Consider the following 54,930-nt stretch of genomic DNA (forward strand, 5'->3'; position numbering starts at 1 on the left):
AGTTCAAGTCTTTGATGATGCGCCGGGCGATGGCCAGCGCATGCGCGTCGTTTTCAGCCAGATGATCGACGACGCCGGAAATGCGCGTATGCACGTCGGCGCCGCCGAGGTCTTCAGCGGAAACGACTTCACCGGTCGCCGCCTTGACCAGCGGTGGGCCGCCGAGAAAAATCGTACCCTGGTTCTTGACGATGATCGACTCGTCGCACATCGCCGGCACGTAGGCGCCGCCGGCCGTGCAGGAGCCCATGACGGCGGCAATCTGCGGGATGCCTTGCGCCGAGAGGTTGGCCTGGTTGAAAAAGATGCGGCCGAAGTGCTCCTTGTCCGGGAAAACTTCATCCTGCATGGGCAAAAAGGCGCCGCCGGAATCGACCAGATAGACGCAGGGCAGGCGGTTTTCCAGGGCGATTTCCTGTGCCCGCAAGTGCTTCTTGACGGTCAGCGGGTAGTAGGTGCCGCCCTTCACGGTGGCATCGTTGGCGACGACCATACATTCAATGCCGTGGATGCGGCCAATGCCGGCGATCACCGAGGCTGCTGGCACATCGCCGCCATACATGTCGTAGGCAGCGAACTGGCCGATCTCGAGGAAGGGCGTGCCGGGGTCGAGCAGGCCGCTGACTCGTTCGCGCGGCAGCAACTTGCCGCGCGCCAGGTGCTTCTGGCGCGCGGCTTCCGGACCGCCGAGAGCGATCTTGTCGACCTTGTCATGCAGGTCGGCGACAACCGTTCGCATGGCGTCCACGTTGGCTTGAAAGTCGGCCGAGCGCGGGTTGAGTTGGGTTTTCAGTACAGTCATGTCTCCTCGCTTTTCTTGTTCGCCCCTGATGTTCAGACAGGCGTTACAGCTGCTTTTCTTCCTTGAGCCATTTGCTGACCGGCTCTGCTTGATAGCTGCTCATCGTGCCGAGCAGACGTTCGATATCGGTATCGGCCAGTGCCATCGCCCGGTTCTGGGCGCGCAGAAAGCCTTCGCTCACGGCGTGGTCAAAGAGACTGAGCAGCGGGTCGTAAAAGCCGTTGACGTTGAGCAGGCCCATTGGCTTCGCGTGGAAGCCGAGTTGGCCCCAGGTCAGGATTTCACAAAATTCCTCAAAGGTGCCGAAGCCGCCGGGCAGGGCGATGAAACCTTCGGACAGTTCGGCCATGCGTGCCTTGCGGGTGTGCATGGAATCGACGACCTCGATGCGCGTCAGTGCGCGATGATCGACGGCGCGCCCGGCAACCTCTTTGCCCATCAGGGCTTCCGGGATGACGCCGATCACTTTCCCGCCCGCGGCCAGGCAAGCATCGGCGACGGCGCCCATCAGCCCGATATTGCCGGCGCCATAGACCAGTTCGATGCCACGGGCCGCGAGCAGGCGGCCGAGCTTTTCAGCCTCGGTGCGATAGATCGGATTGTGGCCTGCGTTGGAGCCGCAAAAGACGCAGATTCGTTTCATGTTTGTCTCAAAAGCTGTCGCTTAAAAACCGCCGGTTTCCAGCCATTTTTCGATCTGCGGCAGGCGGTCGGCGCCGAAGAAGGGCTGGTCGTCAATCAGCACGTAGGGGGCGCCAAAGACACCGATCTTGATGGCGTGATCGACCTCGCCCTTCAGGCGTTCCTTGAGGGCTTGATCGTTCACAGCGGCTTCCAGGGCGACACGGTCGACGCCAAGCTGGGCGGCGATATCAAATACGGTGTCGGGCATCGAAATGTCGCAGTTGTCGACAAACAGGGCGCGAAATATGGCGTGGGCGAAGCGACGGGCCAGCGCGCAGTCCTGGCCGTGAAGCCAGTAATAGGCGCGGGCGGCATTTTGCGTGGCCAGCGGAAACTGGCTCGGGTGGTGGTAGGGGATTCCCATGAAGCGCGCCGAGCGCTCGAAATCGATCAGCCAGTAGTTGGCCTTGACCGGCGTCTGCAGGGTGAGCGGCGCGCTGCCGGTGCTCTTGAAAACAACGCCGAGCAAAATGGGATGCCAGCGTACCTTGCGGCCGAAACGTGCTGCCAGCTCGTCGATGCGCTCGCTCAGCAGATAGCTGTAGGGGCTGGAAAAATCGAACCAGAAATCGATCGGATTGGCGGATTCGGTCATGCGTTGTCTCCTGCGGTGGTTGCGGGCGATTTCGATTTTTGGCTTTTTTTCCGGTCGACCGCAGCAAGCTGCTGCGGGCTGGCGACAAGGCATCGCCAGCCTCCCGGATGTCCTTATGGGTGCGATTTCTCCGGGAAGGCCGTCATCATCGTTGGCTTGACGGGCACAGCTCGGCGAATGCCGTGGGCAGCGGGTACGATGATGACAGGTTGGGACATGCGGATAACTCCTTCAATGGGTGCTAGGCTTCCAGCGCCTTGAGCGCCGCGTCGTAGCGGGTCGTCAGGTCGGCGGGGCAATCGATGGTGATGCCGAGGTCGTGTACCAGGCCATCCTTGAGGCCGTAAACCCAACCGTGGATGGTCAGTTTCTGGTCGCGCAACCAGGCGTCCTTGACGACCGGGGTGTGACACAGATTGACCACTTGCTCGAGTACGTTCAATTCGCACAGGCGATCGTGGCGCTGATCTTCCGGCAGACGGTCGACCATGGCCTGATGCTTGTTGTGGACTTCCTGCACGTTGTGCAACCAGAAGTCGACGATGCCGACCCGCGTCTTGTGCAGGGCTGCCTGGACGCCGCCGCAGCCATAGTGGCCGACGACCATGATGTGCTTCACCTTCAGGACATCGACGGCGTACTGGATAACCGACAGACAGTTCATGTCGGTGTGCATGACCAGATTGGCCACGTTGCGGTGGACGAATACTTCGCCCGGTAACAGGCCGACGATCTGGTTGGCCGGTACGCGCGAGTCGGAGCAGCCAATCCACAGGAATTCGGGCGTCTGCAACTGGGCCAGCTTGTTGAAGTAGTTCGGGTCAACTTCCTGCATGCGCTGGGCCCAGGCCCGGTTGAAGTCGAACAGGTGCGACAGGTTTTCGCTGCGGATTTCTTCTTCCGACCAATTGTCGAGATCGAGAGCGAGGAACATCGTGCCTTCGATCGGTGTCTGATAATAGTTCGGTGCTTCGGTAAAGCCCAGTTCGCGGTAGAGCTTCACGGCCATGCGCATGTTGGGCAGTGTGTCGATCATCAGCTTGCGGTAGCCGATTTCCTTGGCCACCTTGATCGCGGCCAGCGCCAGCGCAGCACCAACGCCGTGGCCACGCTCTTCCGGCGTGACGTAGAGGCGCTTCATTTCGCAGACACCGTCGCTCTCTGGCAGGGGGCGCACGCCAACGCAGCCGGCCGGGCGGCCATCGACTTCGGCGACGAAGAGGCGACCCTGCGGTGCCACGTAGGCGCCGGGCAGGGAGGCCATTTCCTGTTCGAAATTCTGAAATGACAAATCGACGCCCAGCCAGGCCGCATAATTGCGGAAGTACTGGCGAACCTGCTCGAGTGCTTCGGTATCGCTGGCGGTGAGTGTGCGTAGGGTAACGGCCATGTTTTTAATGCTCCTGTTGCGGCGCTCCTGTCCGGAGCGCCGGCAGGAGCGTGTTATGCAGTTTCGTTGAAGAGTTCGCGACCAATCAGCATTCTACGGATTTCCGAAGTGCCTGCGCCGATCTCATAAAGCTTGGCATCGCGCCAGAGACGGCCGGCTGCGTATTCGTTGGTATAGCCGACGCCGCCCAGCGTCTGGATCGCTTCGCCCGCCATCCAGGTCGCCTTTTCGGCCGAGTAGAGAATTGCCCCGGCGGCATCCTTGCGCAGTGTGCGGGAGTGGTCGGTGGCATCGCAGGCGCGGCCAACGGCATAGACGTAGGCGCGGGTGGCCTGCCAGGTGGAGTAAAGATCAGCAACCTTGCCCTGCATCAGCTGGAATTCGCCGATCGCCTGACCAAACTGCTTGCGCTCGTGCAGGTAAGGAACGACGACATCCATGCACGCCGCCATGATGCCGAGCGGGCCACCGCACAGCACGGCACGTTCGTAATCGAGGCCGGACATCAGCACTTTGGTGCCATTGCCGATACCGCCCAGCACGTTTTCTTCCGGGATTTCGACATCGTCAAAGAACAGCGGGAAGGTGTTGGAGCCGCGCATGCCGAGCTTGTCGAGGTGGGTGCCGTGGCTGAAGTTTTTCATGTCTTTCTCGACGATGAAGGCGGTCATGCCTTTGGCACCGGCGTCCGGGTCGGTCTTGGCGTAGACGACCAGCGTATCTGCGTCACCACCATTGGTGATCCACATCTTGGCGCCGTTTAGTACGTAACGGTCACCCTTCTTCTCAGCCTTGAGCTTCATCGAGACGACATCGGAACCGGCATTCGGCTCGGACATCGCCAGTGCCCCGACGTGCTCGCCGGAAATCAGCTTGGGCAGGTATTTTTGGCGCTGGGTTTCGTTACCGTTGCGGCGGATCTGGTTGACGCACAGATTCGAGTGGGCGCCGTAGGACAGGCCGACCGAGGCCGAGGCCCGGGAGATTTCCTCCAGCGCCACGATGTGGGCGAGATAACCCATGTTGGTGCCACCGTACTCTTCGCTGGCGGTCATGCCGAGCAGGCCCATGTCGCCAAATTTCTTCCAGAGGTCGGCGGGGAATTCGTTAACGCGATCAATTTCTGCGGCGCGTGGTGCAATCTCGGCATCGGCAAAGGTTTTCACCGCATCGCGCAGCAGGTTGATGTCTTCGCCGAGGCCGAAGTCGAGGCTGGGAATGTTCATGGGTTTGTCTCCGTCGTGGATTTATTTTTCGGTCTTGCCGTGCATGACCATGATGGTCTGCTGCATCAGGGCACAGAGTTTTTCCTCGCCGTCCTTGACGGCAAAGACTTCGGCCTGCGTGACGATCAAGGTTCGGCCTGGACGAACCACCTTGCCGCGAGCGATCAGCTTTTCGCCATCCGCTGGGGCGAGCAGGTTCATCTTGTATTCGACCGTGAGCACCGAGGCCGATGCCGGGACCATGCTCATCGCCGCATAGCCGGCGGCCGAATCGGCAATCATGCCGACCACGCCGCCATGCACGAAGCCGTGCTGCTGCTCGACACCGGACCATAGCGGCAGATGGATTTCGGTCTGTCCGTGTTCAACCACCGGTAGCGTGGCGTGGATCAAGTCCATGGCGTGCTGCTTGGCAAAGCTGCTACGGACTCTTTCAGCGAAGTGAGGATCGGATAGGTGGGCCATAGCGTGATTGTATTGACGTTGACGTAAACGTCAACTGATTGGCAAAAAATTATTTGGCGTCCCGGCGAGCCAGCTCTTGCTGACATAGATGTTCGAACTGCGAAATTTCGGCCAGCATCGCCTCGATATCTTCGCGTTGCTGTTCCAGTGCCGCGCGGCGTTTTTCCATGACACGAAGGCATTCCAGCAATTGCGGCGTTTCGTCCTCGGTTGATTCGTACATGCCGATCAGGTCCTTGATCTCGGCCAGTGACAGCCCGAGACGCTTGCCGCGCAAGGCCATTTTCAAGCGGGCGCGGTCGCGGCGGGCAAAGATGCGCTTGCTGCCTTCACGCGCCGGTGAGAGGATGCCCTGGTCTTCCCAGAAACGGATGGTGCGCGGCGTGATGCCGAATTCGCGGGCAAGATCCGAGATGGCAAAGGTGCTGGCCGCTAGGCTCATGGTGTCTCCTGTAGGTGCGCTCAAGTTAAACAGATGGACGGGGATTTTTCAATGCGCTACCGTATGGTAAGTTGTTCATTCTGATCGTCCGATTCGGTTTTCTCATGTCCCTGCATTATCCCCATCCGCATCACCCGGCTGCTGGCGAGCTGACAGAAGTTGCCTCTGGCGTTTTCTGGCTGCGCATGCCGCTGCCGTTTCAGCTTGATCACATCAATCTCTGGCTGCTGCGCGATGGCGCGGGTTGGGTGATTGTTGATACCGGGTTTCCTGATGACGCTGTACGCGAGACATGGGCGCAGATACTCGATCGCCTCGATGGTCCGGTGAATCGTCTGATCGTGACTCATTTTCATCCGGATCATCTGGGTCTGGCAACGTGGCTGATGGAAAGAACCGGCGCGCCGCTGGCGATGACCAGTGGAGAATTCCTGACGGCCCATGTTGTCTGGAACGAAGTCGGCGGGCATGGTGCCCGTTTCATGGTCGAGCAGTTCCGGCAGCACGGCCTGGATAGTGACCATCTGGCGAAATTTGAAAAGCGCGGTTCAGGATATCGCAAGGCCGTACCGGCATTGCCGGATTATTATGATCGCCTGAAGGCGGGCGACAGTGCTACGGTCAACGGGAAAAAATGGCAGATTTTGATAGGTCACGGTCATGCGCCGGAACATATGGCGCTTTACTGCGCTGAACTCGGCGTGTTAATTTCCGGAGACATGCTTTTGCCGAGAATTTCAACCAATATCAGCGTGTTTGCGGCGACCCCAGAGGCTGACGCGCTACGCTGGTTTTTGGCTTCGCTGGACGAAATGGCGCGGGAGATTCCGGAAGAAACACTGGTATTGCCCTCGCATGGCTTGCCTTTCAAAGGTATACAGGCAAGGGTAATGGCATTGCATTCGCATCATGAAGAAAGATTGCAGGCTTTGGAGATAAGTTGTGAACTAGCGCCAAAGAGCGCAGCCGAGTTGCTGGACGTATTGTTTAATCGGACGCTCGATACACACCAAACCATGTTCGCGATGGGCGAGGCAATAGCCCATCTGAACTACCTTGAGCAAGCTGGTCGGCTATCACGCAGCATCGATGCCGACGGAGTGATTCGCTATTCGCGGTTGCAGCACTGACCCGCCACGCACTGACAGAGGGAGTTTCTAGATGTCGCAGCAAAATGAAAACCAGGGAATGAATTTGCCGAACCCGGCCGAGATGGCCAAGACCTACGCCGAAGTCGCACAGCGCGCTTCGCGGCTGATTACCCAGTACATGGAAAAGAAGGCCAAGGATGGCGTAGAAGCGCCGGCCGATGAGCTGGGCGTTGCCAAAGCCTTTATGGACCTGTCGTCCCGTTTGATGGCCAATCCGTACAAGATGGCCCAGACGCAGATGAACATGATGTGGGATTACTTCTCGCTGTGGCAGAACACCAGCATGAAGATGATGGGCATGCCCGGCCCCAATCCCGTCGCAGCGCCAAAAAAGGGTGACAACCGCTTCAAGGACGAAGACTGGGAGCAGCATTTCCTGTTCGACTTCGTCAAGCAGTCCTATCTGATCACGGCGCGTCACCTGCATGACACGGTTGCTGATACCGAAGGCCTGGACGAAGCTACCCAGACCAAGGTCAACTTTTTCACCCGCCAGTACATCGATGCGCTGTCGCCGTCAAATTTTGCCCTGACCAATCCGGAAGTCTTCCGTGAAACCGTCAAGAGCCACGGCCAGAACCTGATCAAGGGCTTGAACAACCTGCTGCACGACGTCGAAGCCGGTGATGGCCAGCTGCGCATCCGCATGACCGATACGTCGGCCTTCGAGATGGGCAAGAACGTTGCCACGACTCAGGGCAAGGTGATCTTCCAGAACGAACTGTTCCAGCTGATCCAGTACAACCCGACGACCCCGGACCAGAACAAGAAGCCCTTCCTGATCGTTCCGCCGTGGATCAACAAGTACTACATCCTCGACCTGCGCGAGAAGAATTCGATGGTCAAGTGGGCCACCGATCAGGGGCACACCACCTTCATCATGTCCTGGATCAATCCGGACGAGAAGCTGTCCAAGCTTTCCTTTGAGAACTACCTGCTTGAAGGCTCGCTTGAAGCCATCAATCAGGTCTGCGCCCACACCGGCGAGGACAGCGTCAATCTGGCCGGCTATTGCCTGGGTGGCACGCTGACCATGACGACCCTGGCTTACATGGCTGCCAAGAAGGACAAGCGCGCCAATTCGGCCACCTTCTTCACCACCATGCTGGACTTTTCGGATCCGGGCGAACTGGGTATCTTCCTTGACGAAGGCGCCGTGTCCGGCCTCGAAAAGCGAATGGCTGAAAAGGGCTTCCTGGAAGGTTCGGAAATGGCCGGCACGTTCAACATGCTGCGCGCCAATGACCTGATCTGGTCCTTCGTGGTCAACAATTACCTGATGGGCAAGGATCCGTTCCCGTTCGACCTGCTCTACTGGAACTCCGATTCGACCCGCATGCCGGCCGCGATGCACAGCTTCTACCTGCGCAACATGTACCTCGGTAACCTGCTCAAGGAGCCGGGTGGTATTGAACTGGGCGGCGTCAAGATCGACATCAGCAAGGTCAAGACACCGTGCTACTTCATCTCCACGATCGAAGATCACATTGCTCCGTGGAAGAGCACCTACATGGGGGCCCGTCTGCCGTCCGGCAAGACCAAGTTTGTGCTGGGTGGCTCCGGCCATATCGCCGGTATCGTCAATCCGCCGGCCGCCAACAAATATGGCTTCTGGACCAATGATGCCACCGACGGCAACCTGCCGGAAAGCCCGGATGACTTCCTTGCTGGCGCTACCCAGAACGCAGGTTCGTGGTGGACGCACTGGAACGAATGGGTTACCAGTCTGCCGGGCGGTTCTGCCAAGGTCAAGGCGCGCAAGCCGGAAGATGGTGCACTCCCTGTCATCGAAGATGCGCCGGGTGCCTATGTCAAGTTCCGTCTGGATACCCAGAAAAAAGCCTGAAAATCAATTCAAGCTTGAATAAAAAAGGAGGCTTCGGCCTCCTTTTTTATTTTGAGAACCATGAGCGATCCGATGTGTCATACCTGCATAGACCGAAAGGAGGCCTGCCATGTTTGACTCGCCCGTTGTCTCCATCCATATTCCTCAGGTATTGCGTGGTTTTGTTGGTGGTCACGATGAAATCACTGCCAGTGGCGATACTGTCGGTGACGTGATTGACGCGCTCGGTCACGAATACCCGGCCATTCGTTCCTACCTGATATCGATGTCCGGTGAATTGCAGCCGGGTGTGGCGGTTTTCCTTGGACCAAGGAGTGTTCGCGAACTGCAGGGCTTGGCAACACCGATTGATCAGGAAGAGGTGGTCAGCATCGTGCCGATTGGTGCGCTCTGAAAATTTCAGTTTTAGTCGAAATTTCCGGTTGACCGCAGCAATCTCTCCGGATGCCTTTGGGGGCTTCAGGTCAGTGACGAAATGGCGCCAGTCGGCCAGGAAGGCTCGGCCACTCAATGGCATCGAGCATGTTTTTGACGATCAGGCCCAGTTCCGTGTCGCCGGTGATTTCCAGCTCACGATTGAAAAAGAGCGTGTCTGGATCTTCCTGACGGGTCAGTAGCTGCAGGTAGGCCGAAAGATTGGCTTCGAAGGCGAGGTGAGGCTCGCGTACGGGACGAAATACCGGACGAAACAGGCCGTCGCGAAAAGTGTAGGACGCTTCTCCACCACTATCCAGCACCCGCACGCGAAACTGCTTGTCTTCGAGCAAGGCGAGTTCGCTTTCGGGTAGCAGCTTCATTTTCAGCGCAGCGTTCAGGGCGCCGACCAAGACCAAGGCATGCGGCCATTGCGGCAGCTTTCGGCCCAGGCTGCCAATGAACGTGGGCAGACGAAATTTCGGGATGCTGAACGGCTCGTTGATGATCATGCTCCTTGTTTCATGCACCCAAGTGGGCGAGGGCTCGCGTGTGGTGCTGGTGGATGCCGGCATCGCCAAACCAGTAGCCGTCGACCAAACCGCTTGTGCTCCATGTTTGGCAATCGACTTGAGCTGATTCACCGCGCCGGGCTGCATCAAAGGCTGCAATGATTTCGTCGATATGCGCCTTTTGCGGGCTGATGCGGACGATATCGATACCCATCTTCAGCATCTCCGGAATTTCATGCAGCAGGTTGTAGCTCTGCGCAGACATGGTCTGGATGCCATTGATGGTCAGGAAATCCTGCCCCTCACGGGTTTTCAAGGTCAGGCCTTCGCTATGGTCGAGACACTTGAACTGGCAATCATCCTTGTTCAGGTCGTAATGGCGTGCCGTGAAACAGCGCGCCGAGAACGCGAGAGGAATCTTGCCAAATGCGAAGACTTCAGTCTCGACGCCTGCCGGCTTGCACCGGTGCAGCGTCTCGATCATCGCCCGCGTGCCCTCCAGTGGCGGAACCCAGCGATTCAGACCAAAGCGGGCGAAAGAGGCCAGTGTTGCCTCGTTGTAGATGTTCAGGTGCGGACCGGCGACGAAATCCTTGCCGTGCACGAGGTTGACGGCGCCAAGATCGTTGGCCTCGAGCATGCAACCAGCATCGTCAATCAGGCGACGTAGCGCCTTCAGGTCGCTTTCGGATTCGATCAAAGCCTGCGCCGAAACGACGACTTGTTTGCCGGCATCGGTCAGATCGCGGGCCAGGCAAATCCAGTCGGTGGTCCGAAGTTGCTGGCGACGCGAACAAACGACTTCGCCGACATAGATGATGTCGAGAGCGGGGTTCTCTGCCATTTCGGCATAGAACGCCATCACTTCAGCCTTGGGCCAGAAATAGAGAAGGGGGCCGAGCGAGAGTTTCATCCAGAGTGTTCCTTTAACGCCATGGCCGACTGTAGGCCCCCAGCGTTGCCTGGCTGCCTTCGGAAACCTTGGCCAGATCCGATTGCCAGGCTGGCTTGATGTAAAAATGCTCAGCACTGTCGCGTAACGCATCGAGCGCGGCGCGCAAGGTGCGGGTGACTTGCGCAACGTAGGTCGGGCTGCGTTGGCGTCCTTCAACCTTGATCGCCTTCACCCCAATCTTGATGATGTCAGGCAGGATTTCCAGTACGTTGAGGCTGGTTGGCTCTTCCAGCGCGTAGTAGGTCTCGCCCTGTACTTCGAAGCGGCCTTTGCACAGAGTGGGGTAACCGGCCGGCTCGTCATCGCCAAAGCAGTCAATCAAGATGCCGTTCAAACGCGTTTCCATGGCACCAGGCTTTTTGTCCCACTTGACGTACTTGGCCGGGGAGCAGGCGCCGACGGTGTTGGGGGATTCGCCGCAGGCGTAGGATGACAACCAGCAGCGCCCCTCGTTCATGACACAAAGGCTGCCAAAGCCGAAGACCTCGATTTCAACGGTCGTGTTCTTGATGACGTGCTCGACCTGGGCCAGGGTCAGAACGCGTGGTAACACGGCGCGGCGGATGCCGAATTCGCGCTGGCAGAAATTGATGGCTTCGTAACTCGTGGCCGAGCCCTGCACGGATAGATGCAGGCGTTGTTGCGGGTGGCGCTGCCGGGCGTAATCGAGCAGGCCGATATCGGCCAGGATAATGGCGTCTGCACCCTGATCGACCGCGGCATCGACGGCATTCTGCCAGTCCTGCACCCGGCCGGCCTGCGGAAAGGTATTGATTGCCAACAGGATTTCCCGGCCTTTGGCATGCGCGTAACGGACACCTTCAGCCATGGTCTTCGCATCGAAATTAAGACCGGCAAAATTGCGGGCATTGGTGTCGTTCTTGAAGCCGAGATAGACGGCATCCGCACCGTTGTCGATGGCTACCTTGAGCGCCGGCAGGCTGCCGGCAGGACAAACGAGGTCGGGAAGGAAGGCCATGGAGACATCCTTGATATCAAGCGGCGGAGTATATCCAGCTCTGCCAGAGAGCCATTGATCCTCGTCAAATCGTCAGCTCATGTCGGGGTCACGCATCCCTTTTCGGCATTAATATATGCTTATTCGCCTGATATTGACTCAGCATCCTTGAGGTATGATTTTATCGATGATTCGTGGTATCAAAAAAGGGTTGAGCAATGACTAAGGAGCGAGTTCTTGTTGTCGATGATGAGCAGTTGAATCTGTTCATCATCGAGGAATTTCTGGAGCAGGAAGACGTCGAACTCGAGACGCACAGTGACCCATTGGCCGCGTGGGCCAGCCTGATTGCACCGGACAGCAATTTTTCGCTGGTCGTGCTTGATCGGATGATGCCGGAACTGGATGGCATGGAGTTCCTGCGCCGGATGAAGCGTGAAACACGCTTCGCTGATATCCCGGTCATCATGCAGACTGCAGCCTCGTCACCTGATCAGGTGCGAGAAGGTCTTGAAGCGGGTGCTTACTACTACCTGACCAAACCCTACGAACCGGAAGCGCTCATTTCAATTGTCCGGGTAGCGATGGAAGACAGGCGGGCGCGCAGTCAGTTGCGTACCAGGGCAGCCCGTCTTGAAGATGCGCAGAAGCTGATTTCCAACGTCGAATACCGCTTTGTTACGATGGATGACATTACCAGCCTGGTGCCTGTTCTGGCCAGTATGTGTCCGGTTCCGGATGTGGTTGCGCCAGGCCTCTCCGACCTGATGGTCAATGCCATCGAGCACGGGAATCTAGGCGTGACCTACCAGGAAAAGTCATCGCTGAAATGGGAGGGGGACTGGGAGGGGGAAATCAACCGTCGCCTTGCGCTACCGCAGTATTGTGATCGTTTTGCGACGATTCGCCTGGAGCGAAATGCGGGTTCTGTGGTGTTTACGATTTCCGATCAAGGGGATGGATTCGATTGGTACAAATTCCTGGGTTTTGATCCGGACCGAGCTTTCGATCCCAATGGCCGAGGTATCGCCATGGCCAAGATGATGAGCTTCACTTCGCTTGAATATCAGGGCAAGGGTAATGTGGTCGTTGCTTCGGTCAGTACCGGAGCCTGACAATCAACGGGTGATGATCGTGGGCTGGTAGCCCAGCGCCCCTCGTATTTTTTCTGCCACCCGTTCCGCGTCGCTGCGACTGGCATAAGGCCCGAGATGAAGGCGATGGATGCCGTCGCCGGGATTGACCCGCATGCTTTCGTTGAGCCAGTCCAGTTCCTGCAACAGGTGATTCTTCAGGTTCTCGGCGTTGTCCTGGCTGGAGAAAGCACCAAGTTGCAGATAAATGCCTTTTATAGCGCCTGTTTCGCCCGGCGTGCTGATTTTCGCTGCTGCCCGAGGCGGTTGCTCCTCAATTGCCATTTGCCTGGACAGTTGTTCGATCTCGTCCTTGTCCGATGTCGTAGGGCGGGGCGGTGGCGATAATTGGGCATAGCTGGTACTGCTCGCCTCGCCGGGGATGATCGCTTCGACATCGACCTGACCGCTGCCGCCATTGACCAAGCCAAGCTTGTAGGCAGCGGTATAGGATAGATCAATGACTCGGTCGGCATGGAAGGGGCCGCGGTCAATGACGCGGACGACCACGGTCTTGCCGCTCTGGACGTTGGTGACGCGGACGTAGGAAGGCAGTGCCAGCGTGGGGTGGGCCGCAGTCATTGCGAACATGTCGTACGGTTCGCCGATCGAAGTTTTCTGACCGTGGAATTTTTTGCCGTACCAACTGGCGATGCCGCGTGCCTTGTAGGGTTTTACTGCGGTGTTTGGTACGTATTCCTTGCCGAGTACCACGTAAGGTTTGGTCGCTGGCTTGTGCAGCGGCTCCCATTTCGGGGCTGCATCAGGGATGTCATCCAGTCCTTCCGGGATCTCTTCTGCCGGACCATCATCCTTGTAGAAGCCACCACCGCGTTTTAGCACGGCGGTCGGCTTTTTTGTCGGTGTCGGAGATTTGGAAATCGGACGTTTTTCGCCGTCGACCGTAGGCGTTTGCATCGGGGCAGGCGGTACGCTGCCACAAGCAGCCAGCAGAATGGTCAGGGCAAGCGTGGTGATGCGCAAGGTCATTTTTTGACGAGCATCCGGTGCGTATGGATGGACATCAGAATACCGACACCGAGGAAAAGTGTCACCAGCGCCGTGCCACCATAGCTCATGAAGGGCAGCGGCACGCCGACGACCGGCAGAATGCCGCTGACCATGCCCATGTTGATAAAGGCATAGGTGAAGAAGCCCAGCGTGATGGCCCCGGCAAGCAGGCGAGAGAATAGCGTGGGTGCGCCCGAGGCGATGATCAAGCCGCGGCCAATGAGCAGGGTGTATAGAAAAATAAGCAGTACATTGCCAATCAGTCCCCATTCTTCGGAATAAACGGCAAAGATGAAATCGGTATGTTTTTCAGGGATGAATTCAAGATGGGTCTGGGTACCATTCAGGTAGCCCTTGCCGAAGGCTCCCCCGGAGCCGATGGCGATAGTCGATTGAATGATGTGGTAACCGGCGCCGAGTGGGTCGGTGGTCGGGTCGATCAATGTCAGGATCCGTTTGCGTTGATAGTCATGCATCATGCCCCAGATGAGCGGTGCAGCGGAGCCGCCGACGACGATCAGCCCGGCAATGACTTTCCAGGGTAGTCCGGCGAAAAAGATAACGTAAAAGCCGGCAGAGCCGACCAGTAGCGCCGTACCGAGGTCGGGTTGCTTGGCAATCAGCGCGAAAGGAACGAGCAGCAATAGCGCGGCCACCATGTAATGCTTCAACCTCAAGGTCGCTTCATATTTCTGGAAATACCAGGCAAGCATGAGTGGCATGGCAATTTTCATGATTTCGGATGGCTGAATGCGCGTAAATCCCAGTGGTAGCCAGCGCTTTGCGCCATTGACCTTGATCCCGAACGCGAATACAGCGACGAGCAGAATGAGCCCGAGGATGTAAAGCGGAATGGCAAAATTCATCAGCTTTTGTGGTGGCAAGCGGGAGACAAACCACATGATGGTCATTGCCACGCCCATATTGCCGAGTTGCGATAGTACGCGTTGGTTGCCGTCAAACGTGGCGGAATACACGGTGGCAAGACCAACCCCCATGATGGCCAGGGTGATGAAAAAAAGCGGAAAATCTATATGGGCGATCAACTGTCGCCAACCGCGACGAAGGGTGCCGGCAATATCGATCATTCTTGCGGATCCTCCTCAATGGCAGCTGGATCTTCAGTTGCTGCGCCACCCGGCAACTTACCGAGCAGGTAGTAGTCCATGACCATGCGTGCTATCGGTGCTGCCGACTGGGCACCGAAGCCCCCGTTTTCGACCAGCACGGCGAGGGCGATTTTCGGCTTGTCAGCCGGGGCGTAGGCGATGAACAAGGCGTGGTCGCGCAACTCCTTCTTGACGCCGCCCTCCTTGTATTGCGCACCCTTCAGGGAGAAAACCTGAGCAGTTCCGGTCTTGCCGGCTGCTTCGTAAGCAGCACCAGCAAACGCACGTGCGCCTGTGCCCTCCTTGTTGACGCCCACCATGGCCCGACGAATAACGTCGATATTGCTTTGCTTCAAATGTAGATCGCGTATTGGCTGCGGTTCAACCGGCCGTTTTTCACCGGTTTTGGTGTCGACCAGGTAATGCACCAGATGCGGCCGGAACATGATCCCGTTGTTGGCGATGGTCGCCGTGGCCTGGGCGAGCTGTATTGGCGTATAGGCGTTGTAGCCTTGGCCAATACCAATCGAGATGGTTTCACCGGCGTACCATTTTTGCTGCTCGGGTTTCTTGAAGCGCTGCCGCTTCCATTCCTGAGAGGGCAAAACACCTTTTGATTCGCCACCGTCGTCCTTGCCGAGATCGACGCCGGTGCGCTGGCCGAAGCCGAGTGAACCCATGAACTTGGAGATATTGTCGATCCCCATGTCGTTGGCCAGCATGTAGTAGTAGGTGTCGCAGGAGTGGACAATGGACTTGTACATGTCGACGCTGCCATGGCCCCCTTTTTTGTCATCGCGGAACTGGTGGTTGCCAAAGTTAAAATAGCCTGGGTCGCTGATGGCCTGACTGGCTGTCCGTTTTCCCATTTCCAGCGCGGCCAGTGCCATGAATGGCTTGAAAGTCGATCCCGGTGGATAGGCGCCGTTGATCGCCCGGTTAACCATGGGCTTGCTCGGGTGTTCGTTGAGATCTTTCCAATTGTCCGGTGTAATGCCGTCGACGAAGAGATTGGGGTCGTAGGTTGGTGTAGAAACCAAGGCAAGGATGCCGCCGGTTGTCGGGTCGATGGCAACCAGTGCCCCTTTTCGATCACCGAAGGCCTGCTCAGTAATCTCCTGCAGCTTGGCATCCAGAGTCAATGCCAGATTGTTGCCTGAAACCGGAGGAATTCGTTTCAAACTGCGCAGCGCTCGGCCGCCAGAATCGATTTCGACTTCCTCATAGCCCGTTTCACCATGCAGTTCGAACTCGTAATGTTGTTCAAGGCCGGTCTTTCCAACGTGATCGGTACCTTTGTAATTCGCCTGTTTTTCGGAGTCCTCGATCCATTTCAGATCGCGGTCGGTAATCCGGCCAATGTAACCAATCGCATGCGAGGCAATGCTGCCCAGTGGATATTGGCGGAACAGACGCGCCTTGACCTCAACGCCGGGGAAACGATAGCGATGTGCGGCAAATTTGGCGACTTCGCCATCGCTAAGGCGCGTACGTATCGGAATCGATTCGAAATTCTTGGCTTCGTCCAGCAGGCGCTTGAAGCGCTTGCGGTCCTTCGGCTGAATGTCGATGAGCTCTCCCAGGGCATCAATGGTGGCTTCAAGATTGCCTGCCTGCGAAGGCGTGATTTCGAGCGTGAAGGCCGAATAATTGTGAGCCAGAACCACGCCATTGCGGTCGGTGATTACTCCGCGGTTGGGCACGATGGGAATCAGTGCAATCCGGTTGTCTTCGGCGCGTGTCTGGTAAAAGTCGTGATGGATTACTTGCAACCAGACGAAGCGGCCAAGCAGCAGGCAAAAGGCCAGCAGGACGAAAATTGCCGCAAAGCCCAGGCGGAAGCGAAAACGGTCGAGATCGGCTTCCGGATTAGTGAAATTACCCACTTACAGCTCGCCTCCGCCCTAAATCGGGCGGTTGGGGTCCTGCTCAACCGGCCGGTATTGCGGCAGGAGCAGGATAAAGGTCGCGGGTATCCATAGCAAGGTTGCCACGAAGGGACCAATGAAATAGCCCCAGCCCGGAAAGTCAGCACCGACGGCCAGACGCATCAACGCTTGCAGGAGTTGTGTGGCCAACAACAGTGGCATGATCTGCAAAGCCTGCTGGATCAGTGGAAACCAAAGAATTCGCCGGGATAGTGCCGATGCCGTGTAGGCCAGTAGTACATAGGCAAAGCAATGCTGACCGAGAATGGCACCGTCGGCAACATCCATCAGGAGACCCAGCACGAATCCCCAACCCATGCCCACTTTGTGAAATTCGCGCACACTCCAGAAACACAGCACCAAGGCTACCCAGTCCGGCATCCCTGGCCAGTGTGCGGTAGGCAGGAAGTTGAGCAATGCGGCAGCGATCAGGCTGAAGAAAATAAACCACGGGTGAACGGGTAACAGGATGCGCGAGGAGGAAAAAGTCGGTTGCATTAGTTTTCCTTGCTTGCGGATTTTTTCTTGCCGCGCAACGCTGGCTTGTCGCCGTTACTACCCGGGCGACCGATCGAGGCGGGAGGCGCTGGCGGCAAGGGCTGGCGTGGGTCAAGAACCATCACCTCACCGAAGTTTTCGACGCCGGCGATGGGCGTGCAGAATATTCGAGCGAAAGAGTACGCGCTGTCGCGTTCAATATTGACGATCTTGGCCACAGGGAATCCAGGCAGATAAACGCCATCCAGTCCCGAGGTAACCAATATGTCGCCGACCTGAATGTCTGCGTTGGCAGGCATATAGCGTAATTCCAGTTGTCCGTTGCCCAGCCCGAAGACAACCGAGCGTTGCCCGCTACGTACAATTTGTACCGGCACGATCTGGTCTTTGTCGGTAATCAGCGTAATTTCTGCCGAGAACGGGAAGACGCGGGTCACCTGCCCGACAACACCTGCTTCATCAATGGCCGGCTGTCCGGCGACAATGCCTGCTTGCTGGCCTTTGTCGACAATGACCTTGCGCGAAAATGGATCGCGGGCGGTGTATAGAATCTGGGTGACCTGGCCGCTGGCTTTCTCCCGCTCCTTGACGGCAAGCAACTTGCGCAGTCGATCGTTCTCTGACTCCAACTGCGCCAAGCGTTGCAAATTCGGTGCGGTGGTGAGCTGATTGTGCCTTAACTCACCATTTTCCTGCTGCAATGCGCGCATGCCTTGCAGATAGCTGGCTGCGTAGTCGACGAGGCTACCCGGTGTTTGCGCAACGCGCTGGACCGGGTCGACGATTAACGCAATGCTTTGCCTTAGCAGCTCAAGGCTCTTGAAGCGGAGGTCGACGACAAATATCGCCAGCGATACGGCGATGTAGAAAGTCAGAAGGGCCAGCGGTGCTGGCCCTCGCTTAAAAAACGGTGGAGGCGCGTGATTCATGCCGGCCATCGTTCAAACCTGGCTTGTTGCGGTCAATGCTTAGTCCGAGGCAAAAATGCTACCCAGCTTATCCATCTTTTCCAGCGCCATGCCGCAACCGCGAGCAACGCAGGTCAGAGGTTCGTCGGCAACGATGACTGGCAGGCCGGTTTCTTCCATCAGCAGACGGTCGAGGTCGCGCAACAGGGCGCCACCACCGGTAAGCACCATGCCCTTTTCGGCAATGTCGGCGCCGAGTTCGGGCGGTGTCTTTTCCAGCGCGGATTTGACGGCAGAAACGATCTGGTTTAGTGGGTCGGTCAGCGCTTCAAGGATTTCGTTGGAAGAAATCGTGAACTTGCGCGGGATGCCTTCAGCCTTGTTGATGCCGGAGACTTCCATTTCCTTGACCTCAGCACCCGGGAAGGCGGAGCCGATGTTCTTCTTGATGTTTTCAGCGGTGTTTTCGCCGATCATCATGCCGTAATTGCGACTGATGTAATTGATGATGGCTTCATCGAGCTTGTCGCCACCGACGCGGACAGAGCCGGCATAGACCATGCCGCCGAGCGAGATAACACCAACTTCAGTTGTGCCACCACCAATATCGACGACCATCGAGCCCGTCGCTTCAGAGACCGGTAGACCGGCACCGATTGCGGCAGCCATCGGCTCCTCAATCAGGTAGACCTGGCTGGCACCGGCGCCGAGCGCGGATTCGCGGATGGCACGGCGTTCAACCTGGGTTGAGCCGGAGGGCACGCAGATGATGATGCGCGGGCTCGGGCTGAACAGCTTGGAGTCATGCACCTTCTTGATGAATTGCTTGAGCATTTGCTCGGTGACCGTAAAGTCGGCGATGACGCCGTCCTTCATCGGGCGAATAACGGTAATGGTGCCCGGTGCCTTGCCAAGCATGTCCTTGGCTTCCCGGCCGACGGCCTGGATGGTTTTTTTGGCATTGGGGCCGCCTTCGAGGCGAATGGCAACGACCGAGGGTTCATCGAGAACAATGGAACGTCCGCGAACGTAAATCAGCGTATTCGCTGTGCCAAGGTCGATGGCTAAATCATTTGAGAAATATTTGCTTAGGAAACCGAACATCTATTGTGACTCCGCTTGGGGGGGTGCGGTAGGGAAAACTTTTATGATACCTTATAACGCTTTACATTTTAAGACTTTGTGCGCTGCAATAAAGTCTTTGGCTCCCATGTCGCTCACATTAGAACAGGTTAAGCGCATCGCCCACCTCGCCAGAATCGAGACAAGCGATGCCGAAGCTTTGACCACCCAAGGCCATCTCAATGGCATTTTTCAGTTGATTGAACAAATGCAGGCGGTCGATACCGAAGGTGTCGAGCCGATGGCTCATGCTCAGGATCTCAGTCAGCGCCTGCGCGAAGACGCTGTGACAGAAGGCGACCGTTGTGCTGCCTATCAGGCAATCGCGCCGGAAGTTGAAGCCGGCCTATATCTCGTGCCGAAGGTGATCGAATGATCAATGCCAGCCTGAAAGAACTTTCGCAGGCCCTGGCAGCGAAGAAAATTTCCAGTGTTGAACTCTCCACGCTGTTTCTCGACCGCATTGAACGCCTGAATCCAACACTCAATGCCTTTGTTACGGTCGACCGGGAAAAAAGCCTGAAAATGGCAACTTTTGCCGATGCCCGTATTGCTGACGGAACAGCGGGGCCGCTCACCGGTATCCCGATCGCACAGAAGGATATCTTCTGTGCCGAAGGCTGGCGGACGACCTGTGGTTCGAAAATGTTGGCCAATTTCATCTCGCCCTACGATGCGACGGTGATCCACAAAATGCACGCTGAGGCTGGACTGGTTTCGCTCGGCAAGACGAACATGGATGAATTTGCCATGGGTTCGTCAAACGAAACATCATTCTTTGGCCCGGTACGTAATCCCTGGGATATCGAACGTGTGCCCGGTGGTTCCTCCGGTGGCTCGGCGGCGGCGGTGGCTGCGCGTCTGGCGCCGGCCGCTACCGGAACCGATACGGGCGGCTCGATTCGTCAGCCGGCGGCACTGTGCAACCTGACCGGCCTGAAGCCGACCTATGGTGTGGTGTCCCGCTACGGCATGATCGCCTTTGCTTCATCGCTCGATCAGGGTGGCCCGATGGCGGCCAGCGCCGAGGATTGTGCGCTGTTGCTCAATACCATGGTTGGCTTCGATGAGCGCGATTCGACGTCCTTGGAGCGCCCTGTCGAGGATTACACCCGCGATCTCGAAAAGCCGTTGAATGGTCTGCGCATCGGCTTGCCGAAAGAGTTTTTTGGTGAAGGCTGCGATGCCGAGGTGATGGCTGCCGTGCGTGCTGCCATTGCGGAATACGAAAGACTCGGTGCAACGACGGTCGAGGTCTCGCTGCCTAATTCTCATCTCTCGGTACCGGCCTACTATGTCATCGCGCCGGCTGAAGCTAGCTCCAATCTGAGTCGTTTTGACGGTGTCCGATATGGTTATCGGGCGCCGGATTACGGCAATCTCGACGACATGTACATGAAGAGTCGGGCCCAGGGCTTCGGCGCCGAGGTCAAGCGTCGAATCCTGATTGGTGCTTATGTGCTCTCGCACGGCTATTACGATGCTTATTACCTGCAGGCACAGCGCATCCGTCGCTTGATTGCCAATGACTTCGTCGAAGCCTTCAGGCAGTGTGATGTGATCATGGGGCCGACGTCGCCTTCCACGGCCTTCAAGCTTGGCGAAAAGGCAGCCGATCCGGTGCAGATGTATTTGTCCGACATCTATACCATCGCTGTCAATCTGGCTGGTTTGCCGGGTATGTCAGTGCCTTGCGGCTTTATCGGGGGCTTGCCGGTCGGCTTGCAATTGATTGGCAACTATTTTGCCGAAGGGCAGTTGCTAAATGTGGCGCACCGCTATCAGCAGGCAACCGACTGGCATCTACGCCGGGCGGCCATCGAATAGCTATGTGGCGGCAGTTGCTGCTCGTTGTCTTTTTGGCAGCGGCCGGTTGTGCCGAGGTTGAAAAGCAACCTGGTGCCGAGTTAGGGCGGGAGTCTGGTCGCGCCAGCTCGTCGACAGAGTCCGGCATGCCAAAGATGAAGGCATCGACCCTGCGGCTGTTGGCTAGCCGCAACATGAAGCCGCAGCCGACGCGTCCGCTCAATGTGAGTTCGCATTGTTCGCACAAGGATGAGATCGGTACGCAAACCAGTCTGGATCTGCTGGTCAAGGAGGCCGAGATCAAGACATTTGATGCGCAGGTCAGCATGAAAGGGTACGGCACATGCCGCTTTAACCTGAATGAATTTGACCAGGTGGAGAGACTGCCGCAAGCATTGCTGCGCCATAAAAAGCATTCAGGTTGCCTCGTGCGCATGTGGGAGGAGGGACCCAAAGTGACAGTTGCCTTCAACAGTTGCCCGAAATCCTGCGAAGGAAATGCATTCAGCTATCTTTGGCCAATCTTGGTCGAGGCAGATTCAGGGCGTTGTTTCTAAACGGATGAAATGATGAAACAGTGGGAAGTAGTGATTGGTATCGAGACGCATGCGCAACTCTCGACGGTTTCGAAAATTTTCTCCGGTGCCTCGACGGCATTCGGCGCGGCTCCTAATACCCAGGCTTGCGCTGTGGACCTCGCCTTGCCCGGTGTATTGCCGGTGCTCAACAAAAAGGCGGTCGAGTGTGCCATTCGCTTCGGCTTGGCCATTGGCGCCGAAGTCGCCCAGAAATCGGTCTTTGCCCGCAAGAACTACTTTTATCCGGATCTGCCGAAGGGCTACCAGATCAGCCAGATGGACCTTCCGGTCGTTGTTGGCGGTAACATCACGCTGCAGGTCGGTCAGGGTGACAAGGCTTACGAGAAAGTGGTTCGCCTGACGCGCGCCCACTTGGAAGAGGATGCTGGCAAGTCGCTGCACGAAGATTTTCAGGGCAAATCCGGCATCGATCTCAATCGGGCCGGTACGCCGTTACTTGAAATCGTTTCTGAGCCGGATATGCGCTCGTCTGACGAGGCGGTTGCGTATGCCAAATCCTTGCACGCCCTTGTTCGCTGGATCGGAATTTGCGATGGCAACATGCAGGAAGGCTCCTTCCGTTGCGACGCCAATGTGTCGGTTCGTCCGAAAGGCCAGGCCGAATTCGGTACCCGCCGTGAAATCAAGAATCTAAACTCGTTCCGTTTCCTGAAAGAGGCTATCGACTTCGAGGTCCAGTGGCAGATCAACGAAATCTCGGAAGGCCGCAAGATTCAGCAGGCCACGGTGCTCTTCGATCCCGATGCTGGCGAGACGCGCATGATGCGCAGCAAGGAAGACGCGCACGACTATCGCTATTTCCCGGATCCGGACTTGCTACCACTGGTGATTTCGAGCGACTGGATCGCTCGTGTCAAGGCTGATTTGCCGGAATTGCCCACTCAGATGCGCGAGCGTTTTGTCAGCGATCTGGGACTTTCCTCATACGATGCGACAAGCTTGACGGCAAATTCAGAAATGGCCAGTTTTTTCCAGTTGACCGTGGAAATCGCCGGAAAAGCCAACGCCAAGCCCTGTGCCAACTGGATCATGGTTGATTTGGCCGCACGCTTGAATAAAGAAGGCCGGGATCTTGCAGATTCACCTGTGTCAGCCGCGCAATTGGCTGGTCTGGTTCAACGCATTGCCGACAACACGATCTCCAACAACATTGCGAAGAAAGTATTCGATGCCCTGTGGAGTGGTGATGGGGCCACCGCTGATGAGGTCATCGAAAAACAGGGGCTGAAGCAGATTACCGATAGCGGTGCTATTGAGTCGCTGGTTGATGAGGTGATTGCGGCCAATCCTGCGAATGTGGCGGAATTCAAGGCAGGCAAGGAAAAAGCGTTCAATGCATTGGTGGGTCAGGTCATGAAGGCGGCCAAGGGCAAGGCCAATCCACAGCAGGTCAACGACTTGTTGAAACAGAAGCTGGCCAGCTGATCAGCGAATCGATGGTGGGGCGCCGACCGCTGAGTTTGGCGCCTTACGTGTCAGTTCGAAATAGCGCCGGCGGTCAGCATCATATTTCGCCTTGATTGCTTCGAAATCGCGCTTTTTCATGGCGAGCAGGTCTTGCTGCAGTTTGATCTCATGCTCGAGCGCGCGGAGATCTTGATCCAATCCCGTTGGGAGTGCCTTTTTCTTGTAAAACTCGGCCTCATCTTCAAATTTCTTGCGCTTGGTACGTGCCGCATCGATCCTAGCGATGGTGGCCAGGATGGCAAAATTCACGTCCGCTTCGGCTTTTTGTTGGGCGAAATCGATGTCTTCAGGCGTCGCGTAGGTGTCAAGCAAGGCTTGGTCACGCCGCCGCTGCTCTCTGCTACTGTCCTCTAGCTGCTTGCGCCGTCGATTTTCGACAATTTGTTCGGCTTTCTGCTCCGCCGTTAGCGGCGCCCCTACTTCCTTGGAAATATTGCCACCGCTATCGAGTACTCTGTAGGCACGTCCGCGACATTGTTCCGGAAGTGTGTCGCCGCATATCCGACGACCATTGTTAGGATCCTGGCAGCAGTAAAACTCGCCGGCTGCCTGCGCTGGGCCCAGCGATATCAGTAGCAGAGTGGCAAGTAGATAATTAGGCATTGATACCGTACTGTTCCCGATAGCGGGTGACAGCGTCGCGATGGACAGCGAATTCGGGGTGGTGAGTGAGGAATGCCATCAGATCGCTGAGTCCTGCCACGGCAACGACAGGAATACCGTAGTCGCGCTGGACTTCCTGCACCGCTGAGAGGTTGCCTTGGCCACGCTCCTGACGATCCAAAGCAATCAAAACACCTGCAGGCGTGGCGCCGGCCGCACGAATCAACTCAACCGACTCCCGGACCGAGGTGCCCGCAGAAATTACATCGTCAACAATCAGTACGCGACCGGTCAATGGTGCGCCAACAATGTTGCCGCCTTCGCCGTGATCTTTCGCTTCCTTGCGATTGAAAGCAAAGGGAAAATTTTGACCATGTTGAGCCAGTGCAATGGTAATCGCCGCTACTAACGGTATGCCTTTGTAAGCAGGGCCAAACAGCATGTCGAATTGGACACCGCCGGCTTCGGCAGCTTTGGCGTAGAATTCTGCCAAGCGCCCCAAGGAGTTGCCGTCGTTAAATAGCCCGGCATTAAAGAAATAGGGTGAAAGCCGCCCAGCCTTGGTCTTGAATTCTCCAAAGCGCAGTACTTGGCAGTTGAGTGCGAACTCGATGAAATCCTGACGAAAATCCATATTTTTCCATTTAATTTGACCGGGAATAACCGGGCCGATCACGACTCAATGTTACGCATCATCTCCCTGAATCTCAATGGTATCCGCTCTGCCTGGAGCAAAAATGTCTTGCCTTGGGTAGTGTCTCAGCAGGCGGACATAGTTTGCCTCCAAGAACTGAAAGCGCAGATGCCCGATATGTCTACGGAAATGCATCGCCCAGATGGCATGCAAGCTTTTTATCATTGCGCAGAGAAAAAAGGATATAGCGGGGTTGGTATCTGGAGCAGAAAGGCCCCGGATCGGGTCATCGAAGGCTTTGATGGTGGAGAATTTGATGCCGAAGGACGCTATATTCGAGCCGACTTTGGCAATCTGTCGGTGATTTCCCTTTATCTGCCTTCGGGCTCGTCTTCGCCGGAGCGTCAGGAGGCCAAATTTCGCTTTCTGGAGATATTTTTCCCCCTGATGTTGGCACTGCGTGCTGAAGGGCGAGAAATTGTGCTTTGTGGAGACTGGAATATTGCACATCAGGCAATAGATCTGAAAAACTGGAAATCCAATCAGAAAAATTCCGGCTTCTTGCCCGAGGAGCGTGCATGGTTAAGTCGCGTATTCGCCGAACAAGGTTGGGTCGATGTCTATCGTCGCTTACATCCTGAAACTACTGACGCCTGTTATACATGGTGGAGTAACCGTGGCCAGGCATGGGCCAAAAATGTGGGGTGGCGAATCGACTATCAGATTGCCACGCCCGGTATTAGCGAGACAGTCGTGAAAGCAGATGTCTACAAGGAACAGCGATTTTCCGACCATGCTCCGCTGATTATCGATTACAACTTCGATTTTTCATCCAATGTGAATTGATTTCAAAGCGTCATAGGGATACCCTATAAGTCTGCTTAACTGTCCAACGAGGTTGAAAATGTCCGAAGAAATGACTGTAGCCCACAAGGAAAAACTGGTCTCCGATCTGAAGGTCGTAATTTCCGACACCGAAGAATTGTTGAAGGCAACCGCTGGCGCTGCCGGTGAAAAAGTGACAGAACTGCGCGAGCGTTTGGGTGTGCGCTTGCGCGATACCAAAGAGCGCGTCGTCGACTTGGAGGCTGCGTTGATCGACAAAACCAAGGCTGCGGCTCGTGCAACCGATGATTTCGTGCATGAAGAGCCTTGGAAGGCCGTGGGCGTTGCAGCTGCATTGGGCCTGGCCCTTGGTGTATTGATCGGTCGTCGCTAAGCGGATGACTCAGCCGACAGGTGGTGAAGGCGGCCGCGAAGGCCTCTTTGCCGCACTGAAAAACAGCCTTGCAACGCTGATTGCGATAGGCAAGACGCGTGTCGAGCTTCTGGTTACAGAGTTTGAGGAAGAGAAGCTTCGCCTCATGTCGCTCTGGTCCAAGGCGGTTGGTGCAGCTTTCATGCTGGCGGTGGGCGTTATCTTGGCGATTTTCTGCTTGGCGACAGCTTTCTGGGAGCAAAGGGTCATTATTTTCGGCGTCTTTGCTGTGCTGTTTGTTGGTGGCGGCTTGTTCTTGATCGGGTCGCTAAAACGGCAAGCTGGCCAGCCTAGCAAGATGTTCAGGGCAAGCCTGACTGAACTGGAAGCCGATATGGCAGAGTTGCGTCGGTATCGCAACAAGTCGGAATGAATCCAAAACTGTTGAAGCTGGCGACTCGGCATGGCGCGCTGCAGGCTCGCATTGATGAGCAGCGCCGTGTCTTGGCCCGCCATGTAGTGCCGTTGGAGGCAGCTTTCGCCAGGGGGGATAGTGTCCTCAAGGGTGTGGACTGGCTGAAGCATCACCCTGTAGCAGTGGGTATTGCCGTTGCTGCCTTAGTTGTAGCCCGTCCGCGGCGTACCGCCAAATGGGTGCAGCGAGGGTTTTTCCTTTGGCGTGGCTGGAAAACTATCCGAAAGTCGTTATTCGGCGTCAATCGGCGATAGCATCGAAAGCGCAAGATCTGCGGTTAACGATGCTGAAGACTCATGGTGGAATCCGTTACATTCCACGGCGCGACTTTGAGGAGCAGAAGCATTCCCGGCACTGCCAGTGCTACGCACAGTCCGTAAAAATTTGTCCAACCCAAAGTTTCAACCAGCCATCCTGCAGATGCGTTGATGAAGGTGCGTGGTACTGCAGCCAGGCTGGTGAATAGCGCCATCTGGGTGGCGGTGTAAGCAGGGTGAGTTGAACGGGCGATGAAGGCAACGAAGGCTGCTGTACCCAAGCCAACCCCCAATGCTTCGAGCCCGATGACAAAGGCTAGTGCCAACCGCTCACCAGCACCAATGCTCACGTAATGGCCGTGGGTGGATAGCCAGGCGAAGCCGAAAATCGACACTAGTTGCACTACGCCGAATAGCCAAAGTGCACGGTTTATACCGAGTCTGACCATCCACAATCCACCGAGCAGTGCCCCGATTACGGCCGGCCACAGCCCCGCGTGCTTGGCAATCAGGCCGATGTCAGTCTTGGTGAAGCCCATGTCCAGATAAAAAGGTGTGGCCAATGCGGTGCACAAACTATCGCCCAGTTTGTAGAGAAAGATGAAGCCAAGCACCATCATCGCGCCACGCCAACCTTGGCGGCCGATGAACTCGTGGAAGGGTTCAGTCACCGCTTGGCGGAGAGTCTTCGGGGTGCCTCTGATTTGAGGTTCGCTGACCAGCCAGGCCATGACCATGCCGGGAATCATGAATGCCCCTGTAATCCAGAAGACTTCATTCCATGGCAGTCGGTCGGCTAGGATTAAAGACATTGAACCCGGTATCAGACCGGCAATTCGGTAGGCATTTACGTGCACTGCGTTGCCTAGTCCCAGTTCGTTATCGTTCAGGATCTCCCTTCTGAACGCGTCAACCGCGATATCCTGCGTTCCGGACAGCAGTGCCAAGAGTCCGGCCAGCCAAAGGATAGGCCAGATACTTTCCTTCGGATCAAATCCGCCGAGGGAGCCGATGGTAATCAGCAAGCCGATCTGGGTCACCAGCATCCAGCCACGGCGCCGGCCAAAACCGGGGATACTGAAGCGGTCCAGTAATGGTGACCAAAGGAATTTCCAGGTGTAAGGAAACTGGATCAGAGCGAAAAAGCCGATGATCTTCAGATCTATACCCTCGCTACGTAGCCAGGCTGGGAGCAGGTTAAGTAACAGGTATAGGGGTAGGCCCGAAGAAAAGCCGGTAAAGATGCAGATCAGCATCTTCCGGGTGAGCAATGCCGCAAGCCAGGCAGGCATTAGCGGTTTTGCGTCAGTCGATACACTGCCAGACTGCCAAGGAAGTTGACTTCCTCGGTGACCGGGTTGCCTTCTTCATCAAGAACGCTGCGTTCGCGGATGATCAAACCCATCTTTTCACAAAGTGCCTCAAAGTCCAGTACCGTAAAGAATCGGACATTGGGAGAGTCATACCATTGGTACGGTAGGTCTTCGGAAACTGGCATACGCCCCCCGAGTACCGACCGCAAGTTTTTCCAGTAGGCGAAATTTGGAAAGGAAACTACGGCCTCGCGGCCGACCCGCAGCATTTCGCGCAGGATACCTTCGGTGTGACGCACAGTTTGCAAGGTGCGCGAAAGAACCACATGGTCAACGGCCTGGTCGGCGAATACATCAAGGCCATGTTCCAGATTACCTTGAATGACGTTGATACCATTCCTGATTGCGGCCAGTACATTGGCATCTTCGATTTCAACACCCCAGCCCTTTACTCCCCGAGTATCTATCAAGTGTTTAAGTAGTGTGCCATCACCACACCCGAGATCCAGTACACGGTGGCCGGGCTTGATCCACCCGGAAATGACGTCAAAATCGGGGCGCCCCAGCGTGTGCGTCATGGTTTGATATTCCGCAGGTAGGTATCTATCACGCCGTGATAATGCGCGTCTTCCATCAAGAAGGAGTCGTGGCCAAAATTCAGGTCGATTTCCGCGTAGGAGACATTTCGACCGTTGGCGAGCAGGGCTGCGACAATTTCCTTTGAGCGCGCCGGCGTAAAGCGCCAGTCAGTGGTGAATGAGGTAATCAGAAAATTCGCCTTGCTGCGTGCCATTGTCGCTTTGAGATCACCATTGTCTTCGCGTGAAGGGTCGAAATAGTCGAGCGCCTTGGTCATCAAAAGATAGGTATTGGCATCGAAATAGCCCGCGAACTTGTCACCTTGGTAGCGTAAATACGATTCCACCTCGAATTCAACGTCGAAGCCAAACGAAAACGCACTGTTCCTGAGTTCTCTGCCAAATTTTTCACCCATCTGATCGTCTGACAGGTAGGTGATGTGGCCAAGCATGCGTGCCAGGCGCAAGCCGCGCGCAGGACGCGTGTCGTGTTCATAGTAATGGCCGCCGTGAAAATCAGGGTCGGTCAGAATGGCTTGCCTGGCAACGTCGTTAAAGGCGATATTTTGTGCGGATAGTTTTGGTGCAGCAGCAATTACGATGGCATTACGCACTCGTTCCGGGAAGGTAATGCTCCAACGTAGGGCTTGCATCCCGCCAAGGCTGCCGCCCATAACAACTGCCCAACAATCGATACCGAGCAAATCAGCCAGCCTGGCTTGGGCGTGAACCCAGTCATTGACGGCGACAATAGGGAAGTCGGCCCCCCATGGTTTGTTAGTGGCCGGGTTGGGTGAGGACGGTCCTGTCGAGCCGTGGCAGCCACCCAGATTATTCAGTCCGACGATAAAAAATTTGTCGGTATCCAGAGGACGACCGGGGCCGACGATGTTATCCCACCAGCCGATGTTGTCAGGTTGATCGGCATAGTGGCCAGCCACATGATGATGACCCGATAGCGCATGGCAGACAAGGATGGCGTTGGATTTTGCCGCATTGAGCGATCCGTAGGTTTCGTAAACCAGATCGTAGGCCGGCAGAACGCCTCCGCTGCGTAAATGAAGCGGCTCATCAAAGTGGGCACGTTGTGACTGGACTACGCCGACGGAATGTCCTGGCATGCTATTCCTGAAAACAAAAACCCAGTTGGCCTTAAACGTGAACTCGTCGGGCGAACTGGGTGGTTCCCGTTTTAGCTGTATTTTGAGGCGCCCGCAATCAGAGCTCAAATCGGCGCAGCTGATGTATTTCCAGCATCATCAGACGATACCGAGCGGGGAGACAAAAGTCAATGTAACGATCTGCTTATGCATTTGATGGTGAGTACGTGAAGATTTGTTAAAATCCCAAGAAAACAAATCTCTAGAAAGTTTTGGCGACAATGCTGGATCAACGGCGGCATCAGCGAATTCGTTTTGGCATCCTGCCTACGGTCAGAATCGGATACGGGGGAGCGATAGGGGAAGGTGTCATCGAGAATCTCTCGCTGGCAGGTCTTATGGTGCGGACAGACATGCCGCTGGAAATTTCCCGGAATATCGGTTGTGAATTCCGCATTTTCCAGTCTCCGGTTATTGATGTACCGGCGGCGGTTGTCAGTCGAGTCGGCAACCTCTTTGGTGTTCGCTTTCAGACCGGGCCAATAAACCAGATTCTGATCGACGACGCGATCAATGCTGCGCTGGCTTCCGGGAATGCTTCCATTTTGTCGGTACGGGAACTAGCCGGAAAGAAAATATTGCGAATTACCGGTGGTCTGGGGAATGCGCTGCGTAATGATTTTATGCATGCATTAACCCGAGTGGGGGTCGACGAAATCGATCTGGATGGCGTGACGCTAGTTGATCAGGCGGGGTTGGCCTTGTGTCTGGTCGCAACCAATCGGCATGGAGTGAAAATTGGCGCGCAGTCCCCTTGTTTTGCTGAAGCTTGGCAACGAGCGCTTGCCGTACCGGGCGAAGGTGAAAAAAATGGAGACACCGGGCTGTGAGTAAAAGTCCAGCAAATGCATCCGGCGCAATTTTCGTTGTTGCGCTGGCTGGCGCGTGTTCAAGTAGCGCCACATTCGCGGCAGATGAAGATGCCTATTTCAGTGAATTGCCGATTGTCGCCTCGGTTAGCCGCCTTCCACAAAGGCTAGCAGATGCACCTGTTGCGGTCACAGTGGTTGATCGGGAGATGATTAAGGCTTCCGGGGCGCGTGATATCAACGATATTTTCCGTCTGGTGCCTGGCTTTCAGACATATCCGAATAACACTGAAGCAGCGAGGGCCACATACCACGGGTTGGGCGACGGAGATTACTCGTCGCGGGTACAGGTGCTGATCGATGGGCGGTCAATGTTGTCGCCGTTATTCGGTAGCGGTGTCAATTGGGCTACTTTGCCGGTGGCCCTGGAAGATATTGAGCGTATCGAGGTGGTGCGCGGGACTAACGCAGTTTCCTATGGCAGCAACGCTTTTCTCGGCGTGATCAATATTATTACGGTAGACCCGGCGCTGGTGCGCGGGACTTCGGTGTCGACTAGTTACGGCAACCAGAATGTCCGTGATTACACGTTGAGGACCGGTGGCAAGTTAGGCGAGATTGGTGATTTTCGTTTTACCTATCGGTATCAAAACGACGATGGATTAACGAATCGCTATAACTGGATTGACTCCTATGGATCACGGTTGTTTGATTTCCGCGCGGATTTTGCCCTCAGCGAAAGAGATAGTCTGCAAGTCAGCGTGGGGCAAGTTGAGGGCATAACGCAGAATGGCCGCTTGCAAGTGAATGGTAGCGGTATCCTGCGACCGGACCCGACTAATCCAATTCGGGCGGTGCGGCAAACCGATGCTTATGCGCAATTGGTGTGGCGTCGTGTCCTGTCTAATGATTCAGATATTCAGTTACGCTATTCGTTCGTTTCTGATCGGTCTGATGATGCGTTTTCCGTGACCTTGCCCGGTTTGGCGCCTATCAATGTCAACCAGAGTGGCGACGAGGGGAGTCGGCACGAAATTGAATTGCAACACAGCATGCGTGCCTTCGAGACGGCGCGGCTGGTGTGGGGCGGCAGTTGGCGGGCTGATGCGCTCCGCTCCGAATGGACACTGCGTAATGAAGGAACGGTTAGGCGGGATGTCGGGCGTGTTTTCGGCAATCTGGAGTGGCAACCGGTTCGCTGGTTTACCGGCAACCTCGGTCTTGCCGGCGAGAGTGACTCGATGGCCGGCATGCACGCTTCGCCCCGGATTAGTACGAATTTCCACTTTAACTCCCAAAATACAGTGCGTATCGGTTTGTCCCGCGCCTATAGAACAGGGAGTATCCAGAATTATCGCGGACATGAGGAAACCCCGATCCCGAACGCCGGACCCTATCGGCCATACTACGAATTTGTTTACCTCGGTAATCCGGATATGCCCGCCGAGCGGCTTGACACGTTCGAGGTGGGCTACCTCGGCGACTGGCGAGACTGGCGCTCCAGCCTCGATGTTCGCCTTTTTAGCGAAAAGGTTTCAAACCGTCTGTACAAGGTTGATCTGGGAGCCAGCAATACCATCCCGAGATCAACCGTGCCCATTCAAGATGTTCAGATCGTCGGCCTTGAATACCAATTCAAATGGCAACCTTTCGAGTCGACGCAGCTGATTTTTAACCAGACGTTCGCGCGGATCACCAGCGATTTCCTATCGTCCGCACTGGCGCTTCCGAATTCCGAGTTGACGACGTTGAAGCAACAGAACATCACGGATTTCACGAACAATTCAATGCCAAGCCGCTCGACATCGGCGATGTGGATTCAGAAGTTGCCGTTCGGTCTTGAGTTCTCGCTGATGGGTTACACACAACAGGCCATGCAGTGGTCGAGCAATACCGTTTCGCTGAAATATCACCGCCTGGATACCCGCCTGGGCTACCCGTTCCGTGTTGGGGTGCTGGGTGGCGAGTTGGCCCTTACCATCCAGAGCCTGAATGGCGCGCACAGCGAGTACAAATGGCCAAGAGCGAATGATCCCATCCAGTCTGATGGACGTATTGTCGAGCGTCGCCAGTGGGTCAGCTTGCGCCTGGATTTTTGATTGTCAACGCGATACGGAAAATCAGGATGAGCGCATGACGGCGCCTTCAAGCCACACTTCGAAGGGTTCGCTGGGTGCAACAGCCTTGCCTTCGGCATAGGTGATGCCGAGATTCCTGAGTTGTTCAAGTGTGTCGAGATCATTGATACCGTCGGCAATGGTATGGATATGCTGATCTGCAGTGATTTCCTGAACAGCACGCAAAAGTGCGGTAGAGGCACGATTGCCGCCCAGTTCCCGGGTCAGGCTGCGGCTGAGTTTGACGTAGCTGGGCAAGATGCTGCGCAGATGGGTGAATGAAGAAAGCCCTCCGCCAAAATCGTCCAGGCCGATCTGACAGCCGAGCGCGCGCATTTCCCGCGAAAACTCCATTGCCTGACTGGTCAGATGGGTCAAGGTATCTTCGGAAAAAATGAAGCAAAGTCGATGCCCCGACAGATTTCTGCTGGACAGGCTGCGTGTGATGTAATCGATGGTTTCCCGGTCGCCGACTGAAGCACGAGAAATGGGGATCAGGCAATGCAGTGTTTTACGGTGATGTTTCGCGCGTAACTGGGCTGCGATGGCTGTATCGATCAAGCGCTGGTCAATGGCTGGAGCGAGGTCGTAACGTTCAGCCGCGTCGCTCAGCGCGGCCAGGGTGACCGGCGGTTGGCCCGGTTCATTGAGCCGGGCAGTCAGTTCGACGACATGATTGCTTGTTGACTGCTGCAGGGCGCGTAGCGGCATGGCTTCGACGAGCAGTCTGTCCTCGGCCAGTGCGTTGGCAATGCGGCTAGCCCAGTTGCTGGTTTCAAGCCGCCGCTCCGGGTTGGGCATGGCCTCTTGCTCGCAGACGCGGTTGCGGCCGCTTTGCTTGGCGTGGTGGCACGCGGCGTCTCCCGCCGCGAGAATTTCATTAATATTGCGAACTTTCCGGTTGACCGTCGTAATGCCGATGCTGGCCCCGATGGCGAAGACCTTGTCTTGCCAGATAAAACGGTAGGCCGCTGCAAGTCCGCAAATATCCTCGGCGACTTGATTGGCGCGTGGGCCACTGCAACTGGCAAGCATGATGCTGAATTCGTCGCCACCAAGGCGGGCAAGCGTGTCCTCATCCCGCAGGCGACCTTGAAAGAGGAGTGCCATCTGGCGCAGCAATTCGTCACCGGCAAGGTAGCCGCAATTGTCGTTTACTTGCTTGAAGCGGTCGAGGTCGATAAAGAGCACTGCGAATTCGTCACTGCCTGCCTGCACACCCGCCAGTGCCTTTTCAAGCCGATGCTCGAACTCGCGGCGATTGAGCAGACCGGTCAATGCATCGTGACGGGCCTGGAAGGCGAGCTGGGCGGTGGCCTCTTCGATTCGCGACTGCATGGAGAGGTGAACTTCCTCGATGCGCGTGGCCATTTCATTGAAGCCGTTTTCGAGAACGCCAAGCTCGCCGCTTGAGGTGGCAGGCACTCGCGTATCGAGATGGCCCGAAGACATGCCATTGATAGCATGTACGAGTCGCATGACGGGGCGGGCCAGATTGTCTGCCATGGCGATGGCCAGTGCGGCAAGCGCCAGCAGGCCCAACAATACGATGGCCAGACCTCGTTGCAGCAATTGACGTTGTTTGTTGGCCAGTTCGATTTTGTCGAACTCCACAAAGATATGGCCAATGACTTCTGGCGCAACGGTTTTACCGCCGCCATTCCCCTCAAAAAGGGTATCGGTCTCGTTCAACGAACGTTTGACAGGGGCACCAAAAGCGACCCATTGATCAGTTTCGCCAACCCGAGCCGGTTCGCTCAAGGTTCGCCGCAGCTCTTCTGCGGAAAGTGATACACGACCGCTGACCGCGATGGTGCGCCCCTTCTGATTGACGACCACTGCCGCCTTGACGCCGGATTCCTGAACCGTCGCCTGGGCTAGTCCGTGCAGACTTTCAACCTGGCCGGCAATGATGCCGTATTCGCTGATCGGCGCCAGGTAACGGACGGTCGCCAAGCCTTTGGCGCGCAGCTCGCCTTCCAGTGTTCTGATGCCGGTGAAGGTGAAATAGGCCACCAACACAATGGCGATCAGCGCGCTGGGGAGCAGCGTCAGCATCAGCAAGCGATGACGGAGAGTAAGACGATTCATCGGGCTTCCTTGTCGCCTAGCATGGCGCGCCTTATTGTTGCTTCGTCAGGAACGTTCAAATTGAGTGATTGGGCTACATTGCTGTTGATAGCGATGGCAAACTGGTTCGGTCCGGTCGGTGCCTGCAGGCTGGTGCCATGATTGATAATCGCATCAGCTGTCTGGCGGGCGATCTGGGCCGGTGTTGTGTGTAGCGCGGCAAGCGCACCCGCGTTCACGAATGAGGGCGAGTAAGCGATCACCGGACGCTGGTAGCGAAAGGCGGTGATCAGGATAGTCTTGATATTGTCGCGGCGATAGATCGTACTGTCGGGTATGGCGACCAGGTAGTTGACGCGACCAAGCAGGGCATTGAGCGCAGGTAACAGCATGTTGTCCGAATCGATGTCTTCGCCATCGAGTTTGATGCCGGCATTACCGAAAGCAAGGCGATACTGGCTGGCCGTATTTTTCGTTTCACTGCTGAAAAGCATGCCGGCACGCTTCTGGCCAGGGAGCAGAAAATTCACGAAAGCAGCTTGGCGGGCCGCCGGCTGGTCAAGATAGATGGCGGTGACGCGTCCCGGATGGCGGCGAAACTCAGCCATGATCTTTTCATAGTTTTGCTTGGGGAGCAGCGTGGCAAGCACAGGTGTGCTGTCGGCTTTGCCCAGTGCCTTTCGCAGCGCGTCACTGCCTACGGTCACAATCAGGTCGGGCTGACCGGGAATGCGGGCTAGGTTTTCAGCCGGGATGGTGCTGGACACTGTCCAATTCGTGCCCGCCAGTCCCTCTTCAAGCAGACCGGAAAACTCGGTGTACATGCCCCCCTGCTCGCTGATGACAACGGCAATAGAACTCCCCCATGCCGGCACGGCAAGGATGAGCAGTAACGTGAGTGCAAGGCGGCACAGTTGTAACATTGTCCGCATATTGCCCCAGCAACTATGCCAAAGCAATGCAGAAGTTGCGATCTTCAATGATTATCGACGTATGCCTCGATTTGCCTGGTAATTTCGACGACGGGTGTGGCGAAGGCGAATTTCTGGATGAAACTGCCGTCAGGGCCAAGCAATATCATGCCGGCTGAGTGATCGACTGCATAATGCGCCGGATCGGCACCGGGAGCCTGCACCTTCGCGTAGCGGATTTTGAAGTTGTCCGCAGCGCGGCGGACCAGCGCTGGCGAGGCTGTCAAACCAAGAATGCGGGCATCGAAGAACTCCGTATAGGTCTTCAGGACCTTGCCCGAATCGCGCTCGGGGTCGACTGAAATAAATATTGCCTGGATGCGAGCAGCCTTGTCACCAAGTAGCTTGAGGATTTCTGCCATTTCGACCAGCGTGGTCGGGCAGATGTCCGGGCAATAAGTGTAGCCAAAGGAGATAAGTTGAAAGCGGCCGTTGAAATCTTCGCTGGTGATTGAGCGCCCGTTAGGGTCCTGCAGCAGATAACGCGGGATGATTCCCCGGTCGGCCTGACTCAACAGTTCCAGGGATTGTGATGACTGGGCGAACGCCGATACGCCAAAGAGCAGGCCAATGAAAATGGTGAAGAGGCGGGTCATTGAACGTTGGCAAAACTCGCTTGCATACGTTTTTCCGCGGCTGTGATGTTGCTGGCCAAGGCGGCGGCATCGGGGCAAGTGCCACCCTGGCCTTGTTCAAGATAGGCTGCGTTGGTGGCGTTTTCGAAAACTTCGCCAAAGCCGCGCGTCTTCGGCGCGATAGTGATTACGGCATTGCGGGCGCGAGAAACCAAGGCCGGTTGCTGGCAGGCGAGGGCAATGCCGTTGAGACGGCCCATGGCCTCAACGGCAGCAGTGCTATCGTCAGCCGCGAAGGTGGTGTGGGTGATGGTGCACAGTGTCAAGGCAAGCAGTGGCGCGGCGATCTTCATGGCGAAATCCTCAAGGTTGACCAACGATTATAGGGGGTGCGCCACGCCTGACCTTCTCACAGATCAAAAATGTCGAGCAGGAGCGGCAGGCCTTCGCTGATGGCGACCGGCCCGGGGGTCAGGATGATGGCCGATTTGATTTCATGCATTTTTTTCCGGTTGACCGCGGGAATGGCTTCCCAGCCCGGTCGGGCCGCGACGCGCTCGGGGCGGAAGTGCTTGCCGCACCAGGAGCCGATGATGATGTCCGGAGCTCGGGCAATGACTTCTTCCGGCGTTGGCCGCCGATCCTTGGCCAGCGGCGAACGGGACCGTTCGGCGAAGACATCCTCGCCGCCGGCGATCTCGATCAGCTCCGAGGCCCAGCGGATACCGCTGATCAGCGGCTCGTCCCATTCCTCGAAATAAACGCGCGGCTTCTTGCCGGTGCGAGCGAAGCGTTCGGCCGCGATGGCGCGGGTATTTTCGATCTCGGCTTCCAGCCCGGCGACGATGTCCAGCGCCTTGGCTTCGGCCCCCACCAGTCGGCCGACCGTCTCGATCATGCCGAGAATGTCATCGACGCTGCGCATGTTGAAGGCGTAGACCGGCACGCCGGCCTTGATCAGGTCGCGGGAGATCTCGCACTGCATGTCCGAGAAGGTCAGCACCAGATCCGGCCGGGTGGCGAGAATCTTGTCGATGTCGCCGCTGATGAAGGCGAAAACCTTGGGCTTTTCCTTGCGGGCTTCGGGCGGGCGCACGGTGTAGCCGGAGATGCCGACGATGCGGTCCTGTTCGCCGAGCGCGTAGAGCACTTCGACGGTTTCGGTGGTTAGGCAGACAATACGTTGGGGCAGGCGTGGCATGGTTTATGGGCTCGGTCGGTGGCTTCTTGCGACATCGAGATGGGCGCAAAGTTTCTCGGTGCCGTCAAGGATGCGCGGCGTATGGCGCTGCATGATGTCCGGGTTGATGTGAAAAAGATTGTTGCGTTTGACGGCGGTCATCCGCGTCCATTTGTCCCAGTCATGCAACCACTCCGGTTTGGCATCGCCCATGCCGGTGGCGATAATGGCTTCCGGGTCGGCTTCAAGTACGGCTTCAACCGTCACGTTCGGTGCCATCTGCTTGAGCTGGCCGAAGACGTTCTCGCCGCCGCATAGCTCGATGGCGCTGCTGATGATCTGCGGGCCGCCGACGGTCATCAGCGGCGAAGTCCAGATTTGATAAAAGACGCGCACCTTGGGCTTGCCGGCATTGGCCTCGCGAATGGTTTCGAGTCGCTTGCGGAAACGCTCGGCAGCCGCGTTGGCGGTTACTTCAGTGCCAGCCAGCTGGCCTATTTTTTCGAGCTGATTGGCGATGTTTTCGATGGTGTTTGGTTGCGAGACGTAAACCGTCAGGCCGAGCGCCTTCAGCTTGTCGACCTGCGTCATGTTGTTGCCGCTTTCCCACGCAATGACGAGATCCGGCTTCAAGGCGGCCACCGCCTCCAGATCAATGCGCGAATAGCCACCGACGCGTGGCAGTTTTTTCGCTTCGGGCGGGTAGTCACTGTAATCGACGGTGCCCACCAATTTGTCGCCGGCGCCAGCGGCAAACAGGCTTTCGGCGGCGTGCGGGGCGAGGGTGATGATGCGTTTGGCCGGCCCCTTGAGGCGGACTTCCTGACCGGTGTCATCCTTGATGACCAGGTCGGCATGGGCGAGGTGTGCGGCCGCGCCGAGGGCGAGTCCCACGGTCAACCGAGAAAAAAGACCAAATTTCAAATTGTTCTCCAGGCAGTGAGCGCGTCGGCCAGCCGCTGCCAGCCGGCTTCGTTGCCGGGCAGGCCGAAGCGCAGTAGTGGTTGCTGGTCGAAATGACGGGTCAGGATGCCGCGTTGGGCGAGGGCTTCATGCAGTTCGCCGGAGCGGGCAGAGGTCAACGTGGCAAACAGCGCCGTCGATTTGACCTCGCCGAGCGGCGCCAGCAACTGGTGCAGGCGTTCGCTGGCGGCTTGCAGGCGGGGGCGGGCGGTGGCTTGCCAGTCGGTATCCTGCAGCGCCAGGCGGGCGACTTCGCGGGCCGGCCCGCTGACTGTCCACGGTCCCATCGCTTCGTTCATGCGCGCCAGAATATCCGGCGCGGCAAAGACAAATCCGACCCGCGCCCCGGCCAGCCCGAAGAACTTGCCAATCGAGCGCAACACGATCAGGTTGGGCGCCTCATCAGTTCCGGCCAGCGGGGTCAGGCTGTCTTCCGGCGTCGGGTCCATGAACGCTTCGTCGATGATCAGCCAGCCGCCGCGCTTTTTGAGCTGGCGGGCGGCGTCGACCACGATGTCGTGCGGATGGCGGTCGCCGGTCGGATTGTTCGGATTGCACAGCAGCACGTAGGGCGTCGCCACGGCCAGCGCGCGTGGCAGCATGGCGTTCTGCAGAAAGCGCATCTTGTGTCCCGCCCGCTGCCAGGCTTGTGGATGCTCGCTGTAGATCGGCGAAATGCAGGCGACGACGGCACGCGGCAGCAGGGTGGGCAGCCACTGAATGGCCGCTTGCGAACCGGCCACCGGCAGCAGGTTGGTATTGCCGAAATAGGCAGCGGCAGCCGCTTCGAGGCCATCGTTGCTTTCCGGCAGGCGCTGCCAGACGCTGGCCGGCAGCGGCGGTACCGGCCACGGCTCGGGGTTGATGCCGGTAGACAGGTCCAGCCAGTTGTCCAGCGCAATGTTGTAATGGGCCGCGGCTTCACGCAGGCGGCCGCCGTGTTCAAGCATGCAGGTATCCAATCAAGAAAAGGCAGGCCAGCCACAGCCACAAGCTGCGCTGGATCAAGGTAATGGCCCGGCCAAGGTCGGCGGCCACCGGGGCGGGGCCGGCACCCAACGGCGGGCGAATTTCTTCCCGGCCATGATAAATTGCCGCGCCGCCGAGCAGCACGCCGAGGCTGCCGGCGCCTGACGACATGACCGGCCCGGCGTTCGGGCTGTCCCAGCCCGGCGCCTGTGTGTGCCAGCAGGCCAAGGCATTGCGCGTGCGGCCAAGCAGCGCGTAGGTCAGGGCGGTCAGGCGGGCCGGAACCCAGTTCAGCGCATCGTCAAGCCGCGCGGCAAAGCGGCCGAACAGATTGAAACGTTCGGTACGGTAGCCCCACATCGCGTCCAGCGTGTTGGCGAGGCGGAACAGCACGGCCCCGGGGCCACCGAGCAGGGCGAACCAGAACAGCGTGCCGAAGATGGCATCGTTGCCGTTTTCCAGCACTGACTCGACCCCGGCTTTGGCGATGCCTGATTCATCAAGCCCAGATGTTTCGCGGGAGACCACATAGCCAACGCGTTGCCGGGCTTCTTCCAGACGCCCTTCACGCAATGGCCTGGCGATGGCTTCGGCGTGTTCGCACAGGCTTTGCGCACCGAGCGCGAAATAGAGCAGCACAACGTCGACCGCAAAAGACGCCAGCGAGCGTAGCCAGAAAGCCAGCACCACCCACGGCCCGACGGCGAGCAGCCAGGCGATGATGCCACCCGCCAGCGAACGGCGATTCAGCTTGGCCTCGATCCCTGTCGCCACATGGCCGAAACCGACCAGCGGATGAAAGCGCGGCACTTCCCCGAGCAGGCGGTCGAGCAGCACGGCGCACAGCGCCGCCAGCGGCATGGCAAAGGCGTCAAAACCGGGGTTCATTTCGGGAAAACGCCGCGTTCCTGAATATTGGCCTGCATGTCAGCCAATGCTGCGGTCAACCCGGAATTTTCGCCAAAATCAGAATTTCCCCATTGCTCGAAATACACGAGGTCGTTGACCGGGAGGCGCGGCAGCCAGCCGGCCTTTTCCAGCTCCGGTTTGTTGTTGAAATGGCTGACATAACCGATGCACAAATACGCGATGGGCACGATGTGGTGCGGAATGCCCAGCGCATCCTGCAACGCCTTCTCGTGAAAGATGCTCACCCAGCCAACGCCCAGCCCTTCGGCGCGCGCGGCCAGCCACAAGTTCTGCACGGCACACACGCTGGAATACAAATCCATGGTCGGCATGTGCGTGCGGCCGAGCACCACCGGGCCGCTGCGCGAGCGGTCGCAGGTAATGCACAGATTGATCGGCGCATCGAGAATGCCCTGCAACTTCAGCTTGCTGTAAATATCGCGCTTCTCATCGGGAAACATCTGCGCCGCTTCCGCGTTGGCCTCGGCAAACACCGCGTGAACGCGTTGCTTGACCACAGCGGAACGGACCAGCAAAAAATTCCACGGCTGCATGAAACCAACCGACGGCGCATGATGTGCCGCCATCAGCACGCGGCTCAGCAAATCATCGGACACCGGGTTGGGCAAAAACTGGCCGCGCACATCGCGGCGACTGAAAATGGCCTGATACACCGCTGCCCGGTCGGCATCGGAAAAAGCTTGCGCCTGTGGCGCGGACGGGTTTTCCATGGATTCCCCTTCTGGAAAAACAACAGCTGCGGTCCATGCAGCCTTCAACGATCTCCCGGCCGGTCTTCTGACTTGGCATCAACCGAACGATGCGCCTTCCCGGCTTTCACCAGTGGCAACCGCATCGCCCGTCCTCCTTACAGCGTTGGGCACGTGGCGGAATCACACCGCCTTCCCGATTCTCCGTTTGGCATGACCAAACGGCACCGGAAGATATGAATATGAGAGGATAACAGGAGGTGGCGGGGCGAGGGATGGGATTAACGCGAAGCTAATCGTTGCTACGCGGCTTATTCACAAGTGACCAGCGACCGAATGGAGGGAGGTTGAGCACCAAGTTATCTGGTTTTGCTGAAGAAATTGCCAAACTTTTTGAAACTGAAACCCACGCCCGAGATATTGGGTTCAAGAATTAGCGCGTCGACAATTGCTGAACCGATACCCTTCTGTGCTTCTTTTGCGATTTTGAATTCCGAGAGATCCTTCCCGGCCTCAATGTCAGCAAAAAGTTTTTCGATCAGCGAGACGACTTCGGATGTATTCGAACAAAATTTCTTCAGCGGTATTAGGATGAGTTTTAGCTCACCATCCAATGACTCACGGTACAGGCCACTTTTCCGGCTGTATCCGTGGTTGTTTTCCATAAAGTAAGACGGATGAGCATTTGTAATAAGCACGGCAGGAAGAATGTCTTCTCCATGCTCGTTATTTATCTGGTGCCAAGAGAACACTTCGTTTTCAAAATGGGCTAGCTCGGTACCCTTTATCACTACCGCTCTATTTTGGGCTGCAATGCCAGCCATCTTGAAGAAGTTGCCATTTAGGGCTTCAGCAAGCGGCTCATGCCAACCATATTCCAAGAGATAGATCAGATAGTCACGGTTTTCGCTTTTGGGAATGTTACTCAAGGAGTGTACGTGCAGGCCCATTTATTAATTTCTCCATGAGTAGTAGATGTTAAAAACGTCCAATAACCCAGATGAATGTTCAATAAGCATGTCAGCATAAGGCCGCCCCGATGTTGTGTCCATCCGGTTGCAGGGACGGTGGGCGTGGCTTTGCGGGATAATTGCCTTTTTTCTCCTCGGTTGATCCATGAGTTGTTCTGCCCTTATGGTGCAAGGCACCACGTCCGATGCCGGCAAGTCCACGCTGGTCGCTGCGCTGTGTCGCATTCTCAAGCGCCGTGGTGTCAATGTCGCGCCGTTCAAGCCGCAGAACATGGCGCTGAATTCGGCAGTGACGGTGGATGGTGGCGAGATCGGCCGGGCGCAGGCGTTGCAGGCATTGGCTTGTGGCCTGCCGGCGCATACTGATTTCAATCCGGTGCTGCTGAAGCCGACGACGGACAAGAAGGCGCAGGTGGTCATTCACGGCAAGGTGGCTTTCGATCTCGATGCCAAGGCTTATCACGACTACAAGCCGCGGGCGATGGGGGCGGTGCTGGAATCGTGGGGGCGGCTGACGGCGGCTTACGAGTGCGTGGTGGTTGAGGGTGCAGGGTCGCCGGCCGAGATCAATTTGCGTGATCGCGACATCGCCAACATGGGTTTTGCCGAGGCGGTGGATTGCCCGGTGATCATCGTGGCCGACATCGATCGGGGCGGGGTTTTCGCCCATCTGGTCGGCACGCTGGCATTGCTGTCGCCAACCGAGCAGGCGCGGGTGAAGGGTTTTGTGATCAACCGGTTTCGTGGCGACATTGCGCTGCTCGAATCCGGCCTGAGCTGGCTAGAGGAACGCACCGGCAAGCCGGTGCTCGGCGTTTTGCCTTATCTGCACGGCCTGATGCTGGATGCTGAAGACGCGATTGCGACTGCTGCGGTCGACGGGAAAAAACAGGCGAAATTGAAAGTTATTGCGCCGGCCTATCCGCGGGTTTCCAATCACAATGACCTCGACCCGCTGCGCCTGCACCCGGAAGTCGATTTCCGCTGGATCGGTCCGGGCGAAACGCCGCCGGCGGCTGACTTGATCGTGCTGCCCGGTTCCAAAGCCGTACGCGCGGACATCGGCTGGTTGCGCGAAAAAGGCTGGGCGACGGCGATTCAGAAACATCTGCGCTACGGTGGCAAGGTGGTCGGTCTGTGCGGTGGCTATCAGATGCTGGGCCGGCTGATCCACGACCCGCAGGGGCTGGAAGGGCAGTCAGGTAGTACGCCGGGGCTGGGTGTGCTGGACGTTGAAACGACGCTGGAAGCCGAGAAGCAGTTGCGCAATGTGAGTGGTCACTTATCGCTACCGGGCCGTCCTGCAATGACCGGTTACGAAATTCATCTCGGTGTGACGCGGGGAGAGGGTCTGACGCAGAGCGCCGTGGAGCTGGCCGATGGCCACCACGATGGGGCGATTTCAGCCGACGGCCAGATTTTCGCCACTTACTGCCATGGCGTGTTTGATCATCCCGATGCCTTGACGGCCTTGCTCGCCTGGGCGGGCATGACGGAGAGCGCGCAGATTGATTTTGCTGCCCGCCGCGAGGCCGATCTGGATCGTCTGGCCGATTCGGTTGAGGCCGCGCTGGATTGGGGAAAAATGGATGTGCTGCTGCCGCGCCATCCGGCCATTTGAGCGCGGCGTTTCTTATGCTTCAGCGTCGCTGGTTGGCGGAGCGTCCTCATGCTTGATGCGCTTGAGCGCGACCTGACGCTGGATTTCCCGCAGGTCCTTTTCCCGGCCGTGCAGTGCATATTGCGCGCGCAGCGTGCCGAACACTTTCTTGGCGTCGGGACCGGCCATCAAATGCTCGGCCTGCAGGTCGGCCAGCTCTTTGTCATTGAGGCCTAGGGCAGCACGCATGATGTCCACGCGATGCGTGGCATCGAAGTCGGTACACAGCATGATGGGCCGCAGGCCGGAAAAACGCGGCTTGCCTTTTTCTTCCGAGCTGATGGCAAGTAGCGCGGCGAAGCTGGCCTGTTCGGAGAGCGCCATTTTTTGGACCTCGGCCTCGCGCATGCCGAGCAGGACTTTTTCCGCCGTGATCTTGTCGCCGGCATTGACATGACTGCGCGCCGCGGCGAGGCGGTCTTCAGTCGATATTGCGCCCGGCATGGTGTCGTTGGCGATGACGTCGCTCATCGCGGCCCGCGCTGTTTCCGTGTCGCCGTTCAGCGTGGCGGCCTCGGCGAGCAGCCGCTTGCGCAGGTAGTTGCGCGGGGTTTTTTTGGCGATGTCGTCAAGGATCTGCTGAGCTTCGGCGTGTTCGCCCTGGGCCATGCAGATGCTGGCCTTGAGGTCGCCGGCATCGAAAAAGTGCGGTGTGCTGGCAACCACCCGGTCGATTTCGGCACGTGCCTCCTGCAGGCGATTCTGCTTGTGCAGCGAGCGCGCGACGCCGGCGCGTGCCCACGGGAACTCGTAGTTGTCGAGGATGTTTCGGTAGGCGGCTTCGGCCGCTTGTACATCGCCGCTGGCAAGAAACACCTCGGCCCGCTGGCGCAGGATTTCAAAGCGATAGGGGCGCCCGGCCTCACTGTCGCGCGACGCTTCGAGAATGGCCAGGGCATTGGCGTATTCCTGCTTGCGCTTTTCCTTGTAGTAGCCGGCGAAGAATAGCTTCTTGGCAACAATCCGGTCGAGGCGGAGCAGCAGTTTGTCCGGCGAAAACGGTTTGATGATGTAGTCGTCAGGGATCAGCTCAACGGCGGAAACGACCTGCTCGTAAGACTGTTCGCCCGTCACCATCATGAAGATGGTTTCATCGGGCAGCAGGCTGAAACGGCGCAGTTCTTCCAGCATCTGCTGACCGGAACGGCCTTCGCCCAGCATGTAGTCGCAGAGGATGATGTCGGGCGTGTTGTTGCGGATGCGGAAGATTGCATCCTGGTAATTGGTGGCGAACTCGACCGCAAAGGCCCCGACTTGCTGGGCAATGGTGCGCAGCGCATCGCGCGCCTGCGGTTGGTCGTCGATGACGAGGAAGCGCTTCTTGCTGTAGTCGGCCATTATGGCAACCGGAGTTCGAAACGGGCGCCACCCAGGGCGCTGTCGTTGGTCAGGGTCAGGCTGCCGTGCCGTTCGCGGCGAGTATGCAGGCTGGCCAGGCGCTCAGCCACCATCAGGCCGGTGCCGCAATCCGGGGGCAATGTGGCAAAGCCGGGGCCGTCGTCTTCAACGATCAAGCTGAGCCAGCCATCGTCAGTCGTGGCGCTCAGGCGAACGCTCTGGCGAGCGTAACGGCCGGCGTTCTGGACAGCGTTGTTGAGCATGTCGGTGATCAGGTCGCGGTCGAGCGGCCATTCGTCGAAAACGCTGCATGCAGCGGAGAGGGTGATGTTGCGGACGGCCAGATGTTTCTTTTGGGCCAGCATGACTTCGTCGCAGAGGTCGCTGACAATGGATGGCGTGATGGCGGCCGTGGCATCGTCACGTAGCAGGTGGTAAGCAGTCAGCGTGCGTGACAGGCGGTTGGCCGCCGCTTCGATGGCGTAGCGGGCTTCCCCCATCGAAATCCCATGTGCCGCTTCGCTGGCGGCAATCATCGACTCGGCGATGAATAGCTGGTTCTTGGCGTCATGAACGCCGGAGGCCAGGATGTCCAGCAGTCTCTGCATGCTTTGTCCCCTACGTGTTTTTTCGAAGCATATCCTTTCAGGCGGTAGAGCGCAGCGTGTAGGCGAGACTGAGGCGCAACGGAATCTGGGCGGCGGTAAATAAGTCGGTCAGTTCGCTGTTCGTCATCGTCGCCGGAACGACGCTGACCCGGCCGCTGCCGGCCTCAAAGACGGGAGTTTCGAGCAGGGCCAGGCGGGCTGATTCCAGAGCGCCGACGGTTTCGCCATCCAGGCTGGTGCTCGACAGCACCAGAAAATGGATGACCGGCGGCGGTACGCGCAGCAAGGGGTCATCGCCCGGCAGGCGCGAACTGCGTACCCGTGTATCTTCCTCGATGCGCCACGGCCAAATGTAAAGCCCGGGGGCATCGTCCGGTCGGCTGATGCGGACGGGAAGGGGAGCGTGCTTGGCAAGAACCTGGCACAAGGCGGTGAGGCGGGAAAAAAGGGGCATAACGTTCTCCTGAACGTGCCGGGTGGACTTTCAGGCTAGCACAATGCAGCCTAAACGGCAGCGTGCTTCAGGCTTAGCGGCAGTCCGGCGGCCACCAGCGTGACCTGATCGCAGACGCCGGCAACGCGCTGATTGATGCGTCCCTGTTCATCGGCAAAGAGGCGCGACACTGGATGCATGGGGACGATGCCCCAGCCGACTTCGTTGGACACCAGAATGATGTGGCCGGGGAGTTGCGGCAGCAGTTCGATCAGGGCGGTGGTTTCGTCGCGGAACAGTGGGCAGGCGATGGCTTCACCAGCTTCGGCCTGGGCCGCTGCCTTGCCGGCAAAGAGCAGGTTGGAGAGCCAGAGGGTCAGGCAGTCGACCAGCACACAGGTATCCGGCGCTGCCAGTTCGCGCAGGCGGGCGGCGAGGTGCAGGGTTTCCTCGACGCAGCCCCAGTCGGCCGGGCGCCGTTCACGGTGATGGGCGACGCGGCGTGCCATTTCGCCATCAAGCGCTTGCGCCGTGGCGAGGTAGACGACGGTCAGGCCGGAGGCGAGGGCACGCTGTTCGGCCAGCTGGCTCTTGCCCGAGCGGGCGCCGCCGAGGATCAGTTCTTTCATGGGCTGCACTTTAGGTGATTGCGCACCGAACGAGCAAGCCGGATAATTCGCCCCGATTCGACGTAACGGAACCCGGTGCGAGGCAACTCAATGCCGGGGCGGGCCCGCCGCTGTAATCGGGGACGGATGCTGCAACAGGCCACTGGTGAAAACCGGGAAGGCGCAGCGAGCCGGCTGATCCGAGAGCCAGAAGACGTGTCGAATCCTCTTGGGAAGCCTGTGGACAGGGTTTCGCGGCAGCGTTTTGGCGAATTCGCCAGACCTCGTCGCGAGGCCCTTTTTCTTTTGGAGAATCGGATGCATTCGTTTCAGATCACCGCCCCGGACCGGGCAATTGAAAATTCGCTGAAAAATAGGGTTGACCGTAAGACCAAGCCGCTCGGCGCCCTCGGTTTGCTCGAACGCACGGCGATCCAGATCGGCCTGATCCAGCAACGTCTCGATCCGGCGTTCGATCAGCCACACCTGTTGGTCTTCGCCGGCGACCACGGCGCAGCCAAGGCTGGCGTCTCGGCCTATCCGCAGGATGTGACCTGGCAGATGGTCGAGAACTTTCTGGCCGGCGGCGCGGCGATCAACGTCTTTGCGCGGCAGAATGAACTGCATCTGGCCATCATCGATGCCGGCGTGGCTCATGATTTCGGTAAGCGGGCCGGGCTGATCAACGCCAAGGTGGCGCCCGGCACGGCCAATTACATCGAAGAGTCGGCAATGACCGCCGAACAGTGCGTTGCAGCAATCGAGCGCGGGGTGGAGATCTGCCGCAACCTGTCGGCCAACGGTTGCAATCTCGTCGGCTTTGGCGAAATGGGCATCGGCAACACGGCAGCTGCTTCGCTGATCACCCATTGCCTGACCGGCACGCCGCTCGCCGAGTGCATCGGACGCGGCACCGGGCTGGACGATGCCGGGCTGGCGCGCAAGCAAGTGCTGCTCGAAACGGCGCTCAAGCGTTATCGCGCCGCGGGCGGCAGCAACGACCCGCTGGCGGTGCTGGCCGAATTTGGTGGGTTCGAGATTGCCATGATGGTCGGTGCGATGCTCGGTGCCGCCGAACAGAAAATGACGCTGCTCATCGATGGCTTCATCGTCGGCTCGGCCGCCTTGACCGCGGCGCAATTGGCCCCGGCGCTCACCGACTACTGCGTGTTTTGCCACCGCTCCGCGGAGCCGGGTCATTCAGCACAATTGCAGGCGCTTGAGGCAGAGCCGCTGCTCGATCTTGGCCTGCGTCTCGGTGAAGGCACAGGCGCGGCGCTGGCGTATCCGCTGGTGCTGGCCTCGGTGAATTTCCTCAACGAAATGGCCAGCTTCGAGTCAGCCGGGGTTTCTGACAAGGCATGATCCGCCGCGAGCTGGCCGCCTTCTTCGCCGCCATCGGCTACTTTACCCGCTTGCCGGTGCCGGGCTGGGTCGGTTACTCGGCTGACGGCCTGAGCCGGGCGGCGCGCTATCTGCCGGCCATCGGCCTGCTGGTCGGCGGCTTGGGCGGGCTGGTGTTCTGGCTGGCTCAGTACGTCTGGCCGCAGTCCGTGGCGGTGGTGCTCGCCATGGTCGCCACCATTGCCCTGACCGGCGCCTTTCACGAGGATGGTTTGGGCGATACCGCTGACGGTCTGGGCGGCGGCTGGGACAAGGCGAAAATCCTGACCATCATGAAGGACTCGCGGGTGGGCAGCTACGGTGTGATTGCCATCGTGCTTGCCCTGCTTGGCAAATTCGCCTTGCTGGCCGCGCTGCCGGCCGGTCAGGTGCTGGCGGCGCTGGTCGCCGGCCATGCCGTTTCGCGTGGCTGTGCTGTGAGTTTGATGGCGACGATGGATTACGCCCGCGATGACGAGGCCAGCAAAGCCCGACCGGTGGCTACCCGGCTCGGCATCGGGTCGCTTGTCTGCGCGCTGTTTTTCGCCGCCTTGCCCTTGCTGTTGCTGGACCCTCAACAGCGCTTGCCGGCCGTCGCGCTGGCGGTGGTGGCCACCTTCTGGCTCGCCGCCAAATGCCGCCGCTGGCTGGGCGGTTACACCGGCGACTGCCTGGGCGCGGTGCAGCAACTGGCCGAAATCGCTTTCTACCTTGGGCTGGCGCTGAAGTTTTGATTGCGTGAGTCAGCGGATGCCAAACGAGGCATTTCCGCGGTCAACCGGAAAAAATGCCCGAAATCGAAAATTTTGTCGGGGCTTCGGAAGGTGTTCGACAGCCGATTTGCCGTTAAGCTGGTGGCATTGTCAGAGCGCACCGAGCATGGAAAAACCCTACGCCCCCTCCACTGAAAAGAACCGCGACCCCATCCTCGCCGTGCTGCGCGAGGTTTTCGCCGATCGTCGGCAAGTGCTGGAAATTGGCAGCGGCACCGGTCAGCACGCCATCCATTTCTGCGCCCAACTGCCGCACCTCATCTGGCAAACCGCCGACCGGCCGGATTTCCTGCCCGGCATCCGCGCCTGGCTGGACGAGGCGGCGCTGCCCAATGCCATGCCGCCTCTCGAATTCGACGTTCTCGGCCCATGGCCTGGCGCTCGCTACGACGCGATCTACAGCGCCAACACCTTGCACATCATGTCCTGGCCGGCGGTCGAAGCCTTGTTTGCCGGCCTGCCCGACGTGCTGCTCCCGGGCGGCCTGCTCTTCATCTACGGCCCCTTCATGGTCGATGGTCGCCACACCAGCGAAAGCAACGCGCGCTTTGATCGTATGCTGAGAGAAACGGCGCCGCATCAGGGCGTGCGTGATGTGGCAGACCTTGATGCGCTGGCCCGGCAGGTAGGACTGGCACTGGTCGAGCAAAGGGAAATGCCGTCGAACAACCAATGTTTGATCTGGCGGATGAGCGGCGCGGGTGAGTGACTGTATGCGCCTCCACCTGATCCGCCATCCCAAGCCGCAGATCGAAGCGGGCATCTGCTACGGTCAACTGGATATTTTGGCCAAAATCGAAAATTCCGATTTGGTGCGTCTGCGCGCTGAATTGCCGCCCGACTTGCCGGTGTGGAGCAGTCCGCTGCTGCGCTGCCGGCAACTGGCCGAACAACTGCATCCGCAGCCGATTGTCGATGCGCGGCTGGCAGAGATGAATTTTGGCGAATGGGAAGGCCGCACATGGCATGACATTCCGCGCCACGAACTTGATGCTTGGGCGGACGACGTCACGGGGTATGCGCCGCCCGGTGGCGAGTCGCCCACCGCTTTGCAAAGACGGGCGCTGGATTTTGTTGCCGGGCTGGACGTGCCTGAGGCGGTGATCGTCACCCATGCCGGGGTGATCCGGATGTTGCTGGCGCATTGGCAGGGCTTGCCCGCAGCACAATGTCTGGCGCTGAATTTCGACTATGCCGCGGTGACGACGGTTGCGTTGTCTGCCGACTCGTCCGTCGTGATTCGCGTGAATCGGTAGAATGTCGACTTTCGTTTCCGACGACAGAACCCTGTGACCCAAACTTCGACCTCTGCGTACTCCAACCGGCTCATCTATCGTCGCCTGCTGACCTGGGTGCAGCCGCATTGGCGGATTTTCGCACTGGGCGTGCTTGGCATGGTGTGTACGGCATCCACCGAGCCGCTGTTCCCGGCCTTGATGAAGCACCTGCTCGACAGCGGTTTCGTGGCCAAGGATGAGCGGGATATTGTCCTAATCCCGGCCGCGATGATCGCGATTTTTGTTTTCCGCGGCATTTCGACTTACATGAGTGGCTATTCGATGGCCTGGGTGGCGGCGCGGGTGGTGCTGGACCTGCGGCAGGCCATGTTCAGGCGCCTGCTGAGTCTGCCGACGGGGTTTTACGACGACCAGTCGACCGGCGTGCTGATTTCCAAGGTGGCTTATGACGTGACCAATGTCACCCAGGCTGCGACCGGGGTGCTGACCACGGTCATTCGCGATTCGCTGACCATTCTCGGCCTGCTCGGCTTCCTGCTGTATCTGGACTGGAAACTGACGCTGATTGCACTGACGGTCGGCCCGGTCATCCTGGGTGTCATCAAGGTTTTCAGCAAGCGACTGCGCGCGGCGAGCCGTTCCGGTTACTCGGCCATGGGCTTGATTACCCACATTCTCGAAGAAGCCGTGGGCGCGCACAAAGTCGTCAAGATCTTCGGCGGCCAGAAATACGAAGCAGCCCGTTTCGACGAGGCGACCAACGTTTACCGCCGGGCAACGATGCGGGAGGCTGCCGCAGCGGCGGCAACGGTGCCATTGACGCAGGTGGCTGCATCGACTTCGGTGGCGATCATTACCTATCTGGCCTTGCGCCAATCGGCTGGCCCCGGCGGCACGACCGTTGGTGAGTTTCTTTCATTCATCACGGCCCTGCTGATGTTGCTGGCGCCGGTCAAGCGGCTGACTGATGTCAGCAACCCGTTGCAGCGCGGCTTGGCAGCGGCTGAAAGCGTGTTTCAGGTGCTCGATGAAATTCCGGAAGATGACAACGGGCGTGTCGAACTGCCGCGATCAACCGGCCATTTGCGTTTCGAGCAGGTTGGCTTCACCTACCACGGTGCGCCGCGCCCAGCCCTTGAGGATGTCAATCTGGAAATCCTGCCGGGCCAGACCGTGGCCTTGGTCGGCCCGTCGGGGAGCGGCAAGACTTCAATGGCGGCGCTGATCCCGCGTTTTTATCACCTGAGTTCGGGGCGTCTGGTGCTCGATGGACATCATCTGGAAGAACTGAAGCTGGAAAGCTTGCGCGCCAATATCGCGCTGGTCAGCCAGGATGTCGTGCTGTTCAACGACACCGTGCGCGCCAATATTGCCTACGGGATTTCCGGGCATGCCGATGAAGCGCAAATCATCGCCGCGGCCAAGGCGGCCAACGCCTGGGAATTCATCAGCCAGATGGACAAGGGGCTGGACACCGAGGTGGGCGAAAATGGCGTCAAGCTGTCGGGTGGTCAGCGGCAACGCCTTGCCATTGCCCGAGCCTTCCTCAAAAACGCGCCGATCCTGATTCTTGATGAAGCGACATCGGCACTGGATACAGAGTCGGAACGGCAGATTCAAGGCGCACTGGATACGCTGATTCAGGGGCGGACCACCATTGTCATTGCGCACCGCTTATCAACCATCGAGCGCGCCGACTTGATCGTCGTGCTTGATCAGGGACGCATCGTCGAGCGCGGTCGCCACGCCGAATTGCTGGCACTGGATGGTGTGTATGCGCGACTGCAGCGCTTGCAGCGCGAGACGATTACAAGCGACCTGCTAGTCGGTAGCGCAGACGCTTGAGGAAGAAGAACGGCGCCAGCATCCAGGGCGCCGCCGCATAGGTCAGGATGCGAAAGCGATAATCACCGGGAACGGTCGTGTATTGCCGGCAAAAACGGATTTTTTTACCAAGGCTCTCGGCGGCAAACATGTGCTCAATGAAGTTTTCCTTGTCCAGTTTTTGTTCCAGCACTGTCAAGGTCATCGGGCTGGCACCGAGTTTCCGCGCATCGTCCAGCATGCAGCGCAGTTCAGTCCTCGAACTGTTTAGTTTTTTGGTCAGGCCGCGGATGACGGCGGCCGCATTCAGAGATTTTCGCTGGCTGGAGAGGCCACCACGCCGGTAATTCACCAACGGTACCGGTAACGTGACGGCCGACGCGCTGCCGATGGCACGAAACGCCATCACCATGTCCTCGCCGACGATGCCTTTGGGGATGCCGCCAAAGCGGTCGAACAGGCGGCGCGTCCAGGCCTGGGCGGCGCCGATCACGTGAGGGGGCGAGCGGCTCCAGTCATCCAGTGATTGGTATTGTTCCAGCTGGCTGATCTGGATGGTGCCGAGCATCTTTCCGGACTGGTCCATGTCGAAAAGGTAAGCACCAATCAAGTCAGGTTTGCATTCGTGCCCAACCCAGACGCTGACCATGGTACTGACGCGTGCTGGTAGCGAGACATCATCACCACCGGCAATGAAGATCAGTTCCCCGGTTGATTGCCTGACAGCCTGATCGATATTGCCGCCGATCCCGAGATTTTCCGGATTTCGCAACAGCTTGATCCGATGCGGCCCGGTGTAATCATGCAAAGACGCATTAATTCGCTCCCAAGTTGCATCTTTGGAGGCATCGTCCGAGATGACGATTTCCAGATTGGGATAGTCCTGCGCAATGGCTCCGGCGATGGCTTCGCCGATGTAGTCTTCTTGGTTGTAGCTGAGGAGAAGCAGGGTGATTGGGGGGTGGGAAGGATGGTTCATTTTGAATGCTCGGCTGCCAGTAACTCGAACAGCGTAGCGAAGTGCTGGGCGACAGAAAACGGATAGTGGATATATTGCCCGGGGTTGTCGAGAAGGCTGAGGGTGCCGTTATTAAAGCGCTCGAGCGCTTTTCCCAGGACAGTGCGAAGGGCTGGCATGTTTCGTTCGAAGCGTAGGCAAGCCGCTTCCGAAAGCACTTCAGCCGCCCCAACGGTGGTCGAGAAGATGGCGGGCGTTCCGCAAAGAATGGCTTCGGGGCCGACCAAACCGAAGGCTTCGTAATGAGAGGCCAGAATCACTGCGTCGGCGGCAGCGTATAGTTCGGGCATGTCCTGCCGGAAGCCGAGATTGATGACATTGGGGGCGTTGAGTGGGGTTTTTCCGGCCACGACCAGACGAACCCGAGGGTCGAAATCCGCAAGTGCCTCCAGAATAAGATCCGCACCCTTCAGCGCGTGATTGTTGGAGGGGAAGAGCAGCATCAGTTCGTCACTCGAAATGCCAATCGCCTGGCGTGTCCGGATTCTTCCAGACCGTGCGGCGAGAGAAAATTTTTCGGTATCTACGGGCGGGTAGAGCGTGGTGATCTTGCCGGGGGCGATGTCGTAGTGCTCAACGATTTCCCCTGAGACCTTGGCCGAATGGGAGATGATTCTTTTCGCATCGTGATAGAGCGCTTTCTCGCGAGCAATGGTGGCGCGATCGAAAAAGCCGATGCGTTTTTTGCCGCGATCGAGCAAGTGGCCAAGGTGGGTTCCGCCAACGATGGCCATGTGCGCACCGGGCACCCGTGAAATTGCAATGCATGGCCAGTCCATCCGGCATTTGGATAGCGCATGGCGTTCGAAAAGGTAGGTATTGACACGAGAAAATGGTGTTCGGTCGCGGATGACGATGAAATCGACGCCAGTCGGCAGTGTTCCCGGCCATGCCAGTTTTCGGGTGATGACCCGAGCCGGGATATTTTGCGCAGCAGCATAAGAAATCAGATCAAGTACATGCCGTTCCATGCCGCCGCCCGGACGAATGGAGTGAAAAATCAGATTGAAGCCTGGTAACGAGGTCATGTCGGTGGTGTGATCTGTAATACTTGCGGCAACCGGTGTCGGGCGCTCGCGTCGGCGAAAAGGCGCGGAAAGTGTATCATCCGGCCAACCATGAGAGCCGCCCGGTAACCGACGAGTTTATGATTGCATCCGCATTTCCCCCGCCCAAGCGCGTATTGGTTATCCGCTTGCAAAACCACGGCGATGTCTTGCTGACAACACCGATATTTACTGCCTTGAAGCGCCATTTCCCAGGTGTGGAGGTGGATGCACTGGTGTTTGCCGAAACGCTACCCATGCTTGTGGCCAATCCGGAGCTGACCTGTGTCTGGCCCTTGCCGCGAGGTAAGCAGGCTGGTCGCGGATTAGGTCGGGTCACCGCGTTCGTGAAACTGATGATGGGCATTCGCCAGCGCCATTACGATTGGGTCTTGCATCTCAATGATCAATGGTCAGGCGCATTTGCTGCTGCGATCAGTGGCGCGTCTGTGCGCTTTGGTTATGAAGTTGAGAAGCGCGATTACTGGTTGTGGAGAAAAATATTTCCACAAAGAATCGTGCCGACTTTCGCCGGGCACATGGTCGAGAAAAATCTGGATGTGCTGAAAGCGCTGGGTGTGCCGGTCGATACCCGAAACCTGCCTTGTACCATGGCGTTTTCCAATCAGGATGCTGCTCTGGTGCGCCAAAAACTGGATGATGCGGGCGTGGCCGGACGCTACATTCTGGTTCATCCGACTTCACGGTGGTTTTTCAAGTGCTGGGAGGATGATCGCTTTGCTGAAGTGATTTCCGCATTGGCAGCATCAGGTTGGCAAGTTGTTCTGACGTCAGCCCCGGACCAACGCGAATTAGATCTTGTGGGCGGCTTGCTCCGCCGAGTGAATGACCCCAAGGTGGTTTCACTGGCCGGGCAATTGACGCTGCCTGCACTTGCCGCAGCCATTGCCGGATCGGCGTTGTTTATTGGCGTGGATTCGGTACCCATGCATATGGCGGCGGCGCTAGCCGTCCCTATCGTTGCGCTGTTCGGGCCCACGCACGTTCATATCTGGCGGCCCTGGAGCGATTGTGCCGAGGTGATACATGCCGCCGACTACGGCCCGTTGATTGCGCCGAATGATGTTGATACTTCGACCGACGAGCGCTATCTGTCGAACATTCCCGTTCAGCCGGTGCTCGATGCCATCTGGCGTCAGTTGGAACGCACGGTGGATCAGAAACAGGTGATCGATGCTGCGTGATCGTTCTGCTCAGGGAATGTTGCGACTTGCCGGACTATGTGTCCTGCTGTGCTACCCGATCATGGCAATCAAGTGGTTGCCTTTTGGTGGTGGGGCGCGCTATCTGAGCGTTCTCGCCGCCCCCGTCGGTCTGCTGATGCTGGTGCAAACACCGCGCAACGAGTTGAGAGGCCTCCTGCTCTCGGCTTGGCGCTTTTCGCTGCCGTTTTTGCCTTTTGCCCTGGGATGGACTTTTGCTCAAATCTGGCATGCGTATCTACCGGCAGATATGAACCCGCCGACGCGCGTGCTCTGGTGTGCGCTGCTGTTTGTC

Annotated in this window: 59 protein-coding genes and 2 riboswitches (2 of these 61 running past the window's edge); of the genes, 22 read left to right on the plus strand and 37 right to left on the minus strand. The window is 57.8% G+C overall.

Annotated elements, in window-relative coordinates; all coding sequences use genetic code 11:
* The 7 genes from IPJ12_10090 to IPJ12_10120 form a co-directional block, all read right to left on the minus strand.
* A protein-coding gene (locus IPJ12_10090) for a methylcrotonoyl-CoA carboxylase (GenBank protein MBK7647495.1) crosses the window boundary here: on the minus strand, window positions 1–802 show its 5' end (the start). The gene continues 806 nt to the left of window position 1, outside the view; 802 of the gene's 1,608 nt are visible here — the first part of the coding sequence; its start codon is at window positions 800–802; its stop codon lies off the left edge, out of view.
* 43 nt (window positions 803–845) lie between these two features.
* On the minus strand, window positions 846–1,445 hold the full coding sequence (locus tag IPJ12_10095; protein MBK7647496.1) for a TIGR00730 family Rossman fold protein: 600 nt from the start codon (window positions 1,443–1,445) through the stop codon (window positions 846–848).
* A gap of 21 nt (window positions 1,446–1,466) precedes the next feature.
* A complete protein-coding gene (locus IPJ12_10100; GenBank protein MBK7647497.1) occupies window positions 1,467–2,081 on the minus strand; it encodes a 2-hydroxychromene-2-carboxylate isomerase in 615 nt (204 codons plus the stop codon).
* 241 nt (window positions 2,082–2,322) lie between these two features.
* A complete protein-coding gene (can, locus tag IPJ12_10105) occupies window positions 2,323–3,471 on the minus strand; it encodes a carbonate dehydratase (GenBank protein ID MBK7647498.1) in 1,149 nt (382 codons plus the stop codon).
* A gap of 53 nt (window positions 3,472–3,524) precedes the next feature.
* Entirely contained in the window at window positions 3,525–4,697 is a 1,173-nt protein-coding gene (locus IPJ12_10110; protein ID MBK7647499.1) for an isovaleryl-CoA dehydrogenase, read from the minus strand.
* Between the two features lie 21 nt (window positions 4,698–4,718).
* Window positions 4,719–5,162 carry a PaaI family thioesterase gene (locus IPJ12_10115; protein MBK7647500.1) on the minus strand — a complete coding sequence of 148 codons (444 nt, stop codon included), beginning with the start codon at window positions 5,160–5,162 and terminating at the stop codon, window positions 4,719–4,721.
* Between the two features lie 49 nt (window positions 5,163–5,211).
* Window positions 5,212–5,604 carry a MerR family DNA-binding transcriptional regulator gene (locus IPJ12_10120; GenBank protein ID MBK7647501.1) on the minus strand — a complete coding sequence of 131 codons (393 nt, stop codon included), beginning with the start codon at window positions 5,602–5,604 and terminating at the stop codon, window positions 5,212–5,214.
* Window positions 5,605–5,708: 104 nt separating this feature from the next.
* On the opposite strand from IPJ12_10120, the gene IPJ12_10125 reads away from it, so the two are divergent.
* The 3 genes from IPJ12_10125 (at window position 5,709) to IPJ12_10135 (ending at window position 8,995) form a co-directional block, all read left to right on the plus strand.
* Window positions 5,709–6,734 (plus strand): MBL fold metallo-hydrolase, encoded by a 1,026-nt coding sequence (locus IPJ12_10125; protein ID MBK7647502.1) that lies wholly within the window; start codon window positions 5,709–5,711, stop codon window positions 6,732–6,734.
* 31 nt (window positions 6,735–6,765) lie between these two features.
* Window positions 6,766–8,601 (plus strand): class I poly(R)-hydroxyalkanoic acid synthase, encoded by a 1,836-nt coding sequence (phaC, locus tag IPJ12_10130; protein ID MBK7647503.1) that lies wholly within the window; start codon window positions 6,766–6,768, stop codon window positions 8,599–8,601.
* 109 nt (window positions 8,602–8,710) lie between these two features.
* Entirely contained in the window at window positions 8,711–8,995 is a 285-nt protein-coding gene (locus IPJ12_10135) for a MoaD/ThiS family protein (GenBank protein ID MBK7647504.1), read from the plus strand.
* Window positions 8,996–9,065: 70 nt separating this feature from the next.
* Here the strand turns inward: IPJ12_10135 and IPJ12_10140 are convergent, their stop codons facing one another.
* From IPJ12_10140 to IPJ12_10150, 3 genes are read right to left on the minus strand one after another with little or no spacing between them, the layout of a single operon-like run.
* The gene (locus tag IPJ12_10140) at window positions 9,066–9,521 is read right to left on the minus strand and encodes an SCP2 sterol-binding domain-containing protein (GenBank protein MBK7647505.1); all 456 of its coding nucleotides are present in this window, start codon (window positions 9,519–9,521) and stop codon (window positions 9,066–9,068) included.
* A gap of 16 nt (window positions 9,522–9,537) precedes the next feature.
* On the minus strand, window positions 9,538–10,440 hold the full coding sequence (locus tag IPJ12_10145; protein MBK7647506.1) for a U32 family peptidase: 903 nt from the start codon (window positions 10,438–10,440) through the stop codon (window positions 9,538–9,540).
* 13 nt (window positions 10,441–10,453) lie between these two features.
* Window positions 10,454–11,461 (minus strand): U32 family peptidase, encoded by a 1,008-nt coding sequence (locus tag IPJ12_10150; GenBank protein ID MBK7647507.1) that lies wholly within the window; start codon window positions 11,459–11,461, stop codon window positions 10,454–10,456.
* A 197-nt stretch (window positions 11,462–11,658) separates the two neighbouring features.
* On the opposite strand from IPJ12_10150, the gene IPJ12_10155 reads away from it, so the two are divergent.
* A complete protein-coding gene (locus tag IPJ12_10155; protein ID MBK7647508.1) occupies window positions 11,659–12,555 on the plus strand; it encodes a response regulator in 897 nt (298 codons plus the stop codon).
* 3 nt (window positions 12,556–12,558) lie between these two features.
* Here IPJ12_10155 and IPJ12_10160 read toward each other — a convergent pair whose 3' ends face one another.
* The 6 genes from IPJ12_10160 to IPJ12_10185 all read right to left on the minus strand — a co-directional run bounded on the left by IPJ12_10160 (window position 12,559) and on the right by IPJ12_10185 (window position 19,131).
* Window positions 12,559–13,491: a septal ring lytic transglycosylase RlpA family protein gene (locus IPJ12_10160; GenBank protein MBK7647509.1), complete on the minus strand. Its 933-nt coding sequence runs from the start codon at window positions 13,489–13,491 to the stop codon at window positions 12,559–12,561.
* A 68-nt stretch (window positions 13,492–13,559) separates the two neighbouring features.
* A complete protein-coding gene (rodA, locus tag IPJ12_10165; protein MBK7647510.1) occupies window positions 13,560–14,672 on the minus strand; it encodes a rod shape-determining protein RodA in 1,113 nt (370 codons plus the stop codon).
* Window positions 14,669–16,579: a penicillin-binding protein 2 gene (gene mrdA / locus IPJ12_10170; protein ID MBK7647511.1), complete on the minus strand. Its 1,911-nt coding sequence runs from the start codon at window positions 16,577–16,579 to the stop codon at window positions 14,669–14,671. Before mrdA ends, rodA begins: the two co-directional genes overlap by 4 nt.
* A gap of 18 nt (window positions 16,580–16,597) precedes the next feature.
* Entirely contained in the window at window positions 16,598–17,119 is a 522-nt protein-coding gene (mreD, locus tag IPJ12_10175; GenBank protein ID MBK7647512.1) for a rod shape-determining protein MreD, read from the minus strand.
* Window positions 17,119–18,057: a rod shape-determining protein MreC gene (gene mreC / locus IPJ12_10180; GenBank protein MBK7647513.1), complete on the minus strand. Its 939-nt coding sequence runs from the start codon at window positions 18,055–18,057 to the stop codon at window positions 17,119–17,121. The genes mreD and mreC overlap by 1 nt, the downstream gene beginning before the upstream one ends.
* 30 nt (window positions 18,058–18,087) lie before the next feature.
* Window positions 18,088–19,131 (minus strand): rod shape-determining protein, encoded by a 1,044-nt coding sequence (locus IPJ12_10185; GenBank protein MBK7647514.1) that lies wholly within the window; start codon window positions 19,129–19,131, stop codon window positions 18,088–18,090.
* 106 nt (window positions 19,132–19,237) lie between these two features.
* Between IPJ12_10185 and gatC the strand changes: the two genes are divergently transcribed.
* From gatC to gatB, 4 genes are read left to right on the plus strand one after another with little or no spacing between them, the layout of a single operon-like run.
* The gene (gene gatC, locus IPJ12_10190; protein ID MBK7647515.1) at window positions 19,238–19,525 is read left to right on the plus strand and encodes an Asp-tRNA(Asn)/Glu-tRNA(Gln) amidotransferase subunit GatC; all 288 of its coding nucleotides are present in this window, start codon (window positions 19,238–19,240) and stop codon (window positions 19,523–19,525) included.
* A complete protein-coding gene (gatA, locus tag IPJ12_10195) occupies window positions 19,522–20,976 on the plus strand; it encodes an Asp-tRNA(Asn)/Glu-tRNA(Gln) amidotransferase subunit GatA (protein MBK7647516.1) in 1,455 nt (484 codons plus the stop codon). The genes gatC and gatA overlap by 4 nt, the downstream gene beginning before the upstream one ends.
* Before the next feature lie 2 nt (window positions 20,977–20,978).
* Window positions 20,979–21,512, plus strand: coding sequence for a hypothetical protein (locus IPJ12_10200; GenBank protein ID MBK7647517.1), 534 nt, complete (start codon window positions 20,979–20,981; stop codon window positions 21,510–21,512).
* 12 nt (window positions 21,513–21,524) lie between these two features.
* On the plus strand, window positions 21,525–22,979 hold the full coding sequence (gene gatB / locus IPJ12_10205; protein ID MBK7647518.1) for an Asp-tRNA(Asn)/Glu-tRNA(Gln) amidotransferase subunit GatB: 1,455 nt from the start codon (window positions 21,525–21,527) through the stop codon (window positions 22,977–22,979).
* Here gatB and IPJ12_10210 read toward each other — a convergent pair whose 3' ends face one another.
* The gene (locus tag IPJ12_10210) at window positions 22,980–23,624 is read right to left on the minus strand and encodes a hypothetical protein (GenBank protein ID MBK7647519.1); all 645 of its coding nucleotides are present in this window, start codon (window positions 23,622–23,624) and stop codon (window positions 22,980–22,982) included.
* The gene (gene pyrE, locus IPJ12_10215) at window positions 23,617–24,258 is read right to left on the minus strand and encodes an orotate phosphoribosyltransferase (GenBank protein MBK7647520.1); all 642 of its coding nucleotides are present in this window, start codon (window positions 24,256–24,258) and stop codon (window positions 23,617–23,619) included. Before pyrE ends, IPJ12_10210 begins: the two co-directional genes overlap by 8 nt.
* 48 nt (window positions 24,259–24,306) lie before the next feature.
* Between pyrE and xth the strand changes: the two genes are divergently transcribed.
* From xth to IPJ12_10235, 4 genes are read left to right on the plus strand one after another with little or no spacing between them, the layout of a single operon-like run.
* The gene (xth, locus tag IPJ12_10220; protein MBK7647521.1) at window positions 24,307–25,104 is read left to right on the plus strand and encodes an exodeoxyribonuclease III; all 798 of its coding nucleotides are present in this window, start codon (window positions 24,307–24,309) and stop codon (window positions 25,102–25,104) included.
* A 58-nt stretch (window positions 25,105–25,162) separates the two neighbouring features.
* Window positions 25,163–25,477 (plus strand): DUF883 domain-containing protein, encoded by a 315-nt coding sequence (locus IPJ12_10225; GenBank protein MBK7647522.1) that lies wholly within the window; start codon window positions 25,163–25,165, stop codon window positions 25,475–25,477.
* Between the two features lie 4 nt (window positions 25,478–25,481).
* Window positions 25,482–25,889 (plus strand): phage holin family protein, encoded by a 408-nt coding sequence (locus IPJ12_10230; protein ID MBK7647523.1) that lies wholly within the window; start codon window positions 25,482–25,484, stop codon window positions 25,887–25,889.
* On the plus strand, window positions 25,886–26,185 hold the full coding sequence (locus IPJ12_10235; GenBank protein MBK7647524.1) for a YqjK-like family protein: 300 nt from the start codon (window positions 25,886–25,888) through the stop codon (window positions 26,183–26,185). Before IPJ12_10230 ends, IPJ12_10235 begins: the two co-directional genes overlap by 4 nt.
* 23 nt (window positions 26,186–26,208) lie before the next feature.
* On the opposite strand, the gene IPJ12_10240 is transcribed toward IPJ12_10235, so the two are convergent.
* The 3 genes from IPJ12_10240 to IPJ12_10250 are packed head-to-tail and all read right to left on the minus strand — an operon-like array spanning window position 26,209 to window position 29,200.
* Window positions 26,209–27,480, minus strand: coding sequence for an AmpG family muropeptide MFS transporter (locus IPJ12_10240; GenBank protein MBK7647525.1), 1,272 nt, complete (start codon window positions 27,478–27,480; stop codon window positions 26,209–26,211).
* Entirely contained in the window at window positions 27,480–28,079 is a 600-nt protein-coding gene (gene metW, locus IPJ12_10245) for a methionine biosynthesis protein MetW (protein ID MBK7647526.1), read from the minus strand. Before metW ends, IPJ12_10240 begins: the two co-directional genes overlap by 1 nt.
* The gene (locus tag IPJ12_10250) at window positions 28,076–29,200 is read right to left on the minus strand and encodes a homoserine O-acetyltransferase (protein MBK7647527.1); all 1,125 of its coding nucleotides are present in this window, start codon (window positions 29,198–29,200) and stop codon (window positions 28,076–28,078) included. The genes metW and IPJ12_10250 overlap by 4 nt, the downstream gene beginning before the upstream one ends.
* Before the next feature lie 260 nt (window positions 29,201–29,460).
* On the opposite strand from IPJ12_10250, the gene IPJ12_10255 reads away from it, so the two are divergent.
* Both IPJ12_10255 and IPJ12_10260 read left to right on the plus strand, forming a co-directional pair.
* On the plus strand, window positions 29,461–30,069 hold the full coding sequence (locus IPJ12_10255) for a PilZ domain-containing protein (GenBank protein MBK7647528.1): 609 nt from the start codon (window positions 29,461–29,463) through the stop codon (window positions 30,067–30,069).
* Window positions 30,066–32,147: a TonB-dependent receptor plug domain-containing protein gene (locus IPJ12_10260; GenBank protein MBK7647529.1), complete on the plus strand. Its 2,082-nt coding sequence runs from the start codon at window positions 30,066–30,068 to the stop codon at window positions 32,145–32,147. Before IPJ12_10255 ends, IPJ12_10260 begins: the two co-directional genes overlap by 4 nt.
* 21 nt (window positions 32,148–32,168) lie before the next feature.
* On the opposite strand, the gene IPJ12_10265 is transcribed toward IPJ12_10260, so the two are convergent.
* From IPJ12_10265 to IPJ12_10310, 10 genes are all read right to left on the minus strand, one after another.
* Entirely contained in the window at window positions 32,169–34,256 is a 2,088-nt protein-coding gene (locus IPJ12_10265; protein MBK7647530.1) for a diguanylate cyclase, read from the minus strand.
* Window positions 34,253–35,158: a hypothetical protein gene (locus IPJ12_10270; protein ID MBK7647531.1), complete on the minus strand. Its 906-nt coding sequence runs from the start codon at window positions 35,156–35,158 to the stop codon at window positions 34,253–34,255. Before IPJ12_10270 ends, IPJ12_10265 begins: the two co-directional genes overlap by 4 nt.
* 53 nt (window positions 35,159–35,211) lie before the next feature.
* On the minus strand, window positions 35,212–35,802 hold the full coding sequence (locus IPJ12_10275; protein MBK7647532.1) for an SCO family protein: 591 nt from the start codon (window positions 35,800–35,802) through the stop codon (window positions 35,212–35,214).
* Window positions 35,799–36,134, minus strand: coding sequence for a hypothetical protein (locus tag IPJ12_10280; protein ID MBK7647533.1), 336 nt, complete (start codon window positions 36,132–36,134; stop codon window positions 35,799–35,801). Before IPJ12_10280 ends, IPJ12_10275 begins: the two co-directional genes overlap by 4 nt.
* A 56-nt stretch (window positions 36,135–36,190) precedes the next feature.
* Window positions 36,191–36,982, minus strand: coding sequence for a cobalamin-binding protein (locus tag IPJ12_10285; GenBank protein ID MBK7647534.1), 792 nt, complete (start codon window positions 36,980–36,982; stop codon window positions 36,191–36,193).
* A gap of 3 nt (window positions 36,983–36,985) precedes the next feature.
* A complete protein-coding gene (locus tag IPJ12_10290) occupies window positions 36,986–37,861 on the minus strand; it encodes a cobalamin-binding protein (GenBank protein MBK7647535.1) in 876 nt (291 codons plus the stop codon).
* Window positions 37,862–37,881: 20 nt separating this feature from the next.
* A complete protein-coding gene (locus IPJ12_10295; GenBank protein MBK7647536.1) occupies window positions 37,882–38,874 on the minus strand; it encodes a threonine-phosphate decarboxylase in 993 nt (330 codons plus the stop codon).
* Window positions 38,867–39,781 carry a cobalamin biosynthesis protein gene (locus IPJ12_10300; GenBank protein ID MBK7647537.1) on the minus strand — a complete coding sequence of 305 codons (915 nt, stop codon included), beginning with the start codon at window positions 39,779–39,781 and terminating at the stop codon, window positions 38,867–38,869. The genes IPJ12_10295 and IPJ12_10300 overlap by 8 nt, the downstream gene beginning before the upstream one ends.
* A complete protein-coding gene (gene bluB / locus IPJ12_10305) occupies window positions 39,778–40,533 on the minus strand; it encodes a 5,6-dimethylbenzimidazole synthase (GenBank protein MBK7647538.1) in 756 nt (251 codons plus the stop codon). The genes IPJ12_10300 and bluB overlap by 4 nt, the downstream gene beginning before the upstream one ends.
* 39 nt (window positions 40,534–40,572) lie before the next feature.
* Window positions 40,573–40,759, minus strand: a riboswitch (cobalamin riboswitch).
* A 112-nt stretch (window positions 40,760–40,871) separates the two neighbouring features.
* Window positions 40,872–41,462: a hypothetical protein gene (locus tag IPJ12_10310; protein MBK7647539.1), complete on the minus strand. Its 591-nt coding sequence runs from the start codon at window positions 41,460–41,462 to the stop codon at window positions 40,872–40,874.
* A 166-nt stretch (window positions 41,463–41,628) separates the two neighbouring features.
* On the opposite strand from IPJ12_10310, the gene IPJ12_10315 reads away from it, so the two are divergent.
* Window positions 41,629–43,104, plus strand: a complete 1,476-nt coding sequence (locus tag IPJ12_10315) for a cobyric acid synthase (GenBank protein ID MBK7647540.1) — start codon at window positions 41,629–41,631, stop codon at window positions 43,102–43,104.
* Between the two features lie 12 nt (window positions 43,105–43,116).
* Here IPJ12_10315 and IPJ12_10320 read toward each other — a convergent pair whose 3' ends face one another.
* From IPJ12_10320 to cobU, 4 genes are read right to left on the minus strand one after another with little or no spacing between them, the layout of a single operon-like run.
* Window positions 43,117–44,481, minus strand: a complete 1,365-nt coding sequence (locus IPJ12_10320; GenBank protein MBK7647541.1) for a response regulator — start codon at window positions 44,479–44,481, stop codon at window positions 43,117–43,119.
* Window positions 44,481–45,089, minus strand: a complete 609-nt coding sequence (locus IPJ12_10325) for a sensor histidine kinase (GenBank protein MBK7647542.1) — start codon at window positions 45,087–45,089, stop codon at window positions 44,481–44,483. The genes IPJ12_10320 and IPJ12_10325 overlap by 1 nt, the downstream gene beginning before the upstream one ends.
* 37 nt (window positions 45,090–45,126) lie before the next feature.
* Window positions 45,127–45,543, minus strand: a complete 417-nt coding sequence (locus IPJ12_10330) for a DUF4255 domain-containing protein (GenBank protein MBK7647543.1) — start codon at window positions 45,541–45,543, stop codon at window positions 45,127–45,129.
* A gap of 50 nt (window positions 45,544–45,593) precedes the next feature.
* On the minus strand, window positions 45,594–46,151 hold the full coding sequence (cobU, locus tag IPJ12_10335) for a bifunctional adenosylcobinamide kinase/adenosylcobinamide-phosphate guanylyltransferase (GenBank protein ID MBK7647544.1): 558 nt from the start codon (window positions 46,149–46,151) through the stop codon (window positions 45,594–45,596).
* 41 nt (window positions 46,152–46,192) lie between these two features.
* Window positions 46,193–46,369, plus strand: a riboswitch (cobalamin riboswitch).
* 79 nt (window positions 46,370–46,448) lie between these two features.
* Between cobU and cobT the strand changes: the two genes are divergently transcribed.
* The 5 genes from cobT to msbA all read left to right on the plus strand — a co-directional run bounded on the left by cobT (window position 46,449) and on the right by msbA (window position 51,369).
* Window positions 46,449–47,495, plus strand: a complete 1,047-nt coding sequence (gene cobT / locus IPJ12_10340) for a nicotinate-nucleotide--dimethylbenzimidazole phosphoribosyltransferase (protein MBK7647545.1) — start codon at window positions 46,449–46,451, stop codon at window positions 47,493–47,495.
* Window positions 47,492–48,247 (plus strand): adenosylcobinamide-GDP ribazoletransferase, encoded by a 756-nt coding sequence (locus IPJ12_10345; protein ID MBK7647546.1) that lies wholly within the window; start codon window positions 47,492–47,494, stop codon window positions 48,245–48,247. The genes cobT and IPJ12_10345 overlap by 4 nt, the downstream gene beginning before the upstream one ends.
* Window positions 48,248–48,392: 145 nt before the next feature.
* Window positions 48,393–48,995 carry a DUF938 domain-containing protein gene (locus tag IPJ12_10350; protein MBK7647547.1) on the plus strand — a complete coding sequence of 201 codons (603 nt, stop codon included), beginning with the start codon at window positions 48,393–48,395 and terminating at the stop codon, window positions 48,993–48,995.
* 4 nt (window positions 48,996–48,999) lie between these two features.
* On the plus strand, window positions 49,000–49,542 hold the full coding sequence (locus IPJ12_10355; protein ID MBK7647548.1) for an alpha-ribazole phosphatase family protein: 543 nt from the start codon (window positions 49,000–49,002) through the stop codon (window positions 49,540–49,542).
* 33 nt (window positions 49,543–49,575) lie between these two features.
* On the plus strand, window positions 49,576–51,369 hold the full coding sequence (msbA, locus tag IPJ12_10360; GenBank protein MBK7647549.1) for a lipid A export permease/ATP-binding protein MsbA: 1,794 nt from the start codon (window positions 49,576–49,578) through the stop codon (window positions 51,367–51,369).
* Here msbA and IPJ12_10365 read toward each other — a convergent pair.
* Together IPJ12_10365 and IPJ12_10370 are read right to left on the minus strand one after the other, a co-directional pair.
* Complete coding sequence (locus IPJ12_10365; GenBank protein MBK7647550.1) at window positions 51,332–52,327, minus strand: glycosyltransferase; 996 nt, start codon at window positions 52,325–52,327, stop codon at window positions 51,332–51,334. The genes msbA and IPJ12_10365 overlap by 38 nt on opposite strands.
* Entirely contained in the window at window positions 52,324–53,394 is a 1,071-nt protein-coding gene (locus IPJ12_10370; protein MBK7647551.1) for a glycosyltransferase family 4 protein, read from the minus strand. The genes IPJ12_10365 and IPJ12_10370 overlap by 4 nt, the downstream gene beginning before the upstream one ends.
* A 167-nt stretch (window positions 53,395–53,561) precedes the next feature.
* Between IPJ12_10370 and rfaQ the strand changes: the two genes are divergently transcribed.
* Both rfaQ and IPJ12_10380 read left to right on the plus strand, forming a co-directional pair.
* Window positions 53,562–54,617, plus strand: coding sequence for a putative lipopolysaccharide heptosyltransferase III (rfaQ, locus tag IPJ12_10375; protein MBK7647552.1), 1,056 nt, complete (start codon window positions 53,562–53,564; stop codon window positions 54,615–54,617).
* Window positions 54,607–54,930, plus strand: the start of a protein-coding gene (locus IPJ12_10380) for an O-antigen ligase family protein (GenBank protein MBK7647553.1). Its footprint extends 888 nt past the window's final position; only the first 324 of its 1,212 coding nucleotides appear in the window; the start codon lies at window positions 54,607–54,609; the stop codon falls past the right edge of the window. The genes rfaQ and IPJ12_10380 overlap by 11 nt, the downstream gene beginning before the upstream one ends.

This window comes from Betaproteobacteria bacterium (assembly GCA_016709965.1).
Classification (GTDB): Bacteria; Pseudomonadota; Gammaproteobacteria; order Burkholderiales; family Rhodocyclaceae; genus Azonexus; species Azonexus amarohabitans.

What these genes read in the sequence shown, in the direction of transcription:
- IPJ12_10095 (MBK7647496.1), bottom strand. Translation starts at nt 1,445, where the DNA reads ATGAAACGAATCTGCGTCTTTTGCGGCTCCAACGCAGGCCACAATCCG.
- IPJ12_10100 (MBK7647497.1), bottom strand. Translation starts at nt 2,081, where the DNA reads ATGACCGAATCCGCCAATCCGATCGATTTCTGGTTCGATTTTTCCAGC.
- can (MBK7647498.1), bottom strand. Translation starts at nt 3,471, where the DNA reads ATGGCCGTTACCCTACGCACACTCACCGCCAGCGATACCGAAGCACTC.
- IPJ12_10110 (MBK7647499.1), bottom strand. Translation starts at nt 4,697, where the DNA reads ATGAACATTCCCAGCCTCGACTTCGGCCTCGGCGAAGACATCAACCTG.
- IPJ12_10115 (MBK7647500.1), bottom strand. Translation starts at nt 5,162, where the DNA reads ATGGCCCACCTATCCGATCCTCACTTCGCTGAAAGAGTCCGTAGCAGC.
- IPJ12_10120 (MBK7647501.1), bottom strand. Translation starts at nt 5,604, where the DNA reads ATGAGCCTAGCGGCCAGCACCTTTGCCATCTCGGATCTTGCCCGCGAA.
- IPJ12_10125 (MBK7647502.1), top strand. Translation starts at nt 5,709, where the DNA reads ATGTCCCTGCATTATCCCCATCCGCATCACCCGGCTGCTGGCGAGCTG.
- phaC (MBK7647503.1), top strand. Translation starts at nt 6,766, where the DNA reads ATGTCGCAGCAAAATGAAAACCAGGGAATGAATTTGCCGAACCCGGCC.
- IPJ12_10135 (MBK7647504.1), top strand. Translation starts at nt 8,711, where the DNA reads ATGTTTGACTCGCCCGTTGTCTCCATCCATATTCCTCAGGTATTGCGT.
- IPJ12_10145 (MBK7647506.1), bottom strand. Translation starts at nt 10,440, where the DNA reads ATGAAACTCTCGCTCGGCCCCCTTCTCTATTTCTGGCCCAAGGCTGAA.
- IPJ12_10150 (MBK7647507.1), bottom strand. Translation starts at nt 11,461, where the DNA reads ATGGCCTTCCTTCCCGACCTCGTTTGTCCTGCCGGCAGCCTGCCGGCG.
- IPJ12_10155 (MBK7647508.1), top strand. Translation starts at nt 11,659, where the DNA reads ATGACTAAGGAGCGAGTTCTTGTTGTCGATGATGAGCAGTTGAATCTG.
- IPJ12_10160 (MBK7647509.1), bottom strand. Translation starts at nt 13,491, where the DNA reads ATGCAAACGCCTACGGTCGACGGCGAAAAACGTCCGATTTCCAAATCT.
- rodA (MBK7647510.1), bottom strand. Translation starts at nt 14,672, where the DNA reads ATGATCGATATTGCCGGCACCCTTCGTCGCGGTTGGCGACAGTTGATC.
- mreD (MBK7647512.1), bottom strand. Translation starts at nt 17,119, where the DNA reads ATGCAACCGACTTTTTCCTCCTCGCGCATCCTGTTACCCGTTCACCCG.
- mreC (MBK7647513.1), bottom strand. Translation starts at nt 18,057, where the DNA reads ATGGCCGGCATGAATCACGCGCCTCCACCGTTTTTTAAGCGAGGGCCA.
- IPJ12_10185 (MBK7647514.1), bottom strand. Translation starts at nt 19,131, where the DNA reads ATGTTCGGTTTCCTAAGCAAATATTTCTCAAATGATTTAGCCATCGAC.
- gatC (MBK7647515.1), top strand. Translation starts at nt 19,238, where the DNA reads ATGTCGCTCACATTAGAACAGGTTAAGCGCATCGCCCACCTCGCCAGA.
- gatA (MBK7647516.1), top strand. Translation starts at nt 19,522, where the DNA reads ATGATCAATGCCAGCCTGAAAGAACTTTCGCAGGCCCTGGCAGCGAAG.
- IPJ12_10200 (MBK7647517.1), top strand. Translation starts at nt 20,979, where the DNA reads ATGTGGCGGCAGTTGCTGCTCGTTGTCTTTTTGGCAGCGGCCGGTTGT.
- gatB (MBK7647518.1), top strand. Translation starts at nt 21,525, where the DNA reads ATGAAACAGTGGGAAGTAGTGATTGGTATCGAGACGCATGCGCAACTC.
- IPJ12_10210 (MBK7647519.1), bottom strand. Translation starts at nt 23,624, where the DNA reads ATGCCTAATTATCTACTTGCCACTCTGCTACTGATATCGCTGGGCCCA.
- pyrE (MBK7647520.1), bottom strand. Translation starts at nt 24,258, where the DNA reads ATGGATTTTCGTCAGGATTTCATCGAGTTCGCACTCAACTGCCAAGTA.
- xth (MBK7647521.1), top strand. Translation starts at nt 24,307, where the DNA reads ATGTTACGCATCATCTCCCTGAATCTCAATGGTATCCGCTCTGCCTGG.
- IPJ12_10225 (MBK7647522.1), top strand. Translation starts at nt 25,163, where the DNA reads ATGTCCGAAGAAATGACTGTAGCCCACAAGGAAAAACTGGTCTCCGAT.
- IPJ12_10230 (MBK7647523.1), top strand. Translation starts at nt 25,482, where the DNA reads ATGACTCAGCCGACAGGTGGTGAAGGCGGCCGCGAAGGCCTCTTTGCC.
- IPJ12_10235 (MBK7647524.1), top strand. Translation starts at nt 25,886, where the DNA reads ATGAATCCAAAACTGTTGAAGCTGGCGACTCGGCATGGCGCGCTGCAG.
- IPJ12_10240 (MBK7647525.1), bottom strand. Translation starts at nt 27,480, where the DNA reads ATGCCTGCCTGGCTTGCGGCATTGCTCACCCGGAAGATGCTGATCTGC.
- metW (MBK7647526.1), bottom strand. Translation starts at nt 28,079, where the DNA reads ATGACGCACACGCTGGGGCGCCCCGATTTTGACGTCATTTCCGGGTGG.
- IPJ12_10250 (MBK7647527.1), bottom strand. Translation starts at nt 29,200, where the DNA reads ATGCCAGGACATTCCGTCGGCGTAGTCCAGTCACAACGTGCCCACTTT.
- IPJ12_10255 (MBK7647528.1), top strand. Translation starts at nt 29,461, where the DNA reads ATGCTGGATCAACGGCGGCATCAGCGAATTCGTTTTGGCATCCTGCCT.
- IPJ12_10265 (MBK7647530.1), bottom strand. Translation starts at nt 34,256, where the DNA reads ATGAATCGTCTTACTCTCCGTCATCGCTTGCTGATGCTGACGCTGCTC.
- IPJ12_10270 (MBK7647531.1), bottom strand. Translation starts at nt 35,158, where the DNA reads ATGTTACAACTGTGCCGCCTTGCACTCACGTTACTGCTCATCCTTGCC.
- IPJ12_10275 (MBK7647532.1), bottom strand. Translation starts at nt 35,802, where the DNA reads ATGACCCGCCTCTTCACCATTTTCATTGGCCTGCTCTTTGGCGTATCG.
- IPJ12_10280 (MBK7647533.1), bottom strand. Translation starts at nt 36,134, where the DNA reads ATGAAGATCGCCGCGCCACTGCTTGCCTTGACACTGTGCACCATCACC.
- IPJ12_10285 (MBK7647534.1), bottom strand. Translation starts at nt 36,982, where the DNA reads ATGCCACGCCTGCCCCAACGTATTGTCTGCCTAACCACCGAAACCGTC.
- IPJ12_10295 (MBK7647536.1), bottom strand. Translation starts at nt 38,874, where the DNA reads ATGCTTGAACACGGCGGCCGCCTGCGTGAAGCCGCGGCCCATTACAAC.
- IPJ12_10300 (MBK7647537.1), bottom strand. Translation starts at nt 39,781, where the DNA reads ATGAACCCCGGTTTTGACGCCTTTGCCATGCCGCTGGCGGCGCTGTGC.
- bluB (MBK7647538.1), bottom strand. Translation starts at nt 40,533, where the DNA reads ATGGAAAACCCGTCCGCGCCACAGGCGCAAGCTTTTTCCGATGCCGAC.
- IPJ12_10310 (MBK7647539.1), bottom strand. Translation starts at nt 41,462, where the DNA reads ATGGGCCTGCACGTACACTCCTTGAGTAACATTCCCAAAAGCGAAAAC.
- IPJ12_10315 (MBK7647540.1), top strand. Translation starts at nt 41,629, where the DNA reads ATGAGTTGTTCTGCCCTTATGGTGCAAGGCACCACGTCCGATGCCGGC.
- IPJ12_10320 (MBK7647541.1), bottom strand. Translation starts at nt 44,481, where the DNA reads ATGGCCGACTACAGCAAGAAGCGCTTCCTCGTCATCGACGACCAACCG.
- IPJ12_10325 (MBK7647542.1), bottom strand. Translation starts at nt 45,089, where the DNA reads ATGCAGAGACTGCTGGACATCCTGGCCTCCGGCGTTCATGACGCCAAG.
- IPJ12_10330 (MBK7647543.1), bottom strand. Translation starts at nt 45,543, where the DNA reads ATGCCCCTTTTTTCCCGCCTCACCGCCTTGTGCCAGGTTCTTGCCAAG.
- cobU (MBK7647544.1), bottom strand. Translation starts at nt 46,151, where the DNA reads ATGAAAGAACTGATCCTCGGCGGCGCCCGCTCGGGCAAGAGCCAGCTG.
- cobT (MBK7647545.1), top strand. Translation starts at nt 46,449, where the DNA reads ATGCATTCGTTTCAGATCACCGCCCCGGACCGGGCAATTGAAAATTCG.
- IPJ12_10345 (MBK7647546.1), top strand. Translation starts at nt 47,492, where the DNA reads ATGATCCGCCGCGAGCTGGCCGCCTTCTTCGCCGCCATCGGCTACTTT.
- IPJ12_10350 (MBK7647547.1), top strand. Translation starts at nt 48,393, where the DNA reads ATGGAAAAACCCTACGCCCCCTCCACTGAAAAGAACCGCGACCCCATC.
- IPJ12_10355 (MBK7647548.1), top strand. Translation starts at nt 49,000, where the DNA reads ATGCGCCTCCACCTGATCCGCCATCCCAAGCCGCAGATCGAAGCGGGC.
- IPJ12_10365 (MBK7647550.1), bottom strand. Translation starts at nt 52,327, where the DNA reads ATGAACCATCCTTCCCACCCCCCAATCACCCTGCTTCTCCTCAGCTAC.
- IPJ12_10370 (MBK7647551.1), bottom strand. Translation starts at nt 53,394, where the DNA reads ATGACCTCGTTACCAGGCTTCAATCTGATTTTTCACTCCATTCGTCCG.